Here is a 57671-nt window from a genome sequence, read left to right as displayed (position 1 = left end):
GTCATAAAGGCCCATTAACCGGGTTTGATCAATCCGAAGCTATGCTTGCTGAAGCTGCTAAAATAAATAACTTAATAGAATGGAAACGAGGGGACGCTAGTAAACTTCCTTTCGAAACAAATTGTTATGACCTAATAATTGCAAGACATATGTTATACCATGTGAAAGATGTTGAAAAAACAATTCAAGGCTTTTATAAAGTCATTCGTTCTGGCGGAACACTTTTAGCTACAACAAATTCTAAAGTTTCATTACCTCGTATAGTTGAAATGTGTAACAACATGCTTGACGCATTTGATCTACCGAAAACATCACCAGCAGTCTCTCCATTTTGTTTAGAAAATGGTAAAGAGATAGTAGCATCTGCTTTTCAAACGGTTGAAGAAACAGTTATTCATAATGCGCTCGTTTTTGATCATGCTACCCCAATAGTAAACTATATTTCCAGCATGTTTCCATCGTTAAATATACCCGATAATATGTATCTTCAAGCCGAGATGAAAGAATGGCTAACAGAAGAAATCAACAAGGAATTATCTCTCCATAACGGTATATGGCGCGATCCAAAAACGTTAGTAATTTATCGGTGTAAAAAAGAAAAAAGCTAGCATTTGCTAGCTTTTACACGTTTTCTCGTAAAAGTTTCTCCATTACTACATTACCTTTACCACAATAAAAATCTGTATTATGTTTGTCTGCCACTCCAAAATAAGAGGCAATTGCTATTCCAAATGGTACAAATGCATGCCCTTGTGCTGTAATAATATTTGAGTGTTGCACAACTTCTTCATACACGAAATTTTCTACTGGAAAACAATCGAATTTTTGATAATCTATAGTCGCAGTATAAGAAATCTCTTTAAATAACCCTGCTTTTGCTAGCGCATACGGTCCAGCACAAATTGCCGCCACTAATTTTTCTTGTTCATGAAATTGACGAATGATTGAAAAAAGAGGTTTTGCATCTTCCAACTGTACTTCTTCTCCACCTGGAATAAGTATCCCCTCATACTCATCTACACGTACTTCACTTACTTCTATATGTGGCTGCACTTGCAACCCAGTTTCACTTATAACCAATTCATTCGTTAAGCCCGCTGTAATGATTTCATATTTATTTTTCAGCAATGCCGTCGCTACTGTTATTTCAAACTCTGCAAATGTTGAGTATACAAATAAAAGTATTTTTTTCATAGCCCTCTCTCCTTTAACCAGTCCATAAAATATACCTCTAAATCGTCCACTGTTAATCTATTCGTGTCCACATAAGTTACAGGAAATTGTTTATACCAGTCTTTTTCAGTTTCTACTAATTTAAATTGCTCCTCAAACGTACTTCTGTTTCTTGTTCTATCATTATTTTTTCTATCATATACATTCTTTTTCGTAACATCTAAGTAAAAAATCACATCCGAACGGCATTCTCTTAATTTATATAATTCATCTTTCAATTCAGTTTCTATATCCCACTCTTCTCCTATAATCGTTGGATAAAAGAGTGTAAAAAACTCAATGTCTTCTGGTCCGCGATCAAAAATTACGACTGAATCTTTCACATTTTGAAACTCCTTTATTTTTGCTTCCATAAACATTTTTTGATTCATAATAAACCCTACTTTTGAATTCATATCTAAATTCAATTTTTTTCGCTTCTCTACAATTGGATATGGATTTTCATATATAACTCGAAACCCTCTCTTTTCTAACCTTTTTGCTAATGTTGTTTTTCCGCTAGCCATCGGCCCTTGCAGTGAAATTACGTATGTCACACCTCTCATTCCCTTACACTTTAGTACACCTATAATATACAGAATCTTGAAAACTCTCAACATTATATATATCATCTTGTTTCTTATTCTTATCTAACTTATAATGAAAAATAGAGATTATGACGGACGCATCAATAATGTAAGCTTGGAAATCCAAGCTTACATTATTTTTTGCTTTCCCTTTTCTAATAAAAAGAGTATACTAGATTAGAACGTATGTTCTTAATAATTACATACAGTAAGGAGATAGAACAATGGTATACGACACAAAAGCAATTTCTTGGAATGAATCTTTAAAACAACTTCAACGCCGCTATACAAACAAACAAGTTGACCGAAAAGAATTTGAGGATATTGAACTGATGGAATTCTTCCGCGATAACGACTACATTTCTTTACCTACACACATAAGCGGCCTATCAAAAACACGTTTTACTTCTTACTCTATTTTCACAACTGAAGATAAAGATCGTAAAGTTGGCACATTAATCATTGAATATGTAGAAGATGATAATAATAATTTACATGTGGAACAACTATACTTTGTTTAAATGATAACGCTTGGTCAAAATGACCAAGCGTTCTTGCTTTCTATGAATCTCACTGTATATAATATGAATAAAAGAAAACCGCTATCATTAAGGGGGGATATGCTTGCTCGAAGGATGGTTCAGTTGGTTCATTGTATTATGGACGGTTATTTTATTAGGGCTTATGTCTATCGGTGGATACTTTATGTTCAGAAAATTTTTAAAACGTTTACCAAAAGAAGACGGCATGTCCATTTTGGATTGGGAAGAACACTACATAAATAAAACGAGACATTTATGGGCTGACGAACAAAAACAATTGTTAGAAGAGCTTGTAAGTCCTGTTCCAGAACTATTTCGCGATGTTGCAAAATCAAAGATTGCTGGAAAAATCGGGGAACTTGCATTACAAGAAAATGCCTCTCAAATTACACAAGACTTACTTATTAAAGGATATATCATTGCCACACCAAAGCGTGATCATAAATTTTTAATTAAAAAACTACAAGAAAAAAAGATTGATTATTCTAACTATCGATCTTTACTCGCAAAGTAACTTCATATTATTTTCGATAAAAAAGACAGCGCCTTTGACGCTGTCTTTTTATTTGGTACATATACAGTTTTTAAGTTAGCTTCATATCTTTTTCATTATAAAAACCATCTTCTTTTTCCATTTCCTTCTGTAATTTCGTAAAGGAACGATACATTGCAATTCTCCATGACACAATCATCGCGAACGCAAGTAAAAAGAACATGCCACTAAGTTGTCCTAAATCAAGAGATTGGCTTAAGTATGTTTTAAATACAATCCGCACTACAAGTAATCCAATTAATATAAAAACAAAGGCTTTTGAACGCTTCAAATAAATCTCTTGTCCTCTAATTTCAAATTTAGATGTTTTAATAAGAAAAATAGAGAAAAACAAACCGACGCCAATTGCTTCTAACATTTCCGCTGGAGTTAATCGAAATTCAGGAAAAACATACATCAATGCTCCCGTGCTCATAAAAAATGGCGGAAGTATAATTTTTTTCAATGTTGCAGGTTTCTTAGCTGCTTTTAAACGAATAAACATCGCACCGACAGCCATACAAACAGCAACGATACTTGATAAAAGAACTATGTTCATATTTTCTCATCCTTTTTTGTGGCTATATGCAAAATATACTTTCATTATATGCTTTTCCGTTAGTATTTCCAACATTTTCGCAGAATAATACTAAAAACCGGTAAAACCACCAAATAAACTTGAGAAATATACGATAATTTTCGTCATCCAGTTAAAGTATAGGAAGACCCCCATAACAATCATAATATATCCTCCGACTTTCATGAAGGCCATACTATTTCTTTTAATCCAAGACATTTTCGTAATAAAGAATGACAGTACGAAAAACGGGATAGCAAATCCAAGTATGTAAGCAATCATGTAAATCATTGCTGATTCTGGGTTTGTTGCTGCTAATCCAATTACAGACACTAGAATTGGTCCGGTACATGGCGTCCACCCTGCTGCAAAGGCTAATCCAATTAGTACTGATCCAAAATAGCCACTTGGACGATTTTTAAATGTAAATTTACGGTCTTGCATTAAAAATTTCGGCTTAAACACCCCAACAATAATTAAGCCGAACACGATGATAAATATACCACCTAACTGTCTGATTAAATCTTTATAGTCAGTAAAGATTCCTCCAATAAAACTTGTACCAAATCCAATTGCAATAAATATAATTGAAAATCCAAGTAAGAAAAACGCTGTATGTATCATACTTCTTTTGCGAAGCATTGCATTTTCTTCTTTCAATTCAGAAACCGACATACCTGTTATGTACGATAAAAATGCCGGATAAAGCGGTAAGCAACATGGGGAAATAAATGATAAGAACCCGGCGCCAAACGCTAAAAAAATACTAATATCTTGCATCATTCCACTCCTCTCCCTAAATATTGTAACAAAAACACATAAAAATACTATGAACAATTCGTGAAATCACTTTTACAACGTGGCAATAAGAAAAACCGTACTTCCTCACAGTTTCTAATAAAACGTTTTCATTTCCTTCTATTATATAGAAAAAACTCAAATGGATTATGAAACTCCTTTAATTGTCACTACCATAACAAAGGTAACATAGTTTCTCAAATAATTAGCACGTTACTAGTACGTCCATATACATATTGGTTTAAAAAATATTTTTTTCAAATGCTAGCTCTATACAATGCAAAGTTGATTTTATAATACTTCTACTATTAATAATTTCAAGATTATGCATAAATATCATACTTTTATTATTATTCTATAAAATGTCATACTTTTCTTTCATTTGACCCTTTATTTCTAATTTTGTATACTTCCCTCTAGTTATATATTTTCGATACGGAACAACTTCATATAGATGGGAGGAATTTTTCATGCTTCGTTATTCTCTTTTAGTTTTATTAGGAGCGTGTAGTTATGGAATTTTAGCTATTTTTGTTAAGCTTGCATATGCAGAAGGATTTTCACTTGGAGAGGTAATTGGCAGCCAATATTTGTTCGGTTGGATTATTTTGCTTGCTATTACACTTCTATTTTCTAGACATCGCGTTCCTTTAAAGCAAGCATTACTTTTATTCGTTGCAGGAACATCTGCAAGTTTTACCGGGATTTTTTATTATGCTTCATTAAAAACTGTACCAGCTTCTATTGCAATTATTCTTTTATTCCAATTCGTTTGGGTCGGAATTATCATTGAAGCAGTCGCAACAAAAACATTACCTTCAAGAGAAAAAGTTATTTCTGTTATTTTCTTACTTGTAGGGACATTTTTATCAAGTGGTTTACTTGAACAATCAGCAGGTGCTTTCGATACGACTGGGATCATTTTAGGTTTATTATCTGCAGTTACATTCGCAACATACATTTTCGTGAGCGGAAAAGTTGCTGTTGAAGTACCTTCATTACCGCGCGGTGTTCTCTTAATGACCGGTGCTTTAACTTTAGTCATGATTGTATTCCCACCAACATTTATTTTTAATGGTGCCATTTCTCAAGGTCTTTGGAAATACGGTTTAGGATTAGGAACATTTAGTATCGTAATTCCATCTATTGCCTTTACAATCGGTATTCCAAAAATCGGTTCTGGCTTAGCAACTATTCTTGGTGCAGCGGAACTACCAGTTACAACAATTATGTCAGTATTCGTTTTAAAAGAGGCTGTACTATCTTCACAATGGTTCGGTGTATCACTTATTTTAATCGGGATTGCAATCCCGCAAATTGCATACGCAATGCGTGGACGTTATCGTAAACATCATACGCATAAAAAAGTCGCAGCATAAAGTGAAACTTTAATTAGTTGAACCAATCGGACTGCCCATTAATACGGGATAAACGAGAGAGGATTTTCATTTGAGAATCCTCTCTTTTATTGTTGTATACTTATGATAAATATTTTGCTGAAGAAAGAAGGCATACTACATGGTATCTATTTCAAATCAACTAAAAGAAAAACTTATTTCCATCCGTCGACATTTACATGAGTATCCAGAACTATCATATGAAGAGTTCGAAACAACAAAAGCAATAAAAAATTGGTTAGAAGAAAAAAACATTACTATCATTGACTCCAATTTAGAAACAGGAATTATCGCTGAAGTGTCTGGTAATAAAAACGGACCAATTGTAGCAGTTCGTGCTGATATTGATGCCCTTCCTATTCAAGAAGAAACACATTTGTCCTATGCATCTAAAGTACGAGGGAAAATGCATGCTTGTGGACACGATTTTCATACAGCTGCCATTTTAGGTACTGCTTTCTTATTAAAAGAAAGAGAATCTTCCCTAAATGGAACGGTTCGCTTCATATTCCAACCAGCTGAAGAAAGTAGTAATGGCGCTTGCAAAGTTATTGATGCTGGACATTTACGTAATGTGCAAGCGATTTTCGGCATGCATAATAAACCTGATTTACCAGTAGGTACAATTGGCATTAAAGATGGTCCACTGATGGCTGGAGTTGATCGATTTGAAATTGAAATTCACGGAGTTGGTACACACGCGGCTGTACCAGATGCTGGCGTAGATCCTATTGTCGCATCCTCTCAAATTGTGATGGCACTGCAAACAATTGTAAGCCGAAATATAAGTTCATCTCATAATGCGGTTGTTAGTGTTACAAATATTCACGCAGGAAATACGTGGAACGTGATTCCTGAAAAAGCTACGTTAGAAGGAACGATTCGCACGTTCCAAGCTGAAACACGTGAAAAGATTCCAGCACTCATGGAGCGTATTATTAAAGGTGTATCTGATGCATTAGGTGTAAAAACGAAATTCCGTTTTTATTCAGGTCCTCCTGCTGTTCACAACGATAAAGCTCTTACAGACTTATCTATTCAAGTTGCCACAAAGATGAATCTTAATATCATCTCGCCTAGTCTATCAATGGCTGGAGAAGATTTCTCATTTTACCAACAGGAAATACCAGGTTCATTCGTCTTTATGGGAACGAGCGGTACACATGAATGGCATCATCCTGCTTTTACAATTAATGAAGAGGCACTGCCTATAAGTGCAGAATACTTTGCTTTACTAGCCGAAAGAGCACTTAAACAATTCTCATAAAAAAAGCCGTTCAAAGTGCATCTCAGCACCCTGAACGGCTTTTCTTATTAAGTTAAATCACGTTTTAAAAACACAGTATATGAAATACATAAAAATACGAACAAATAAAGTAGCAACATACATGATGCAAACGGGAATGTTACTCCATCAATAAAACTTCCGTTCTTTGAAATACTATATAAATCTGTGTTTGCTGGCAATAAATATTTCGCCCAGTTATATCTAGTGGCTGCTAATAACGCAATATTGCCTGATAAAGCAAGGAATAGTGAAATACCAATTGCACCTCCACTAGATCTCGTTAACACAGAAATCATAAATGCAAACGATGCGTACACAACCGTTGGTAACCACGATAAAACATAATATTTACTTGCTTCTACAAAAATGTTTTGTTTTATTATATTTCCATCTTGGAAAATAAACTCACTCCATGCAGGCTGTTGGAATTTATAAATAACAAGTCCACATAAAGCGGAGAAGATCATATTAAATATAAATAATAAAGCTGCAAATATAACGATTGCTAAAAATTTTGCTGTTAAAATTTTAAAGCGACTCGCTGGTCGTATCGTTAAAAATTTATATGTTCCCCAGCTATATTCATTCGCAAAAATTGTACTTGCATACACGAGGATAAATGGGAGCAAAATTGGAAATACGATAAAACCTGTATCTCTCATGAAAGAAAGTGGAGAACTGCTTGCCGGTGCTGTATCCGTATCTAAATGCTTCATCTTAAGCTGGTATTCTTTTACAAGCTCATCCCCTGATTTTTCTGCTAAAATAGCTTCTTTTTTCATGCCAAGCTTTTTCTCAATTTCTACAGTTCGTTCTGTATAATCTACTTTCCATCCTTTTGTTTCCGGTTCAAAATACTTTACCGTAACCCATCCTAATCCGATTATTAATACTGCAATAACTGCAAATGGAATAATCGTTCGCTTCCGCTTAAATATTTTATACAGTTCGTTATATACTAAATTAAACAATATCTTTTCCCCCTGTTAATTCTAAAAATTGCTCTTCTAACGTTTTTCTTTCTTCATATACACGATACACTTGAATATTTTTCTCAAGCAATGTACGAATAACATTTGGGATTTCTTCATCTTTTACATTAATAAGTAATTCATTATCTTTTACTAAAACATCATGCCCTAATATTTCTGCTGCTTTATTCGCATCATCTACACGTATACGGATCGTCTCCATCTCTTCGCTTTGGCTATGCTGAATATTTTGCGTAGCCACATATTCCCCGTGCTGAATAATGATAACTCTGTCACACATTAATTCAACTTCTGAAAGTAAGTGACTTGATACAAGTACAGCTTTTCCTTGTTCATGTGCAATTTTTTTTATGTACATTCTCATTTCATGTATTCCACTAGGGTCTAATCCATTTGTCGGTTCATCTAGTATCAACACGTCTGGATCGTGAATAAGTGCCTGAGCGATTCCTAAACGTTGTCTCATGCCGAGTGAATACGCTTTTACTTTGCGATCAATTACTTGTCCCATCCCTAACAATTTCACTACTTCATCGATACGTTCTTCGGTCACATTACCATTCATTCGTCCGAAATATGTTAAATTTTCATAGCCGCTCAAAAAAGGATAAAATTCAGGTGTCTCAATTACCGCTCCAATTTTCGCAGCTGTTTTTTCGAATTGCTGTTTCACAGATTGACCATCAATCCATACTTCACCTTCTGTCATACGAATCATACCAACCATCATTCTCATTAAAGTCGTTTTTCCAGCACCGTTTGGTCCGAGTAAACCGACAACCTCGCCTTTTTTCACTTCAAAACTAATATTTTGTACAAGTGTCTTTGATCCAATTCGCTTCGTTAACCGATCGACTTTTACAATTGATTGTTCATTTGTCATTCTATACAACCTTTCCTTCCCATTCTTTGTCAGGTCTTTTCACTGTAACATGATTATTTTTATGTGTAAAATGGAAAAAGGCATGATTTCTCATGCCTTTTTCTTGAAATGCAACGAATTTTTATCTTGTAAACTTTGAACAAATCGAAAACATTGCACCATCGATAATAGAAGGATAACAATCATAATTATACTCACTACTACTATTGCATATATTGTAATCGGTGCACTATTTATCCCTTGTATTCCTGCTATTCTTATAAAGATAATCGTAAATAATTTTAAAAATAACATCCCATTAACTAATCCAAAAACAAACGCTGCTCCATAAAGGAATAATTGCTCCTGACATAATAAACATAGTACATCATTTCTCTTCCTATTCTCTGCTACATAAGATTTAACTTCTTCTTTCCTCACTTGCAGAAGAGAATAAGTCATTCTATATGTAATAAACGTACATATGAAAATGACTACGATAAACAACGTGTAAAAACACATTTGAAATAAAAGCGTAGTCCCTAATTCCCCAGCAACTACTTCATTAAATTGTAGCGATATCATAAAAAACAAAATCATAGTACTCATAGCAATCCACATAAATTGTTTTATCCTTTTGGTAGCAAATGTTCTAATATTTTTTCTCGCTAACCGACATAAAGACATAAAATTCTTCCCCTACCTTATTACATACGCATTCTATACTACTAGTGTATAAAAATATGACATTTTAAACATCGCACTACAATCGGAATTTCTTCTAAGTCTTTAGTCCTAGAAAACGAAATGATAAAAAATCACATTTAGAATATAATTGTAAAAAGGAGGAGATTGTATGCGTATAAAATTACTATCAATCTTGTGTTTATTATTACTCCCAAGTTGTAGCCAAATAAAAAACAATGAAGTTGCCATTGTTGAGCCATACAAATTAACAAAAGAGCAAGCTTCTATTTTACAAATGACTCCTTTTCAAGAAGGAAATAGCATGTTTTATAACGTTACGCTTAAACATGATAAAGATGAAATAAATGCTACAATTGATTATTATAACAATGGTAAAAAAACAAAAGAAATTGCTAATATAGCTACCTCACATTTTTCAAAAAAGAAAGTAAAGCTTTCTTTTTTACCACCACATTTCCAATTCGATAAAGATATACAAGAAAAAAGGCAGTGGTATATGAATATTGAAGGTGATTCAACGCTTGTTCATGAAGAAGCACCAACAAGCGTAAATAGCTCCGCAACTACTACAATCCAATCTATAAAAAATTTAAAATACAATCAAAAAACAATTTTAGCTGCTGTAATCCAAACAAGTAAAGAAACTGTAAGCGTCCCTACAATTGACGAAGACAAAGGTATTGATTTACTCTTAAAAGAAAATGAACACGTTTATCTATTTAGTATCGAGCTAAAAAAAGAACAATAAAGCGGAAATGCAACTTAAGTTGCATTTCCGCTTTATTGTTTAACAAGGTGTACTTTTATAAATCTGAATTAACTCCATTTTCTGTTACTACTATTACTCATCTTCTACTTCTATTCTTTTCTTCTCTCTTGCAATTTTTAAAAACTCTAGTAGCTCTGGATTACTATTCATTTTTTTGTAAGCCACTGACATTTCTGCCACAAAATTAGAATCATATAATTCTTTATATACAACTTCTGTTTTATATAACTTATTTGCCGATACGGGTATTACTGTAATTCCAATCCCTGCTGCTACAAGCCCCATAACTGTTTGATACTCTGTTGCTTCTTGTACAATACGTGGACTAAATCCAACTTCTCTGCAAAGAGATAAAATTGTATCATACAAAGCTGGCCATACTGGTCTCGTAATAAATACAAACGGCTCATCTCGTAAATCTTCTATATGTATTTCATCTTTCTCTGCAAGTGGATGTGCCTTTGGTAAACATAAGGTGCAAGATAACCTTTGAATTGGCTCTAATTCTAATAATTGTGTTGGAATTGGTGGACGTAAAAAGCCAATATCAATACGGTTATCATGAAGTGCATGAACTTGATCTGGTGTTGACAATTCATGTAATGCAACAGACACTCTCGGAAATTTCTTTCTATATTCCCTAACAATTGATGGTAAAATATCATATATCGCCGCACCTACAAAACCAATTGAAAGTGATCCTACTTCTCCCCTTTGCGCACTTTGTGCAACTTCTACTGCTTTTTCAATTTGTTCAAACGCTTTTTTTACTTCTTTTAAAAACATTTCTCCTGCTTCTGTTAGTTCAACCTTTCTTTTCGTTCTTGAAAATAATGTAACTCCCATTTCTTTTTCTAATTGCTGTATTTGTTGACTAAGTGGTGGTTGTGTCATTTGTAAACGAGCAGCTGCCCGTCCAAAGTGTAACTCTTCTGCCACAACAACAAAATATTGCAAATGCCGTAATTCCATTTTTGGACACCCTTTTCACTTTCGATTAATATGTCTAATATATTAATAACATATAATTTATATATTAGACAAATATTTTGAATGAACGTATAGTAGAAATTGTTAATTCTTTTTTACAATTTTTATGTAAAAAAAGAAAGAGGTGGTTACTGTATGAAATGGTGGAAGTTAAGCGGACAAATTTTATTACTATTTTGTTTCGCTTGGACAGGTGAATGGATTGCAAAACAGGCACACCTCCCAGTTCCAGGAAGTATAATCGGTATTTTTTTATTATTAATTTCATTAAAATTTAACCTAGTTAAAAAAGAATGGATACAGGACGGAGCAGATTTTTTATTAAAAGAACTTATTTTATTTTTCATCCCTTCTGCAGTCGCTGTCATACGTTACAGAGATACACTAACACAATATGGAATCGATCTCATTTTAATTATTATGATTAGCACTCTTTGCGTTACCTTAGTTACAGGACTTTTAACAGAATTGCTACTAAAGCGGAAAGGATCAACGCAATGATCGGATTTCTTTGTTTACTATTAACACTATTCACATATTGGATATCAAAAAAAATGTATCAACGTTGGAATTGGAGTCTACTTTCTCCTCTTCTCGTCTGTCCCATTATTTTAATTGCTTTATTGCTCGGATTAGATACACCTTATGAAACATATGAATCTGGTGGTCACTGGTTAACTGAATTATTAAAGCCCGCAACAGTTGCTTTTGCATGGCCAATCTATAAATATTTTGATTTATTAAAGAAACATGGAATGGCTATCTTACTTAATGTCATTGTCGGTTCGTTTTTATCAGTCATTACTTCAGCACTACTAGCAAATTATTTTCAAATTGATTCATCACTAGAACATAGTTTAGCGCCACATATCGTAACAACACCAATCGCAATGGCTATTTCAGAAATGATTGGTGGTATGTCACAATTAACTGCTGTATTTGTCGTTTTAACTGCCTTAACAGGAGCATTGCTCGGTCCTTCTCTCATACGTATTTGCCGTATTAAAACAGCAATCGCAAAAGGTATTATGTTAGGAACGAGCGCAAATGGAACCGGTACATCAAAAGCATTCGAAATCGGTCCTGTGGAAGGAACAATTGCAAGTTTATCCATGCTTTTAACAGCAGGCGCTAGTTTAGTTATCGTTCCGCTTTTCTTGTCTTGGATACATTAAAGAAGCAAGTATTTACATACTTGCTTCTTTATCTATATATTGGCACAGCAATTCATAATCCTCTGGAAAAGCTAAACACAATTGTTCAACTTCATGTATCCCTTTCCAAGCAATTTCATGTATTAACTCATCAGGATCTTGGATTTTCATATTACCGCCTATTTGTTTAACAAAATAATAATGGACATACACTGGAACACCGTATGTAATACCCTCTTTTTCATATATTTTATTTACCACTTCCACATTGTAACCTGTTTCTTCCCAAACTTCCCTGATACAACATTCTTCTAGTGTCTCTCCCTTTTCAAGTCCTCCACTTGGGACAGACCATCTTTTTTCTTCTCCCTCTTTGCCCTGCAGTACCATTAAAACTTCATTTCTTTCATTTACACATACCGCTGCACTACCTATCCATCTCTCCATAAACATCCCTCCCCTACTAAAATTCGTCCTCTTTATTATTTTCCCCTTGAAAAAAAGAGGAAAATAATAAAACAATGACGAAAAATTACATCAACTTCATAGACAATCCTTTTTAGAAATTAAAACTGGAAGGATGAAAATATGATTTCTAATTATGTTGTGGAATGTGTCTTTTGTGAAGAAAATCGAAAGGCTCGCCAAGCTATTGTCACAGTTCCCGCGACTACTCAGCTACTAGCCATTGAAAAAGTGCGTGCGGAATGCAAACGTCGCTTCGGAAAAACTGTATTATTACAAACAGAAATTAAAGAAAAAATTGTTTTTGAACAAAAAGAAAGCCGACCATAAATTGGTCAGCTTTCTTATCCGATCATATTTTCACATGAAGATTAGGGGCATCCTCTTTAAGGATCGGGATTTTCCCATTATGTACGTTCCATAATGGTCATCGAACAATATATTTCTATGCAATTAACTATTGAATAGAATAGGGCAAAACTTGTTCGCATTTTTAGAAAAGGGATAGGGATATAATTCAAGTAGTACTTCGAATACTCGAACTTTACACTCATAATATTAAAACAAATCCTTTTATATGGGAAATATGAATTACCTACATAATTCATTCGTAAAATATATTAATAGTTTGCTATATTAATTTTATCCCGCTATTTGTAAGCAGTAACCCCCTACTTATTATAATTTCACCTTATTCCATCAATAGCATACATCCAGCTAAAACCGGTGTCATAATCATCGAAAACCTCAAAAGCATTCGCGGTGCATAATTTGTAAACTTCGCGCCAATATATGCCCCTAACATGGTCCCAATTAATACTTGCAATAACAATATATAATCTAAATATCCTTCCGAACTATATCCTAGACCGCCTCCAATTGCAATCGGTAATATAACAAGCATTGTTGTCCCTACAGATTGCTGAATCGTTAATCCCAATAGAACCATTAATCCAAGCTGAATAAACGGTGCAGAACCAATCCCAAATGAACCAGCCATCATTCCAGTAACTAATCCAAGGCATATACATTTCAACAAGTAGTTCATGGAAAACTCTTTATGCTTATATAAAGATGACTGTTCTTTGTTTTGGAACATGATTAATTTAATAAACATAAAAATCGCCGATAAAAATAACATCCCAGCTGTAAACCAATGAAGAAGATGTGCTGGTATAAGTGAACCAAATTTAGAACCAATATAAGAGCCAATTGCGCCAAATCCCCCAACAATCCCGCCTATAATAAGTGCTACATTACCTTCACGGTAATGACTGACAACACCTGATAATGTCGTAAACGCCATTGCAGTTAAAGATGTTGCAAGAGCAACATGAATAGGAATATGAAATACTAAAGTGAGTATCGCGATAATAAACCCAGCTCCTCCAGCTCCAACAAATCCTAATAAAATACCCATTACTAACATTGTTATAATAATTGCCACAGACTTTCCCTCCAGTAACACAATTATCCATCATATTTATCCTTACATACAAATAAAAAGCATCCTAGATGGATGCTTTTTATTTCAATGATATGTACTTAATCTTGATTAATCAAAATAACCGCTGGACCAGCTACTACTACTCCAGCTACTTCTATTTTTTCAAATTCCTTTACTGTAATAGATATAACTCCTTCTCTTTCCATCAATTCTTTACTCAGGACATCAGTCGGGATTGCTTTCACCGTCTTACCTCCTTTTCATTTATACAATATGATAAAGTGAAACTTTCATCAGTGGGGTTTTTGTCCGTACTTATTGATTATTAACCCTCACCAATCGGGCGAATAATCGCCCAATGCATCTATATATATGCATCACCTCCGCTTTCATTCCTTATTCCACTCAAAAACCTTCTCCCCCTTCCTTGACATATTGAAAAATAAAAAAGAAGCTATAACATATAGCTTCCCTCCACGTTTCTTTAATCTTTATGCACCGTATATTCCATGACTTTACCATCTCTATCAAATTGTAAAATAAGCTGTTCGCTATCTATTGGAATAAAGCCACGTTCAGTCCCAAGATAATACAAAGTGATAACTCCTTCTTCCCCACTTCTCGTTTCCGTTGGAGCTCCTAACAATTGTGTAATTTCTTCATTTGATTTCCCTATTAATTTATATTTTTGTAATAGATCATCTACCATATGTACCCGCTTATTTGCATGATTTAACCATCTATTTTGATTAAACTTTGATGTATATTCATTTACACTTAGTTGTACATTGCACACTATTAATGGTATGAGTGCTACTATTAACCCCCCCCAACATTTGCTTCTTTTCTTCATTACGATTTTTAGAAACATATAAAATAGCCCTTTGAATCATGACTAATAAAACAAATGGCATGAATACTACAAAAATGCTCCTTACACTTAAGGGGATATGGACCATATCAATGACGAATATAAATACAATGTACATTACTATATATAAACAAAAAGAGACATACAAAATGCCACGTAGCATAGCGTTCAGAAAGATCTCCCCTTTTAACTCACTATATAATTCATCCGGCTAATCATTTCTTGAATCTGTTCTAATTCTTGCACTGTATATACTACTTCCCCTGCTAATATTTCATTTCTAAAGAACGTTACAATTTGCTCCCGATCTTTTAATCTAGGTGTTTCCTCACTAGAAAGGTCTACTATTTCTTTTCCATTTTTATTATAAAAATATACAACTGGTTTTACTTTTTCTTTTATACTATTAGCCTGCATTTCTTTCAAACCACTGTATAAAATTTGAGATAGTTTCTTCGCCCTATATACTGGATTCCCTTCATTTTTCACTTGTATAGTTGACGAATCTTTACCTACTATATATTCAAATGTCTCTTCTTTTTCAACTTCTTGTTGATACTTACCCATTTCATCAATCATAAATGAATATATACCCGCATTTTCTTTCGTTAAACCATGAATTAATTTCTCTTCCCATTCTTTCGTCTCAAGTAGATAAATACCAGTTTTGCACAAGATGAGATGATGGATTCGATTATCGTTTATTTCACTATTATTTTTAATAAAAACATTCGACATGATTTGAATTTCAGCATCTAATATGGTGCCTTGCTCTATGAATCCTCGTTTCATATAATGTAATGTTTCGTACGTATTCATTTCAGCGCCGTTTTTAGTATATTCTCGTAGATTTGCAATTAGTTTTTGAAACATATGTATTTCGTTATTATGTTTATTTTGCATTTCACTACGTTCTTTACTATGCTGCACAGCTAATTGATTTTTCATCATACGCATATTTTCAATTTCTCTATTTGCACTTACTTGTAAATCATTGTATTTTTTCTGTTCCATATTTTTTAAATTATTTTGTTGTTCTTTATGCTCTATCACCGTAGCTGCAATTTCATTTTTATACGTTTCAATCGCTTGTTTCTTTTCAAATTCTACTTGCTGACTCTCTGATTCTAACTGTTTATTTTTATAAAACAGCACAAATACTACAGCTAATAATATTAAAACCGCACCTATTAGCACATAATTCATATTTTTACCCCTTTATTTCATTTTCGATTATTTTTTTATAAATATATCTATTATAGTATACTATGGTTTCGATATAGACTTTGTAAAAGTTGTATATTTTTAATAAAAGGCACCTCTGACGGGGCACCTTTTATTTTCACTCTATTGTACACCATACTGAATATAACTTGGATCGTAGTATATCCATTGATTTGTCCCTAAGCAAAGCCATCCATCTTGCTTGCTCCATACTCGATACGATTCACCATGATGTAACTGTCTTATAACATTTCCATTTAATGATGGAGCATCACGCAAATTTACATTATCACCAGTAATAGTCGCCACATAATGTTTATACTGAATATAACTCGGATCATTATATACCCACTGATTTGTCCCTAAACAAAGCCATCCATCTTGTTCTCCCCAAACTTCATATGTTTCGCCACGATTCAATTGGCGAATTACACTAGACTGCAAAGATGGTCCACTTCTCAAATTCACATGATCTCCATTAATTATAGCAACCCCGTACACTGGAGTTGCATTATTAGACGGGGAAACATTACCTCCACCACTTGCTCCATTCCCTTTTAAAGCTTCTAATGAAACTGCAGCTGATACATCACAATTTCCTACGCCTGAAATTTGTCCAGAATCTGTGTACTGCCACGCTGTCCACGCTGTCCATCCACCAGCATCAGCAGGCGGTGTACTCGAGTATTTAGCAATCCAAAGCGGTATATCACTTAATCCGCTAATTCCGAACTCATTAATATACCAAACTCCTGTATATAACATTACATCTTTTCCAGTAGCCTGTTTCACATAATTTATGAAGCTTCTTGCCCAATTCGATATAGCGTTACCAGTTAAATTACTGTTACTCGGATCTGTTGGTGATTCTAAATCCAGAACTGGCATTAAGTCTGTCTGGTTATTTTGTAATATACTCACAAAATATTTTGCCTCTGAAATTGCATCATTTTGTTCTGGGCGTGCAAAATGGTATGCACCAATTAATACATTCGCATTTCGTGCTGCTTGTACATTCTTAGTAAAAGTAGGATCAATGTAGTTTACACCTTCTGTCGCTTTTGCATACGCTGCTGGAATTCCAGATGCCTTCACTGCATTCCAATCAATATTCCCTTCCCAATGAGACACATCAATAAACGTAACATTTGAACTTGATCTGTTTTGCATATAAAATCTCCTATCATTTTTTTACTTCGTATACATACAATATGTACAAGTTTCATAAGAGGACACGACATTTATGCTATAGAAACAAAGAGTAAACATATTTTGTATACAAAATAAAAAAGACCTTGTATTACAAGGCCTTTTGCAAACTCACTTTATTTTGTAGCAAATACATATTATAATACAAACCTTGCTCACTTAATAATTCTTGATGTGTCCCTCTCTCTACTATCTCTCCATCATGCATCACAAAAATTTGATCCGCATCTTGAATTGTAGATAACCTATGCGCAATGGCTATCGTCGTTCTACCTTTTCGCATTTGTTGCAACGCTGTTTGAATAGCCTCTTCTGTTTCTGTATCGATATTAGCTGTTGCTTCATCTAATACTAATACTTTCGGATTCGTTGCTATCGTTCTAGCAAAAGCAATTAATTGTCGTTGACCGCTTGAAAATGCTGCACCTCTTTCTACTACTTCTGTTTCATACTGTTTTGGTAACTTTTCAATAAACGTATTCGCTTGCACAAATCGAGCAGCTTCTTTTACTTCTTCATCCGTAATTTCTTCATTATACATACGAATATTTTGCTTTACATTTCCAGCAAATAAAAATGCATCTTGCAATACGAGTCCTATTTTCTTTCTAATTTCTCGTTCTTCAAATTTTTCTAAATCTACACCGTCTATTACAATATTTCCTGACTTAATATTATAAAATCGCATTAACAAATTCATAATCGTACTTTTTCCGCTACCAGTATGCCCAACAAAAGCAACCGTTTGCCCTTGTTTCACGTGAAATGATACATTTTTTAAAACGTCACGCTTTCCATCATATGAAAAAGTAACATTTTTAAATTCAATATCTCCATCCACGATTTGAGGATTCTCATTGCCTTTTTGAACCGGTGCTAAATCTTTCTCGTCCATTAAATGAAATACACGTGATGACGAAACAAGTGCCTGTTGGAAGAAGGACAATTTCATCATCATCTCATTTACAGGTTGGAAGAAACGATGTATATAGTTAACAAAAGCATATAAAACTCCTACTTCAACAGGACTCTTTAAAGCATCAATTCCAAATAAACCTAGTACTAACGCAATAGCTACAATATGTACTAAATCCGTAGCTGGTCGTAAAAGTAATGCGTCTAACTTCAAAGTACGTCGCCCTGCACTATAATGTTTATTATTCACTTCTTCAAACTCTTTTCTCATACGTTTTTCTTGTCTGAACACTTGAACAATATTCATTCCTTGTATGGACTCGTTCAACTTTGCATTTAACACGCTTAGTTGATTACGTACTTCTAAATAAAAAGCTGCACTTTTCCGGCGATATAATACCATAATCGCAAACATTATCGGAATTAATACGAGAGAAAATAGCGCTAATTTTACATCTAATAAAAACATCGCTACTAAAATACCTACTAAAAAGACTACATTTTTTACAAATGTTGATAATACACTGACATAAAAATCTTTAATCGCTTCCGTATCATTTGTTATACGCGATACAAGTGTACCAATCGGCGTACGATCAAAGAAACTTAATGACAGCTTTTGAACATGTTCATATACTTCAACTCGCATATCTTGAACAATCTTAAAAGCAATGTTCTGAAAGTACAATAGATTTAAATACGTAAATAGTACTTTTAATAAATGAGCAACTATGTAAATTACAAATAAAGTAACGAGCGCTGATCGTTCAAAATCCCGCGGTACTAGGTGTTCATCGAGGAATTGTTTAATTAAAAAAGGACCCATCATTTCCGTTACTGTCGCACCAACTAAAAAGATAAATGCTAAAGATAGTAACCCTTTATATGGCTTCATATAGGAAAGCAATCTACTTAAATCACTTCGCTTCTTCTCTACCATCATACGCCTCCTTTCTCGACTAAAGCTTCTAATTGCTGGCTTTCATACATTTCCTTATACCAGCCGTTTTCCTTCATTAATTCCTCATGTGTACCTCTTTGTACAATTCTACCTTCATCAACAACAAGAATAAGATTGGCATGCTGAATTGCACTTAATCGGTGTGCAGTAATAATCGTCGTTTTCCCTGCTCTCTCCCTCTTTAAGGCACTTAAAATCGTCTCTTCTGTTTTTGCATCTACCGCTGATAAACAATCATCCAAAATTAAAATTTCAGCATTTGTTAATAAAGCACGAGCAATAGAGATTCGCTGTTTTTGACCACCAGATAACGAAACACCTCTTTCCCCTACTACTGTTTCATATCCTTCTGAAAATTGGAGGATGTCATTATGAATACAAGCAATCTCTGCAGCTTTGGTAATTTCATTATATGTAGCATCCGCCTTTCCAAAGGCAATATTCTCACCAATACTTGCTGAAAATAAAAAATGATCTTGCGGCACGTATGAAATGGCAGAACGGACACCATGAAGTGTTATATCTCGAATATCTCGCTCCCCAATTTTTAATTCACCATTAAAATGATCATACTCACGGATTAAACATTTTAATAAAGTCGTTTTCCCTGCGCCTGTACGTCCTACAACTCCTAGCGTTTCGCCCTTCTTCAAATCAAAGTGAATATCGTTTAAATGTAACAATTCATTTTTCTTATACGAAAATGAATCAACGGCAAACGAAACATTACCGCTCGCTATTGTATGTACAGCATTTTCGCTATTTACTACATCTGATTTTTGTGAAAGAATTTTTTCTACACGGTCATATGAAGCACGCCCACGCTCCATAATATTGAATAACCATCCAAACGCTAACATTGGCCAAACGAGGGTACCTAAATATGTCGTAAATGTAACGAGATCACCTACTGTTAATTCACCTCTTACAACTAATACTGATCCGTAACATACTGCGATTAAAAAAGAAAATCCAACGATAAGAGAGATTGTCGGATCAAATAACGAATCAATACGTGCAACTAACACATTTTTATGTACAACATCTTCTGATTTTCTTCGAAACGCCTGTAAATCTTCTTTCTCTTGTCCAAGCGAGCGAATCACTTTCATTCCACTCATACTCTCTTGCACTTTATCATTGATTTCCGAAAACGATTGCTGTGCTTTATGAAACCTTTTATGTAATAAAGTTCCATAATAATTTGTCGAAATAGCTACAATCGGCATTGGAATTAAACTTAATAATGTTAACTTCCAACTAATTGTAAAACCCATCGCTACGAGTACACATCCTCCGACAGCTAATGAGTCAACAAGCGTCAAAACACCTGCTCCAGCAGTTTGCTGGATCGCTTGAATATCATTGGTCGCATGTGCCATTAAATCACCTGTTCGATTTGACTGATAGAAAGATGGACTCATCTTTGTAAAATGTTCATACAAATTTTTTCGTAATTGGCGAGCTAATTTTAATGAAGACCCGAAAATCATAATACGCCATATGTAACGTAATATGTACATCGTAATACCTACAATTACTAATAGTACAACCCATTTTAGTAACTTATCGGTCGTCAATGTTCCATCATTAATTTCATCTACAACGATTCCAATTACTTTTGGTGCTACAAGTTCTAAAAGTGCAACGCCAAACAATAAAATAATTCCAGTTATGTACGCTCGTTTTTCTTGTTTAAAAAACCATGCTAAATTCATAAACACTTTCATTTTTTTCCTCCTCCCTTAAAATGAGCGATGTTTTCAGTTTACCAAAAATACAGAATTTTTAAAAGTTTTAAAAACTATAACTAACAAAAAGAAAGACACTCTTAGCGAGTGTCTTTTAGCGCTTATTTCATTTGTTGCTTGTTCATTGCGCTCATCATTTGATTGATTTTCTTTTGGGAAGGTTTTTGTCCCATTTGCATCATCATCATTTTTAACATTTGTTCGTTAATTGGTGGATTTTTTTGTAAGTAATTCATCATGTATTTGCGGGCAATGAAAAATCCTAACGCCACGCCTGCTACTAGTGCTACTACGCCCACTAGAATACCTAACCAAATTGGCATATATTTTCCTCCTTCATGTTGTCTACCTTACAGTGTACTAAAACCTTTTCAATAAGACAAGATACAATTCGACATTTTTTACACATATGTTCGTACTTGTTTTAGAGGATTCAGCCATCCGTACTTTGTATTTTCATAATCCATAGCTAAAAATGTTAATTCACACTTTCTTAACACCTCAAAGAACGTCGTTTCCATAGAGACATTTCCAGAGGTATTCATACGAATATAGTGCGGTTTCACCATTATTTCGCCGTACTCCGCTCCCGTATAAAGTGTATGTGTATGATGTGTTCTATCATATTTACCAAGAACGCGCAAAGCTTGTTCTAATTTATGATGAATTTTCATTACTTGCAATGGCATCGTTATATACATCATTTGCTTATATAACACTTTTTTCTCCGAAAGGGACCCAGATTCTGAAAATCGAGCAAATAAATCAAAAAACAAATATTCACGACCAAAATAAGCTTTCGCAATATCCTCTTGAATTAAATACAATTCATACGTTTTCATTTTTCCACTCCCAATCTGGACAACCTTTTCTCTTCATTATATATAAGAAAATTTGCAATGATTGTCTGACTGCGGAGAGATAAAAAACTTTTTCTGTCGAAAAAACTCATTTACATAGAAAAACCTCTCCATGCCGGAGAGATTTTTCTGAAATCATTAAAGCATTTCTTTTACTTTACGAACAACGTTCTCTACAGTAAATCCATACTCTTCCATAATCTTCTCACCAGGAGCAGAAGCACCGAATGTATCGATACCTAACACATCTCCTTCAAGACCTACGTAACGGTGCCATCCGAATGTAGCACCCATTTCGATTGCGAAACGTTTTGTTACTGCTTTTGGTAATACAGATTCTTTGTACTCTGCAGTTTGAGCTTCGAAGCGATCCATAGATGGCATGCTGACAACAGCTGCGTCAACGCCGTCTACTGCTAATGCTTTTTGAGCTTCAACAGCTAGGCTTACTTCAGATCCAGTTGCAAGTAAGATTACATCAGCCGTTTCTTTCTTACTTGCAGAAACTACATATGCACCTTTTGCTACTTTTTCATACGTATCATCTTTTGCACCTTCTAATGTTGGAAGGTCTTGACGAGTTAATACTAAAGCAGTTGGTTTGTTTGTAGATTCTAAAGCTAGTCTCCAAGCTGCAACAGATTCGTTACCATCAGCAGGACGAATAACAGAAACGTTTGGCATTGCACGAAGCGCTGCTAATTGCTCGATTGGTTCATGTGTTGGACCATCTTCACCAACAGCGATACTGTCATGTGTGAATACATACGTTACTGGCAATTGCATTAATGCTGCAAGGCGAATTGCTGGACGTAAGTAATCAGAGAATACGAAGAACGTACCACCGTAAGTTTTTAAACCACCATGTAGTGCAATACCGTTCATTGCTGCACCCATTGCGAACTCACGTACACCGTACCAAATGTTTTTACCGCTGTAATCATCTCTTGTAAAGTCTTTTTCGTTATTCATGTATGTTTTGTTAGAACCAGCAAGGTCAGCAGATCCACCGAAGAATGATGGTACAGACTCTGCAATTGCATTAATTACAGCACCAGAAGAATTACGAGTTGCTGCTTTTGATCCTAATTCATAAGTCGGTAAGTTTTGCTCCCAACCTTCTGGAAGTTGACCGTTCATTGCTGCTTGGAATTCGTTTGCTAATTCTGGGTATGCTTGTGCATATTCACCTAGCATCGTGTTCCACTCAGCTTGCGCAGTTTCACCAACATCTTGTACTGTTTTACGGAAGTTGTCATATACTTCTTCTGCTACGTGGAAGTCTTGCTCAGCAGTCCAAGCATATGCTTCTTTCGTTAATTTTGTTTCTTCTACACCAAGTGGAGAACCATGTGAAGCTGATTTTCCTGATTTGTTTGGAGAACCGAAACCAATTGTCGTTCTTACTTCAATTAGCGTTGGGCGTTTTTCGTCAGCTTTCGCTTCTTCAATTGCTTTCGCGATTGCTTCAATATCGTTTCCATCCTCAACACGGATTACTTGCCATCCGTATGCTTTGTAACGATCTTCTACACTTTCAGAGAATGAACGATTTAAATCGCCATCTAATGAAATATCGTTTGAATCGTAAAGCACAACAAGACGACCTAATTGTAAATGAGCAGCTAATGAAGATGCTTCAGCAGAAACGCCCTCCATTAAATCTCCATCACCACAAATAGCGTATGTATAATGATCTACTACATTATACGCATCACGGTTATATTTAGCAGCTAAATGTCTTTCAGCCATTGCCATACCTACAGCAGTTGCAATACCTTGTCCAAGTGGACCAGTCGTTGCATCTACACCAGCTGTATGACCGTACTCAGGATGTCCTGGAGTTTTGCTTCCCCATTGACGGAAGTTCTTTAAGTCATCCATTGTTACATCATAACCAGATAGGTGAAGTAGACTGTATAATAACATTGAACCATGACCTGCAGATAATACGAAACGATCACGGTTAAACCACGTTGGGTTATTTGGATTGTGTTTCATAAATTGAGTCCATAATGTATAAGCCATTGGTGCTGCACCCATTGGCATTCCTGGGTGACCAGAGTTTGCTTTTTCAATCGCATCGATGGATAATGTGCGAATCGTGTTGATAGAAAGTTGTTCGATTGAATGTGACATGCTATTCTTCCCTTCGCTTATATTAGTAAACGTTTTATACATTTATATGATAGCTTCCCACGCAAGATTATACAACATGTATCGACAAATATGTTGATATTTTTTTGATTTTTTATAAAAAAATCAATGTTTCCGGGAATGTATGGGCATTCAATATGACATACTTTTTCATTATTTTTATTTTAAAAAGAAAGGGAATTATCTGTATATTTATACAAATTCCTTCTATACTTACTTTTTTAAATAAGTTTTTAAAAACATAAAAAAGCATCTAACTTCGATGCTTTTCAAATAAGTTAAACAATCCGTTTCCGAATCGAGCTTGAAATCAAATCAATTATAATTACCATTAAAATAATACCTAATAAAATAATACCAACACGAGACCAATTCCGTGAACTCAGCGCAAAAATTAAAGGTGTACCAATCCCTCCTGCTCCAATAACCCCTAAAATTGCAGCGGATCGTACATTAATTTCAAATCTGTATAACGTATACGATAGAAAATCTGGTAACACTTGCGGTAACACCGCATACCAAAGTATTTGAAAACGATTTGCTCCTGTTGCTAGTAACGCTTCCGTCGGTCCTTTATCTATGTTTTCAATTCCTTCTGAATATAGTTTTCCTAACATTCCAATAGAATGCAATCCTAAGGCTAATACTCCTGCAAAAGAGCCTGGACCAACAGCTTTTATAAATAAAAGAGCCATAACTAATTCAGGAAACGTACGAACAAAACTAAGTACAATTTTCCCAGATCCTGAAGTTAATTTTCCGCTACTCATATTCGTTGCCGCCCAAAAGGCAAACGGAACAGATAAAAATGCAGAAATAAATGTACCTAATATCGCAATTGCCAACGTATCAATTAATCCATGTAATAAATCTTCACCATCTGGCAAAGATACATACGACCAGTCTGGACTCAATATCCCTGTCATAATTGCTTTTGTAATTTCTCCCGCCGTTTCCTTTATTCCCTCTAGCGGTACTCCTGAAAAAGCCCATATATAAACAAATGTAAGTGCTATAAAAATAAACGAGCGATACACACTCGGTTTCTTCGGTTTTGGTACGATTATCGTCGTTTTACTCATTATAATTTCTCCCGCAACAATGTACTTACATAATCAATTACCAATACAACAACAAGAGTATAGATGATAATAGATGCAGTTTGTTGATATTGTAAAAATCCAAGTGTACGATCATAATATAGTCCAATACCACCTGCTCCTACTAAACCTAGGACAGCCGCTGCCCGTACATTCACCTCAAATGTATATAGTACATAGGAAACAAAGTGTGCTTTTACTTGTGGAATGACTCCATAAACAATCCATTGCACCTTATTAGCCCCTACAGCTGTCATCGCTTCTAGTGGGCCAGGGTCAATTGATTCAATTGATTCATACAACAATTTCGCCACGAGCCCAATTGAGAAAAAAGTAAGAGCTAAAATACCCGGAAGTGGTCCTATTCCAAAAATAGCTACGAAAATTGCCGCTAATAATAAATCTGGTATCGTTCGAATAAAATTTAAAATCAATCGAGCTGGACTGTATAAAAATGTACTAGTAAACACATTACTTGCCGCAAACAGTGCAAGTGGAATAGCTAAAATCGCTCCTAAAGTCGTCCCAATAATCGCCATACGTATTGTATCTAACATTGCTGTTGTAATAACTTGAAAATAACTCCAATCTGGCGGCACCATTTCTTTTAACAAATCCATTATATTAGGAAAACCAACTACTAGCTTTGAAAATGATGCGTCGACCTGTATACTACTTCCCCACAACAGTAAAATGAATAGAATAAACGTTAACATATGTTTTAACTTACTCGGCGGCTTCGGTATCGATTTCGAATATATCGTCACATCATTCATTTAACTGCCACCTCTAACAATTCACTTTTCTGTGCTACGTCACCATAAATTTCAGCAAACTTTTCATCCGTTGCTGCTTCTACTAAACCATCAAAAACAATTTCGCCTGCATGTAATCCAATAATACGCGTCGCATATTGCCTAGCTAAAGCAATAGAATGTAAGTTTACAATTGTTGTAATTCCAAAATCTTCATTAATTTTCTTTAAATCATCTAATACTTGCTTTGTTGTTAGCGGATCTAACGACGCAACAGGTTCATCTGCCAATATGATTTTTGCTTCTTGCGCCAATGCTCTAGCTATCGATACACGTTGTTGTTGTCCTCCTGATAATTCATCAGCACGTGCATATGCTTTTTCTAAAATATTCACTCTTTTTAACGCTTGAAATGCGAGCTCCACATCCTCTTTCGGAAACAAACCTAACGTTGTACGCAATGTCGAATGATATCCAACACGGCCAGCTAATACATTCTTCAATACTGTTGATCGCTTTACAAGGTTAAAACTTTGAAAAATCATACCAATATCCCGGCGCATACGTCGTAAATCTTTTCCTTTTGCAGCAGTAATAGACTCACATTCAATCATGATTTCGCCTTCTGTAATCTCATGAAGACGATTTACCGATTTTAGAAGTGTAGACTTTCCAGCTCCGGACAGCCCTACCATTACAACAAACTCACCTTTTTGAATTTTCAAGTTTATATTATTCAATCCTTTTGTACCATTTGGATACACTTTGGAGACATTTCGAAATTCTATCACACATCTTACCTACCTTCTATGTATTCAAAACGGCAAACTAACTGAAAACATTCCCTTTCAGCTAGCTGCCATTTCCATATGTATTATTGCGTTTTTACTTTCTTCCCATATTCACGAACGATGTCAAATTTACTATCATCAGATTTAACATATCCTTCATGTGAATATACTTCTTTAATGATTTTGTGACCTTCCTCATTTTTTCCAATTTCAATGAAAGCATCCTGTAATTTCTTGCTCCACTCTTCATCTAAATCAGAACGTACCGAAATCGTATCGTTTGGAATTTTCTCCGTAAATTTCACTATTTTCGTTTGCTCGAATATATTCGGATAATCTTTTTTTACAATATTACGAGCATCTTGGAATACAACAGCTGCATCTACGTCACCATTTAAAAGAGCAATAAGCGACTGATCGTGACCTTTTAATGTAACAGGTTTCACATCTTTTAACGGATCAATTCCCTCTTTTAATAGAACAGCTGCAGGCCATACATACCCTGCTGATGATGTTACATCTTGATAACCAATCTTTTTACCTTTTAAATCTTTTACACTATTTATATTAGAGTCTTTTTTAACAACAAACTCAGATTTATAATAATCTACTAAATCTTTTGTAGGAGCTCCTGTTTCATCCTCTACTCCAAAACGTTGTGCTTGTAAAATTACATTTGCAGCCTTCTTTTCATGTGCTAATACGTACGCTGTTGGCGGTAAAAATCCTACATCTACTTGTTTAGATGCCATCGCTTCTACAATTGTATTGTAGTTCGTTGAAATACTAACTTTTACTGGAATATTTAACTTATCACTTAATAGCTTCTCAAGCGGTTTTGCCTTCGCCTCTAACGTATCTGCATTTTGAGAAGGAACAAATTGAACATTTAAAGTCTTCGGTACATACCCTTTTTTCGTATCTTCATTTTTACTTGCACTTGATTCCTTCGTTCCACAGCCACTTAATAATCCCGCTGCTAGTACAACTGTTGTGCTCATTGCAAAAACTTTTTTCAACATATTAATGCCTCCATTTTTCATTGTTATAAAATAACCTTTCATAAACATGAAGAAATATATCACATATTTTTACAAATAATTGATTATTTACAGAATCTTTACACATTCTATACACTCACATTAAAATTCTCTTCACATATTTGATATGATGAATTGGAAGATAACAATAGAAAAGGTGAGTCATATTGGAACAAAATCAAACTGTAACTTTAAACATCTTATTAACAAGCGATATACATGGCACTGTTTATCCTATTCACTACCAAGATAACTCCCCAGCAGAACTTGGTTTAGCTAAAATTTCTACTCTTATAAAAAAAGAACGTTCCCAAAATACAAACGTTTTTTTAATTGATAATGGCGACTTTATTCAAGGAACACCATTTACTTATCATTATGTTACATACGAAAAAAACAAAAAAAACCCAATGTCCTTATTAGCGAATTACTTACAGTATGACGCTGCAATTATCGGCAATCATGAGTTTAATTACGGGATGGATATATTAAATAATGCTGTGACTACTGCGAACTTCCCGTACCTATCAGCAAACATTTTAGATAAAAACATAAAGAAGCCTTATTTCGGAAAACCTTATATAATCAAACAGATTGAATCCAATATAAAAATTGCTATTTTAGGGGTGACAACGCACTACATTACCAATTGGGAACAACCCCATCACATTAAAGACTTACAATTTGAAGATGCATTAGAAACAACGAAAAAGTGGGTTTCTTACATTCGCAAACATGAGAAACCAGATTTACTAGTCGTAGCGTATCACGGGGGAGTTGAACGAGATTTACAAACCGGGGTACCGACTGAAGTTTTAACAGGAGAAAACCAAGGATATGCAATGTGCCATGAAATTGAAGACATAGATATTTTATTAACAGGCCACCAGCACCGGGAAATTGCTCACACAATGGCTAACGGTGTAACAATTTTACAGACCGGATGTAATGGAAACTCAGTTGGAAAAGTAAAAATAACATTCGAAAAAACAAAACATAAATGGGTTAAAAAAGAGAGTTCTTCTGAATTATTATCTGTACAAGGAGTTGAGGCTGACCAAGATGTACTTTCATTGGTAGCCGATTACGAAGAGAAAACACAAAAGTGGCTTGATCAACCTATTGGAATCATTCAGGGGGATATGCAAATTTCAGATGCTATGCAAACTCGTTTGCATGATCATCCTTTTATCGAATTCATAAATAAAATACAGATGGATATAGCTAATGTATCAATTTCTTGTACAAGTTTGTTCCATAATACATCTCCAGGTTTCCCGGAACATGTAACAATGCGTGACATCGTTTCTAATTATATTTATCCGAACACATTAAAAGTAATTAGACTAACTGGAGCGGACATAAAAAATGCTCTTGAACTCTCTGCTTCTTATTTCACATTAAAAACAGAGGGATCCATCACCGTAAGTCCTACCTACATAGAACCAAAGCCACAACATTATAATTATGATATGTGGGAAGGGATTTCATACGTATTAAACATTTCAAAACCAATTGGTGAAAGAGTAGAATCTTTACAGCATAACAGTGCTCCTCTTAATATGAATGAAGAATATGACGTTGTAATGAATAATTATCGTGCAAGTGGCGGGGGAAATTTCTTTATGTTTCAAAACAAACCGGTAGTAAAAGATATCCCCACAGATATGTCTGAACTTATCGCTAATTATATATTGGAACATAAAACGATAGAAGCAACAGTTAATAACAACTGGAAAGTTATTAAATAACGATTTTTACATATAAAAAAGATGGGCTTCGCCCATCTTTTAATTTAATCTTGCATTATCTTGCTTTTTTAAAGCTTTTAATTTCGTCGGTGTAACATCTGTACCTTCTTCGTTAACAACTTTAATACCTTTAAGTTCGTTTAACATATTTTGACGAAATCCTTTTAAATATTGTTCACGTAGCGATTGACGCTCACGTTGCTCTTCTTCAGTTAAACCTTCAGCTTTTGCTTTTTTCGCTAAGAAGTTAATGCGTTCAACGAGTTCGTGATTAATCATCTCGAATCCCCCTTCTAATCAAAACTGATTATTATCATACAATAGTTACTCTTCTTTATCAAGCAATTGCTTCGTATACTCTACATATCTACGATGTACAGTCGCCTTTGAAACATTATGACCAAATCCACGTAATGTTGCTGCAATTTCTTCAAACGTGAGTTCACTTTTTCGCAAACGTACAATTTCCTCAATTGGCACTTCTTTTTTCTCTCTTCCTACACTTAAATGACGATTTTTTAAATTTTTTTCTGGACGATAACCTTTTTCTACTGCACGTTGCATACCTCGTTTAATTTTCAAATTATGAATCTTTCTTTGATATTCTTCAACAATACCAATAATATCTAATACCATTGAATCAGAATCCGACAATTGTAATTCACCATTATGTGTATGCGTATATACTTTTATGCCTTCTTTATGTAAACAATGCATTAACGCGATCTTCGCATTTCCTCTACCAAGACGCGTTTCATCTTGTATAAGTAACACATCAATTTGTTCGTCTCGAATTGTATCCAACACCTCTAATATACCGTCACGTTCAATTGTATATCCACTAGCCTGCTCTTCAATCACCTTAGTAACATTCATTTGATAGCGCTCAGCTAAATGCAATAATTCATCTTTTTGACGTAATAATGATGTTTCTTGCGCTTCTTTCGTTGTACTCACACGTGCATAAATAATTGCATTCATTTTGAACCCCTCTTTCTCCCTATTATTTCCCTATAGTGTAACATAAATCCGCCATTTGTTCGAACTTATGTTTGTAGAATGTTTTTTCACATGTTATACTTATTAATAAGAAAAATGAAAGAAAACGAGGTGTTAGAAAACATGGAAAAGTTAACGAAACGCCAGCAAGACATTCTCGACTTTATTAAGCTAAAAGTACAAGAAAAAGGATATCCACCTTCCGTACGTGAAATTGGTCAAGCAGTCGGCCTCGCTTCTAGTTCTACAGTGCACGGACATTTATCACGATTAGAAGAAAAAGGATACATTCGACGCGATCCAACAAAACCACGTGCCATTGAAATTTTAGGTGAAGACCGAATGGATACGGAAACACAATCTGTTATTCAAGTTCCAATTGTCGGAAAAGTCACTGCTGGTTTACCAATTACAGCGGTCGAAAGCGTAGAAGAACATTTCCCACTTCCAGCTAGTATTGTTGCTGGAGCAGACCAAGTGTTCATGTTACGTATTTCTGGAGATAGTATGATTGAAGCTGGTATTTTCGATGGAGATTTAGTTGTTGTTCGCCAACAGCAGTCTGCATATAATGGTGAAATTGTAGTCGCTTTAACAGAGGATAACGAAGCAACAGTTAAACGTTTCTATAAAGAAAAAGACCATTTCCGTCTACAACCAGAAAACTCTTCATTAGAACCTATCATTTTAAAACAAGTGTCAGTTATCGGGAAAGTAATTGGCGTATATCGTGATTTACATTAAAAATAACAAAAAGAAGATAATTACCTTATTTATATACGGTAATTATCTTCTTTTTGTATTTTGATAGATTTCCATGCATTCTATTTCTTATTAACGAGTTTCAATCGTCACATCTCCCGCAGCCGTTTTACCGCTAATCTTTTTACTACCATTTCCAATTGTTACATTTTTATTTTCTTCATTAAAAATCGTTACATCTCCCGCAGCACTTTGCCCAGTAATTACCGCATCTTGTGGTTTTTCCGATAAAGTAATATCTATATCTCCCGCAGTTGAACTTGCTTCTAGATTATATTTAGAATCATGATCTTGAATATTTATTTCCCCACTTGTTGTTTTTGCGGTCACTTTCCCTAATACCTTCTTAAAGTTCACCTCACCAGCTTTTGTCGATCCCTCCACATTCTTAGCCGTTACTTGTTTCAACTCTACTTCTCCAGCAAGTGTTCTAACACTTACGCTATCACTTTTCACATCACTCATTTCGATTTGTCCAGCAGATGAATTTACTTTTACATCTTGGTAAGAGCGTTCGGGCACAAGTAGAGTCAATTTAGACGTTTGAAACCTAAAATCGTAAAAAGAAAAATCAAATGAAGCACCTTTTTCTCTTTCCCCAATAATTTTTAATGTGTCACCATCTTCTGCGATACGAATCTCTTGTTTACGTACATCTCCCGATTGCTTTACATAAAAAGAAGAGTCAGGAGATTTTTGAACAATAATATCCCCGGCATCTAACTTAACTTCTATATTTTTTAATGTTTTGTTTTTAATTACATTTTCTTTATCGCCTTTTTCAGCAGTTTGTACTGCTTTTTCATATGTTTGGGAAATTCCTATTACTCCAATAACGATACAAGCGATAGCGATTAAAAATAGTTTTTTCATCATTTACTCTCCTTTTATCATTTTGAAGTTCCATATTACATATCGTACACACAATCTCTTAAACCACTTTGTACTATAAAAAGCGATAATACATAACAATAAACCTACTCCAACAAACGTTATACTAACGAAAAGATCCAACCATATAAAAGTACCCATAAATACTTTTCCAATAACGAAAAGTGGTGTTACTACACTAGCAATACCACCTATCCAAAAAGAAAATATAAAAGCAATAATTGCGACTAACGGGCCTAACACAATAATAAAATTAAACAAACTAAGTCCAATCGCTGCCATAACAGCTCTTGTCACATTTGAAGTCGATGGATTTTTTTTCATTTCATCGAAGCGATACATCGCAAGTAATTCTTTCGCGATTACTTTCGGAGAACCAAGGCCCTGTATTATTTCCGATTCAGTTTTCCCCTCTTCTAGTCCAAACTGAAAGTGCTCTTCATAATCCAATAAAATATCTTGCCTCTCTTCCTCTGGTAACTTTCTAAGATAACTTGATAATTCTTTAAGAAACCCTTCTTTACTCATCCCATTCCACCCCTTCAATAATTTCTTGTACCCCTTTCGCAAAATCACGCCATTCTGTTACTAACAAATGAAATTGCGTCTCCCCTTGCTCTGTTAATTGATAATATTTACGAGGTGGCCCTTCCGTAGATTCCTTTAAATACGTTTGAAAATACCCTTCTTTCGTCAAACGACGTAATAAAGGGTATACTGATCCTTCCGATATTAAAAATTTATTAGAAATTTGCTGAACAAGTTCATAACCGTAACTATCTTTACGTTTTACAAGTGCTAATACACAAAGTTCAAGCACACCTTTTTTAAATTGAACGTTCAAGTGCCATCCTCCTTTCCTATCTTAGTACTGTTCAATACATGGTACCTGTTTTATCCATAATATACCACTTAGTATTGTTTATTGCAAGGTACTAAACTATATTTATTCCCTAAATTTAGAAAATGAACTAACAAAATTCTGAATAAAACTATGTTATAACTAAGCAGCATTCAAAGTTTCATTTCATTTACATTAATATTAGACTTCATTCACTCTTTCCTCTTGAAAAATCCACCACAACCTTATTCACTATAGCTAATGAGAAAAAGCCCCAATACTTATCGGTATTAGGGCTTTTTCTCATTAGCTATATATGAATCGAATTCCTATTTGAGAACCTGCATATGCGACAAATACTTTAATATTTTATTTCTCATCATCGTTCCCCAAGATTTTTCGCTTAACATCTGATAAATCCTTCGACAACGAACTAAATGCTTTTGCTTGTTCTTCAATGACCTGTTGATTTTTTTCAATAACTTTTTGATATTGTTCTTCGCGCTGTTCATTCTTTTTTTGCGTAGTAAACAGCATCCATACAAATAAAGCTGCGAATGCTCCTTGTTGAATCATTGAATTGAAGATTTGTTCTTCCATCGTTCTCATCTCCTTTTCAAAAATTAAAGAGAATCATACGAGTGATCCTACTCTCATATCCTTATCTCACATTAAAATGTTCTTCTTTTACCCATGTGTTTTGCCCAATATCGATATAACCATCTTTTCTTGCAAAAATCCCATATGGATAAGATCCATCCACATTTCCTTTATAATTTCCATTTGGACCATCATATGTGTTAATGCCATAACCTGCTGGATATTTTGAGTAAGCATGGAACCACTCTACTTCAAAGTGTTCTTCTTTCGCCCACGCTTCCCAACCTAGACATAACATATTTTCATTCCCACCATACCAAGCAGCATCTATAATTAAATATGGCATTTTTGTATTAATGACATGACCTGTGAACCAAGCATCTTTTCCAGGACCACTATATAAATTGATGCCCCATCCTTCTGGGTATTTAGACGTTGCAATTCCCAGCCCTTTTGGTTGTAGTGGTTTATTGTTATCTTCATTAAATGCTTTGTTTATCTTCTCAATGAATTGATCCACTCTTCCTTCATCGAGCATTCGATGTGGGCAATGCTTTCCACTCCACGATTTATGTGTACGTACATTACTAATCGGTATATTGAATTGTTTCATTAACTGAGCAATAACAATTGCTGCATTATCCTCCGCCTTGTAATATCTATCCCCACCGCTTAGAGAATAGCAAATTTCCACTCCGATAGATTTACGATTACCATTTCCGTTACCATCACCTGCATGCCAAGCATTACGATCAAACAGAATACCTTGTACTGCTTCTTTGTCATCTACTGCAACATGAAACGACACTGAATTATTATTCCCAATCATATACGATATCTCATTTTCTGCTGATGCATCATTGTACGTATTATGTACTGTGATGAATTCTGGTGTCATTGTATTGGGACACTTTATACCATATTTACTTGGATCCACTAATTTTTTTCTAATTTCCATTACTGATTATCTCCTTTTTTATTTTTTATCATTTAAAATTCCACTGAATTATTAAGTACATCTAGAAACTAAATCCTCAGACAGGCCATATTCTATATAATGGGTTATGGTCCTCACATTCAAAAAAAGAAAAAGAGCAACTTTTTACATCAGTTGCTCTTTCAAAAATCGCACTCTATATTCCGCCCAGCATTTTACAGATATTACTCTCATCTCAAGAGGTATGATAACAAGTTTTTTCATCCTACTTAATACATGCTGATTTAAAGATATTATCTTACATTAAAATGCTCTTCTTTTACCCATGTGTTTTGTCCAATATCAATGTAACCATCTTTTCTCGCAAAAACACCATATGGATAAGATCCATCCACATTTCCTTTATAATTTCCATTTGGACCATCATATGTGTTAATACCATAACCTGCTGGATATTTTGAGTAAGCATGGAACCACTGCACTTCAAAGTGTTCTTCTTTTGCCCAGGCTTCCCAACCTAGACATAACATATTTTCATTCCCGCCATACCAAGCAGCATCTATAATTAAATATGGCATTTTTGTATTAATGACATGACCTGTAAACCAAGCATCTTTTCCAGGACCACTATATAAATTGATGCCCCATCCTTCTGGGTATTTAGACGTTGCAATTCCCAGCCCTTTTGGTTGTAGCGGTTTATCAGAAGGTTCAGTTGTACCACCACCGTCTCCTTTTCCTAAGTAGTCTAATGGATTCACAGCATTACTCTTATTAATGTTCCAAGACCCTTTATGCAATTCAAAATGCAAGTGTTGACCACTAGAATCCCCTGTGTTCCCCATAACCCCAATAGTTTGTCCTTGTGTAACATAATCACCTTCTTTTACTGTTCGAGAGCCGCTACGCATATGGGCATATACTGTTTCCCATGTAACCCCATCAATAGTGTGCACAATCATAATACATTCACCATAACTGGATGAAATATAAGAACGACTAACTCGTCCGCTAGCTGCTGCATAAATTGGATGATAGCCCGATTCAGCAAGATCTATCCCATGATGATCTGGTCTGCTCCCCCGAAATCCACTTGTTACTCTCGTTGTATCTGTTGGATAAATAAATTTTGCCATAATAATCTTCCTTTCTATTCATACGTAATATAAAAAGGCACTTAAAAAAGCACCCTTTTATATTTTTTCTATATATTAAAATTTATAATTTAAAATCAAATAATAAAAAACTTTGTTATTACCTTACATTAAAATGTTCTTCTTTTACCCATGTGTTTTGTCCAATATCAATGTAACCATCTTTTCTCGCAAAAACACCATATGGATAAGATCCATCCACATTTCCTTTATAATTTCCATTTGGACCATCATATGTGTTAATACCATAACCTGCTGGATATTTTGAGTAAGCGTGGAACCACTGCACTTCAAAGTGTTCTTCTTTTGCCCAGGCTTCCCAACCTAAGCAAAGCATATTTTCATTCCCGCCATACCAAGCAGCATCTATAATTAAATATGGCATTTTTGTATTAATGACATGACCTGTAAACCAAGCATCTTTTCCAGGACCACTATATAAATTGATGCCCCATCCTTCTGGGTATTTAGACGTTGCAATTCCCAGTCCTTTTGGTTGTAACGGCTTATTGTCACCGCCACCAGTTCCTCCATCAAAATCTACATATTGTTTAACAATTTCAGAGTAGAAGAAATTCCCCCCGTTTTTATATCGATAACCACCATTGTAGGCAACAGCGATAGGGTTACTATATTTCACCATAGCACCGGTCGTATTTCCAAGTGATGGCGCAACAACCGTTTTAGAATACAGATCTGCCACCGGTAATGAATGCTGTTTATTGTTAGAAGCTAACCAGCGAAGGTAAGCTCGTCCAAAATTATACGATTGAACAATGGCACTTAAATCTGTAATGCCATTTTTCTTCGCATCATCAAAAGCACCCTTTAAATGCTTCACTCCGTAATAAATTGAATCTTTCGGGTTTTTAATTGTATTCATTGCCCATCCTTGTGATTCACTAGACTGCATAATATCAGGTGTCGTTTCAGAATTCCCTCCACTTTCCACCATAATAATTCCAAGCACGTAAGGAACTAACTCAGGTACACCTTGTGCAGAACATTCGCTTTCTACCATTGATTGCCAACGTAATACCTGTTGTGGCAAATTCTTTGTTTTGACTGAATCAGCTAATAAACTCATCATTAAACATCTCCTTATTTTTCTATTATTTTCGCCTGTAAAACTACTACTTTACTAAATATAACTAGAAGCTAAAGACCTATTAATCCATCAAATCACTTCATATTACTCACCTTCTTTCACAACAAAAAGAGCAACCATAAAAATAGTTGCTCTTTCGTCGAAATCTTATATTACTACTATAAATCACTTTTTCAATACTTTCTGTACACTACATGTATCCTACAAAAAGGTAACACTAAAATCCATCTAAAAACTTGACAATCTTCCTTATTTCAGCATGTTTTCGGCGTATATAGCCTGTACTATAATGTAATTCAAACGCAATTTGCTCTAAAGTCATTCCATCAACATATTTCATTTTAAGTATTTGATGATCCAGTCCTGTAAACTTATTAATCAAAAGCTTTAAATCATACTCTTCATTCATTTTATGAGCTAATTCATATTCAATTGCTTCAATCCGCCCTTCTACCTTAGCCCCTTCCGATTCAGCGGTTAATCTTACATTTTGCAAATCACCGCTAATCCAACGCTTCAATTCGGCTTTTGATTTATCTAAGTTGTATTCTAAATAAGCAATTTCTTCTTCTAACTTCTTATAATCTTTGAGCCATTCGAACACTTACTGATTCACCCACTTCCGTTCTTTTTACAAAGTCTCTTAATACTAATTTAATAGCATGAATATGCTTATTAGCCTTTTCAATCTTTATTACTTGTAAATCATCTAGCATTTTTTCTTATGACCTATATTTATTTAACACTTCTTGTAATCTCTCACGCTCTTCATCAGTAGACTGCACGGTTTTTCTTTCCTCTTCTAGATTTGTTGATTCATCATCTTTATATAACCAATCGGGTACAATCTCTTTTCTATTTGAATACTTCCTACCTGTCCCGTTATATTTCTTTTTCTTGCTCATTTCGAAACGTCTATCTAGTATGGCCACATCAACTAATGTTTTAACTTCTTGCTCCTTCCAATTCCTCAATATAGCCTTAATGTAGTTCCATCTTGGCGCATTCTCATCAACGGCTTTATTAATTGCATGCTGAATTAACTCCCCACTAAACAAATTACAAAAACTCCCCAACTCTGCAATTGCAATTTCACTTAACGGAATGCCCATCCCCTTAATAAAGTTACAACTTACTTTAACCCTCTCATTGATGAATACACGAGATTCTAATTTATCCATATCATCATTATTATTTCGTTTATTAGTATTTAGTCTATTAGTATTTAGTAGTTTCTGATTTTCCTCATATGGCTTTACCACATCTTGGTTTTCCATTTGTGGCATGTTCCTTTGTGGCGTTTCGTAAATTTCCGTATCCCACCTTGTAATTTTTTTCGTATTCCCATCACGAACAGGATAACGTTTTACATAACCTAATTCTTTTAATTCCTTAAAACCTGTACGGAGCGAATCTTCTCCATCCTTAGCATGTCGAGCTAATTCGCTAATATGAAAAGTCCAATCGTCTGGTAATGTAAGCGCATAGGCTAAGATTCCTTTCGCTTTCCATGACAACCTTTCATCTTTTAAACCAGTATTATTTATAACGGAATAATTACTATCTTTTTTCACTCGAATAATCCCCATACTAGCCACCTCATCAATTCTCAAAAACGGTATTCAATGTTATACTTATCTAGAGATATTTTTTCTTATAGAATCCGCTGCAACGGATTCTTTTCTTATGCATTCATCCAAAACAATCATGCTATCCATATCTATTTTCTTCTAAACCTCTCTTATTCCTCAAGTTCAACATCCACTTGGATTTCGATATTCATTGGAATTTCTTGTGTTATACGAATCACATTTTGACTCATTCCTTTTTGAATAAGCTTTCTAACCTGCTCTTTTGCATCTTCTTTTGTTTTAAATTCACTGACAGTTGGTAACCCTGCTAAACTGCTAGTAATTACTAAAATCTTTCTTTGCATGTTCTTTCCTCCTACTGAATGTCTGCCATATTTATTTGTGAGTTTTTAACTGTAATTTCTTCATTTAAAACAGTTGGAATTGAATATTCTTCATTAATCATTTGTATTGCTCTATCCAAATGATAACGTTTAATAGCTTTATAACTATTCACACCAAATTCCCGATGTAACTGACTATAAATATCTCTATATAACTTCCTTCTAAGACCGATATCCTGATAAGAATTTGAATTTTTACCTCCCAATAACATAACACCTAACCTTTTTACAGCCCTTGTTATCTCTTCACACTCGATAGCATAAAGCGGCGTATTTTCTCGCAAACCCTTCACCTCAGACTTTATCTCTTGTATCTCCTGAGTATGTCCTTCTAACGCAGCAAATGTTAACTTTAAAACCCCCATTGGATCCTTTGGCACATTTTGTTGATTTTGTATATATTGCTTCATTCGTTTGAACTCTTTCATAAATTTGATTTTCATTCCAACCGCTTCTCTACTGGTATATCCCATAACAAGTAACGTGAATGCTTCTTCTGTTAAATCATATTTAGGGATTCGCCTATTCTTTGAATTAAAATAAGTGGACTCGTGAAAATTTTCTCCTCCAAACTCTTCACCTACATATACAATTTGTTTTCGAACTTCCTTCAAAACGTCGAAGTGATTTTTTTTGAATATCTTCGCAATTATCAAACTATCCGTTACTACTTTGCCATTAACTTCAAATACTAATGAACTATGTACTGATGAGTCAATTAATTGCCCCATCCTCATCTCCTCCTCACTACTAATTTTGGACTATCTTTATTGCATTGAGATAATTTCGCACTACGCATAATTCTTTACTTTCTTTTTACAAATTAACTAGTTATCGGAATTTAAATTAAATACTTTGATATGAACCCTCTTATTAAATCATCATTCAATAATTCGATTATAGGGTTACATTTTAAGTAAATTTCCTCCGATTTCAATTCGCTTCATTTTCTTCAAATTCAAAAAGATATTCCAAACTATGTTCTGGAAAAAAAGTTTTCTTAATTTCAAAAGCTTCATCATAATAAAAACGAAATTTACCATTTATTTTGTCGCTCACTGTTGCGTGGCGAAGTTTCAGATGCGAAGAAATTTGTGTAATCATAATTCTTTTTCTCGCCATCTCTGCACGCAAATTCGGATACATTGACTCACCACCTGTTTTTTTGTACGATATTGCGTTCATTTCCATTTAAATATAAACTCAGTTTCGTATTTAGTCAACAAAAAAACGTATTTAAATACTCAATTTCGTATATTTTTCTATTTACTAACAATTTTAGTTAGGTTATGATATATACAGAAATACGCAATATCGTATACATTTTAATAAGAAAGATGGTGAAAGTAATGAAAAAAGCAGAGGTTGTAACACGCTTAATAAAAGAAGCTGGCTATAGCAAAAGAGCCTTCGCCGAAAAAATAGGTCTCCCCCCCACAACACTGCAATCCATGTTATCAAGAGGGATTGGTAAAGCGTCTGTTGATAATGTCATAAAAGTTTGTAAGGGATTAGGAATTACTACTGATGATTTAGAAAGACTCGCAACTCAAGAGGACAATACTGTTAAAGAAGAAGTTTCTATTTATGAAACCATCCAAAACGATCAATCAAACATTCTTCATATTCCTATCATTGGTTCTGTAGCAGCTGGTACACCAATATTCGCTGAAGAAAATATCGAAGGCTATTTACCCATGCTGAGTACATTTTTAAACAAACGTAAAAAGTATTTTTATCTTACTGTAAAAGGCACTAGCATGAATCTCGAATTCCCTGATGGTTCTTATGTTTTAGTAGAGGAAACTCCTTATGTTGAAAACGGACAAATTGCTGTTGTAAAAGTCAATGGTTATGATGCTACCGTGAAAAAGATTTCAAAATCCGGAAGCATCATTACTTTAATACCATTGAGTAATGACCCTATCCACGAACCAAAAACTTACGACCTTTCAGCTGAAGATGTAAAAATAATTGGTCGCGTTGTACAGGCAGTAAAGAATTATTAAGTTATAGCACAAGTGATTTAAAAAAGATAAAATCAATTCTTTTGAAAAGATTTTCTTAGTAACATGATTTAAAATAACCAAAAACAATCCATTATCTAGTAGTTAATATATCCAATAACTTCACTAAAAAAGCCCTGATACCGTAGTATCAAGGCTTTTTTAGTTCATAAATTATATAAAACTTACGTTTATCTGATAATGTTTTTCTATGATATCACTACTTGTTATTAATTATTGGCTTTTATGTGGCTATTTTTCATTTTGCAACCACATAAAATTGTAATAATAGGGAATTAAAAAACCCTTGATACGAGTTGTATCAAGGGTTCAAGCCTCTTAGTATAGAGACATGTATTGATCGCGTTCCCATTGGTGAACTTGTGTTCTAAAGATATCCCACTCAATCTCTTTCGCTTCGATGAAGTGCTCAAGTAAGTGTTCTCCTAGTGCACCGCATACTACTTCATTAGATTGTAATGTAACTAATGCTTGCGCTAATGTTGCTGGTAAGTCAACGATACCTGCTTCTTCGCGCTCTTCTTTTGTCATTACATAGATGTTACGATCTACTGCTGCTGGTGGAGTTAATTTGTTTTTAATTCCATCAAGACCTGCAGCTAATAATGTAGCCATTACTAAATATGGGTTTGCAGCTGGGTCAACACTACGCACTTCTACGCGTGTACTAATACCACGAGATGCAGGGATACGTACTAACGGACTACGGTTTTGTGCAGACCATGCTACGTAACAAGGCGCTTCATATCCAGGTACTAGACGTTTATATGAGTTTACAGTTGGGTTTGCTATCGCTGTAAATGCTGGTGCATGTTTTAAAATACCTGCGATGAAGTGACGAGCATCATCACTTAATTGTAAGTCACCGTTTGCATCAAAGAATACGTTCTCACCATTTTTAAATAATGATAAGTTACAGTGCATACCTGAACCGTTCACACCGTATAGTGGTTTTGGCATAAACGTTGCGTGTAAACCATGTTTACGAGCAATTGTTTTTACAACAAGTTTGAATGTTTGAATGTCATCACATGAGCGAATTGCATTTGCATATTTAAAGTCAATTTCGTGCTGTCCTGGAGCAACCTCATGGTGAGATGCTTCAATTTCAAATCCCATTTCTTCAAGTTCAAGAACGATATCACGACGACAGTTTTCCCCTAGATCCATCGGCGCAAGGTCGAAGTATCCACCGTTATCGTTTAGTTCTAATGTTGGATTTCCTTTTTCATCAACCTTAAATAGGAAGAATTCTGGCTCTGGTCCAAGATTGAAGTCTGAAAATCCTAAAGCTTCCATTTCTTTTAACACACGTTTTAAGTTGTTACGTGGGTCTCCATCAAATGGAGTGCCATCTGCATTGTAAATATCACAGATTAGTCGAGCTACTTTACCTTTTTCAGCTGTCCAAGGGAAAATTACCCAAGTGTCTAAATCAGGATATAAATACATATCAGACTCTTCAATACGTACGAAACCTTCAATCGAAGATCCATCAAACATCATTTTGTTATCAAGAGCTTTCGTTAATTGTCTCACTGGAATCTCTACGTTTTTAATTACCCCTAAAAGGTCCGTAAATTGTAAACGGATATACTTTACATTCTCTTCTTTCGCCAAACGGAAAATATCTTCTTTTGTGTATCTAGACATTATAAATTCCTCCTTAGTCCCTCTAATCGCCTTCAGAATCAGTTATCTTTAGTGAAAAAATCTTGAAATGTCACCTTGTCGCAATGAAGTTCGATTGAATCTACCTGTATGTTGTAGTTCATCTCGAAGTATTTTGCGAAGCTCAGTTTTTGAAATTTCTTTCGTTTCTTCTTTTACTTTCACTGCTTCTGTTTGATTTTCTTTCATTAGTAACACTTGTTTAATACCAGCCATATTCAGGCCTTGATCTAACAAATCTTTAATTTCTAACAACTTATCTACATCGTTAAATGAAAATAATCTACGATTCCCCTTTGTACGGGTTGGAGAAACAAGATTATGCTCTTCATAGTAGCGAATTTGACGTGCAGACAATTGTGTTAAATCCATAACAATACCAATAGGAAACAGCGGGGCAGAACGTCTATCTTCTTTCATTTTTCAGTTCCTCCTTCGCCTTAACTGCTTCTCATTTTATACCATGTTATGTTTAGTGTCAATAGATGTTAGCTTTTCTTACATGATTTTTTATAATTTTTTTATGAATTTTTTCATTCTTTTTTCTAATCGCATAAATCATTACTTTTATACGAAAAAAGCTGCCAAAATCGACAGCTTCCCATTAAGAAATTATTAATAAATTCTTTTCAATCAATTCGTCAATCGCAGAACAAATCGCAATTTTAACATGCGAATACGTTAAGCCACCTTGCACATACGCAACATACGGTGGTCTAATTGGACCATCAGCAGACAATTCAATACTTGCACCTTGAATAAACGTTCCCGCCGCCATGATTACATCATCTTCATAACCTGGCATATAGTTTGCATACGGAGTAAAATGCGAATTAATTGGAGATGCATATTGAATCGCTTGGCAGAAGGCAATCATACGATCTTTATCATCAAATTGAACCGATTGAATTAAGTCTGTTCTTGGCGCATTCCACGCTGGTGACGTGTTCATTCCTAACTTTTCTAAAAACGCAGCTGTAAAAATTGCACCTTTCAGCGCTTGTCCTGCAACATGTGGCGCTAAGAAGAACCCTTGATACATTTCTTGCAGACTGTATAAAGACGCTCCAGCTTCCGCACCAATTCCCGGAGACGTTAAACGATATGCACACGCTTCAACATACTGTTCTTTCCCGACAATATAACCACCAGTTTTAACAATTCCGCCGCCCGGGTTTTTAATAAGCGAACCCGCCATTAAATCTGCACCAACATGACATGGCTCTTGCTCTTCAATAAACTCGCCATAACAGTTATCTACAAACACAACAACATCAGGTTTAATTTCTTTAACAAACGCGATCATCTCTTTAATTTGAGAAATAGTAAACGATGGACGAGTAGCATAACCTTTCGAACGCTGAATACCGATCATTTTCGTATTATTATGAATCGCCGCTGCAACAGCCTCAAAATCAACAAGCCCAGCACTAGTTAGCGGAACTGCATTGTAACCGATATTATATTCTTTAAATGAACCTACACCTTTCCCACGTACACCAACAATTTCCTCTAACGTATCATACGGTTTCCCAGTGATATACAATAACTCATCTCCCGGGCGTAAAATACCAAATAACGCTGTAGAGATAGCGTGAGTACCTGAAATAATTTGCGGACGAACAAGTCCAGCTTCCGCCCCAAATACATCAGCATACACTTTTTCTAACGTATCACGGCCAATATCATCATAACCATAACCTGTTGTCGGGATAAAATGCGAGTCACTAATTTTATGTTTCCGAAAACTTTCTAATACACGAAACTGATTGCTTTCAATCACTTCATCCGCACGTTTATGTACTTCTGTAATCTGACTCTCTACTTCTTTTACAATTGGAGCAATTTTTTCTCCATTTTTCAAACGATCAAACATTTTTATTTTCTCCTTCTTCCACTAAAAATCTCTTTAATTGCACATTAAGCGATGAATGAGTAAAAATATACCCTGCACAATCATATACAAATTTATCTTCTAGAAACTCCATCTTTGCTAATAGAGTTTCCGTCTTTAAAAGCGTTAACAACTTACCTTCACTCGGAGGGATTTCCACTCGATAACAATCCATTTCTTTCTTCATCTTCGTTTCTATCGCTTCTTTTATACGCAATAAATCACTTTCTTCAAAAGCACTAGTCATTAAGAAATCACTTTTCGGAAACGGAATAAAGTTTTGATGTAATTCATCTTTTTTATTATATAACGTAATAATAGGAATATGGTTAATTTCAAGTTCTGATAATAATCGTTTTACTGTTTTTTCATGCCCTATGTAGTTAGGATCCGCGGAATCAACTACATGTAAAATGACATCTGCTTCCCCCGCTTCTTCCAGTGTCGAACGAAAAGCAGCGATTAATGAAGTGGGTAAATCTTGTATAAAACCAACAGTATCAGTTAGTAATACTATATAACCAGAAGGTAACGGCATCTTCCTCGTCGTTGGGTCTAATGTTGCAAACAGAAGGTTTTCTTCAAACGTATCAGCTTCCGTTAATCTATTAAACAGTGTCGATTTCCCTGCATTTGTATACCCTATTAACGAAACTTGAAATACTTTATTATCTTTTCTTCTCTCACGATATCTTTTTCGATGTTCCACAACAACTGCAAGTTGTTTCTTTATTTCATCAATACGGGATCGAATATGACGACGATCCGTCTCTAATTTCGTCTCACCTGGTCCTCTCGTTCCAATACCACCACCAAGACGCGATAAGGACAATCCTTGCCCCATAAGACGCGGCATTGTATATTGCAACTGAGCTAATTCTACTTGAAGCTTACCTTCCCTCGACTTCGCACGTTGCGCAAAAATATCCAGTATTAGTTGCGTTCGATCAATTACTCTCGCATTTAATACTGAGGATAAATTCCGAATTTGACTCGGCGTTAATTCATTATTAAATACAATAACATCCGGCTCTAATTCTTCAGTTAACATTGTAAGCTCTTCTAATTTCCCTTTACCTATGTAAGTTGCCGGATGAAACTTTGGTCGTTTTTGCGTTGTTGACACTAACAATTCTGCTCGTGCAGTCTTCGCTAGTGATGCAAGCTCTTTCATGGAATGCATAAATTTTTCATCATCATCTTGTGGCAATTGACAGCCTACTAATATGACTTTTTCTTTTTCTTCCATCAAATATGTTCACTCATCCTTTTCGAAATTTAAACCTTCTAATATAATAGCAGAGGAAGCACATTTCATCTAGTTAGCGGGGGAGAAAATTCATGGCATGGGAGATTTTTAGCATCATAGGCACAATCGCTTTCGCACTAAGCGGAGCCATTGTTGCAATGGAAGAGGATTATGATATTTTCGGGGTGTATATTTTAGGAATGGCAACCGCATTTGGGGGAGGTGCCCTTCGTAATTTATTAATCGGTTATCCGATTGTCGCGTTTTGGCAACAAGACATGTTATTCCAAATCGCACTTTTATCAATGACTATTATTTTTCTTTTTCCAAATAAGTTAATTAGACATTGGAAAAAGTGGGAAAATATCACTGACGCTATCGGCTTATCAGCATTTGCTGTACAAGGAGCATTATATGCCCAAAAATTAAATTTACCAATTAGCGCCACAATTGTAGCAGCTGTTTTAACTGGTATTGGCGGCGGTATCATTCGCGATCTTTTAGCCCGCAGGAAACCTCTCGTTCTTCGAGCTGAAGTATATGCCTTTTGGACAATTTTAGCAGGTTTTTTAATTGGCGCTCAAATTATTGTTAGCGATTGGGCTCTTTACATTTTATTCATTTTCATTGTTTGCTTCCGCATGGTTTCTATTCATTACAAATGGCATTTACCACACAGACGTATCGAAACGAAAGAACGTTCAATCCATAAATAGCAATCTAACCTCTTTACATATCGTAAAGAGGTTTTTCTTTTCTAACGATTTTTTCTTTATATAATGTTTATACTAATTTTTAAAGTGAGGTGAATACAAATGACAAACCACGTTAATAAAGGAGCTCAAAAAAGCTCAGTAAATCAATTTGGACACGATCCTAATTCAGCACACGAAAAGAGCGCTAAAATGGAACACTTCCATAAAGTACACCAAGAAAAAGAAAAAAAAGAGTAAACGAACTTATACACAAAAATCGACGCACAGTTTATGTACTGTGCGTCTCCTCTTCGAGCATCAAATCCATACTCGATATTCCAATTAAATCATTTTTATCATAGGCATCTTCTTGCAACAACCGCATCGCCTGTGTACGAATTGATTTTTCAACAATATTCCGTACATACCGCCCATTACTAAACGATGTAATTTGCGACGAATACTTTACAGCATGTAAATGATCCCTAAATTTCCATTCAGCCTCTTTCGATAACTGATATTCACGATCTTCATACATTCTTTTCCCAATTTCCAACAACTGATTTACCGAGTAATCCGCAAATTCAATAATAAATGGAAAACGAGATTGCAGCCCTGGATTTAATGAAAGAAAGTGATTCATCTCTCTTGAATATCCAGCTAAAATCAATACAAAACCATGTTGTTTATCTTCCATATGTTTTACAAGCGTATCAATTGCTTCTTTTCCAAAGTCCTTCTCTCCTCCTCGAGCTAAAGAATACGCCTCATCAATAAACAAAATACCTCCCATTGCTTTTTTTATTAAGTCTCTTGTTTTTTGAGCTGTATGGCCGATGTACTCTCCTACAAGATCAGCACGTTCAGCTTCAACCAAGTGGCCTTTCGATAGAATATTCATCTCAAACAGCAATTTCCCTATCATTCTAGCAACAGTTGTCTTCCCTGTACCTGGATTCCCTTTAAACAGCATATGAAGTACTTGCTTCTCTGACTTCAATCCCTTCTCTTGTCTTTTTTTATTCACATAAATCCAAGCATATATTTCTTTTATTATCTTTTTTATATCATCCATCCCAACAAGCTTCCCCATCTCTTCTTCAATTCTCTGCAGCATTTCATGTTTAATTGCAGTTTCATTTGAAATTACCGTTTTATTTTCTGCGGCTGGCAAAGAAATTTTCTTTCGATGGTTTAACACAATATTAATTTGATTGTTGTTTTTCTTTCGCATCGATTGTTCCATACAATCACCTCATTTTATCCACTCACCAAATATTATTATTCCTGTCCCCCTTGTAAATGCCTATTTTCAGAAAAGTTTGCTATAATATAAGAAATAATTAAGGTGGTGGGACTATGGAGACAACGGAATTCCATGATACAATACAAGCCTTTTCTATTTTTTTATTGAATAAAGGCCGAAAACCCTCAACTATTAAACGTTATGTTTATGACGTTGAAGACTTCGGACATTGGTTAGAAAAAAACAAAAAGCTCCCTTCCAGTAATATATGGGCTACACTTTGTACAAAAGACTACGAAGATTACTTTTCCGATTTAAAAACGAATCGACATTACTCAGAAAAAACGATGCATCGTGTATTTATTGTACTAAATAGAATGCATCATTTTCTAAACATTCCTAATCCATTGAAAAATATGGAGATATCTATTCAACCAGACCGTACACTTCGTAACGAAGATTTCATTTCACCTGATGAAGAAAAAAGGTTAAAGTATATAGTCACTTCATTAGAAGGACTTTCAGAAAAACAACTTCCTGTGCGCCCCTTATTAATGGATCGCAATATTGCTATTTTAAATCTATTGATTGACTACGGTTTATCCTTACAGGAACTTACAGCATTAACAATGCATCACGTTCACTTTGAAACTAACACATTATCAATCCCAGCAACCGCAGGTGTAGAAAGAACAATTACATTAGCAAAAGAAGACAAAAAACAACTATATAATTATTACAAAAGCATCCCGGAACCAGTTCGTCCTAAATACCATAGTGATGATCCATTATTTGTCGCATTCGATTTTAACCGTGGAACATACAGGTGGGTATATGAAAATGATGCACCAAAGGCATTAACGGAAATTGCTATACAAAAAATGATTCGCCTCGAAGTGGCTAGAGCCAATTTACGTAAAGGAATTTCAGGACAACATTTTCGTAACACCTATATTTTAAACTTAATAAAAAAAGAAACTCCTGAATCAGAAATTATAAAACTCGCTGGATTCAAATCAAAAATTTCATTAAAGCGATATTATCAATACGCAGAAAATAGAAAAAACGCCTTATTGTAAGGCGTTTTTTCTATTTTTTCTTTAAACAAACGATTTTACTATGACCATTTAACTAATTTCTGCATCTACTATGATGAGTTTCGTTCACATTTTCGTGAGAAAGGAGAGATTTAATGTCTCGTTATAACGACAATCAAAACAAATTCTCCAAACCATGCTTTCCAAGTAGCGCCGGACGAATCCCAAATACTCCATCAATCCCAATTACTAAAGCTCAACTTAGAACATTTCGTGCGATTATTATTGATTTAACAAAAATAATCCCAACACTTTTCGCAAATCCATCTCCCCAAAATATTGAAGATCTAATCGATACATTGAACCTACTGAGTAAATTTATTTGTTCACTAGACGCTACTTCCTCCCTGAAAGCACAAGGGTTAGCTATCATTAAAAACTTAATAACTATATTAAGAAATCCAACCTTTGTAGCAAGCGCTGTATTTATTGAGCTTCAAAATCTCATTAACTATTTACTATACATTACAAAATTATTCCGAATTGACCCTTGCACACTTCAAGAGCTCCTTAAATTAATAGCAGCATTACAAACTGCTCTAGTTAATTCCGCTTCGTTTATTCAAGGACCTACCGGACCTACTGGACCAGCAGGCGCTACTGGTGCTACCGGTGCCACTGGACCTCGAGGTAACACGGGCGCTACCGGCGCTACTGGACCTCAAGGTAACACGGGTGCTACTGGTGCTACCGGTGCCACTGGACCTCGAGGTAACACGGGCGCTACCGGCGCTACTGGACCTCAAGGTAACACAGGTGCTACTGGTGCTACCGGCGCCACTGGGCCTCGAGGTAACACGGGCGCTACCGGCGCTACTGGACCTCAAGGTAACACGGGTGCTACTGGTGCTACCGGCGCCACTGGGCCTCGAGGTAACACGGGCGCTACTGGTGCTACCGGACCTCAAGGTAACACGGGTGCTACTGGTGCTACCGGCGCCACTGGGCCTCGAGGTAACACGGGCGCTACCGGCGCTACTGGACCTCAGGGTAACACGGGTGCTACCGGTGCCACTGGGCCTCGAGGTAACACAGGTGCTACTGGTGCTACCGGACCTCAAGGTAACACGGGTGCTACCGGTGCCACTGGGCCTCGAGGTAACACGGGTGCTACCGGCGCTACTGGACCTCAAGGTGTTCAAGGTAACACGGGCGCTACTGGTGCTACTGGACCTCAAGGTAACACGGGTGCTACCGGTGCCACTGGCGCTACTGGTATAGGAGTTACCGGACCTACCGGACCTTCTGGCGGGCCTCCTGGACCTACTGGACCTCAGGGACCTCAAGGTAACACGGGTGCTACTGGCGCTACTGGACCTCAAGGTGCTCAAGGACCTGCTGGTGCTACCGGTGCCACTGGACCTCAAGGTGTTCAAGGTAACACGGGTGCTACCGGCGCTACTGGACCTCAAGGTGTTCAAGGTAACACGGGTGCTACCGGTGCTACTGGACCTCAAGGCGTTCAAGGTAACACGGGTGCTACTGGACCTCAAGGTGCTCAAGGTAACACGGGTGCTACTGGCGCTACTGGACCTCAAGGTGTTCAAGGTAACACGGGTGCTACTGGCGCTACTGGACCTCAAGGTGCTCAAGGTAACACGGGTGCTACCGGCGCTACTGGACCTCAAGGTAACACGGGTGCTACCGGCGCTACTGGACCTCAAGGTGTTCAAGGTAACACGGGTGCTACCGGCGCTACTGGACCTCAAGGTGTTCAAGGTAACACGGGTGCTACCGGCGCTACTGGACCTCAAGGTGCTCAAGGTAACACGGGTGCTACCGGCGCTACTGGACCTCAAGGTGTTCAAGGTAACACGGGTGCTACCGGCGCTACTGGACCTCAAGGTGTTCAAGGTAACACGGGTGCTACCGGCGCTACTGGACCTCAAGGTGTTCAAGGTAACACGGGTGCTACCGGCGCTACTGGACCTCAAGGTGTTCAAGGTAACACGGGTGCTACTGGACCTCAAGGTGCTCAAGGTAACACGGGTGCTACTGGTGCCACTGGACCTCAAGGTGTTCAAGGTAACACGGGTGCTACTGGACCTCAAGGTGTTCAAGGTAACACGGGTGCTACTGGTGCCACTGGACCTCAAGGTGTTCAAGGTAACACGGGTGCTACTGGTGCTACCGGTGCTACTGGACCTCAAGGTGTTCAAGGTAACACGGGCGCTACTGGTGCTACTGGACCTCAAGGTGTTCAAGGTAACACGGGTGCCACGGGTGCTACTGGTGCCACTGGACCTCAAGGTGTTCAAGGTAACACGGGTGCTACCGGCGCTACTGGACCTCAAGGTGTTCAAGGTAACACGGGTGCCACGGGTGCTACTGGTGCCACTGGACCTCAAGGTGTTCAAGGTAACACGGGTGCTACCGGTGCCACTGGACCTCAAGGCGTTCAAGGTAACACGGGTGCTACCGGCGCTACTGGACCTCAAGGTGTTCAAGGTAACACGGGTGCTACCGGCGCTACTGGACCTCAAGGTGTTCAAGGTAACACGGGCGCTACTGGTGCTACTGGACCTCAAGGTGTTCAAGGTAACACGGGTGCTACTGGTGCTACTGGACCTCAAGGTGTTCAAGGTAACACGGGTGCTACCGGCGCTACTGGACCTCAAGGTGTTCAAGGTAACACGGGTGCTACCGGCGCTACTGGACCTCAAGGTGTTCAAGGTAACACGGGTGCTACTGGACCTCAAGGTGCTCAAGGTAACACGGGTGCTACTGGTGCCACTGGACCTCAAGGTGTTCAAGGTAACACGGGTGCTACCGGCGCTACTGGACCTCAAGGCGTTCAAGGTAACACGGGTGCTACTGGACCTCAGGGTGTTCAAGGTAACACGGGCGCTACCGGACCTCAAGGCATTCAAGGACCAACGGGTGCTACCGGCGCTACTGGCATAGGAGTTACTGGACCTACTGGACCTTCTGGTGGACCTACCGGACCTACTGGGCCAACTGGACCTAGCTTCCCTATAGCAACAATTGTTGTAACAAACAATATTCAGCAAACAGTACTGCAATTTAATAACTTTATTTTTAGTACTGCAATTAACGTAAACAATATTATCTTCAACGGCACAGATACAGTTACTGTTATTAACGGTGGTATTTATGTAATTAGCGTATCCATTTCTACAACTGCGCCAGGATGCGCTCCACTCGGAGTAGGCATTTCAATTAATGGAGCAGTCGCAACTGATAATTTCTCTTCAAATTTAATAGGCGACTCACTTTCATTTACTACAATCGAAACATTAGCAGCTGGTGCAAGAATTTCTGTCCAATCTACTCTTAATGAGATTACAATCCCTGCGACAGGAAATACTAATATCCGCCTTACTGTATTTAGAATCGCTTAAATTTCATCATATATTGTTTATGACAAATAAAAAAAGAGCGAGGAAACTCGCTCTTTTTTGTTATGTACAATAATTCATTACTATTCTAATTCAATTGAAACATTTTTTTGTGGTACAAATGTAGAAATTGCATGTTTATAAATAAGCTGCTGCTTACCTTCTGTTTCCAGCAGGACTGTAAAATTATCAAATCCTTTAATTAATCCACGAAGCTGGAAACCATTTAATAAGTACAGCGTAACAAACGTATTTTCTTTACGGAGTTGATTTAAAAACTGATCTTGAATATTGATTGATTGCTTCATGTCGAATCCTCCTCTTTTTCTCTACTTACTATTATTCGACTTTACTTGTAACTTTCCTTCTATGTATCGTAAAATTTCTGACGTTTTTTCACCGTCTGTAACATCAAACCACGTGACATCCATTTTATTACGGAACCACGTTAATTGACGTTTTGCATAACGACGCGAATTCGTCTTTAATTGTGACACCGCATCTTCTAAAGAGGCTCGATTCTCAAAATAATCATAGATTTCTTTATATCCAATCGCTTGAATAGATTGACAATCTCGTATCCCTCTATTATACAGCCCTTCTACTTCCTCTAATAGGCCTTGTTCCATCATCAAATCCACTCGTAAGTTAATGCGATCGTATAGCATTTCTCGATCCATTGTCAAGCCAATTAATGAAACATCATAGAGTAACTCTTTTTCTTGTTTCTCAATTTGGTCACTCATTTTTTCACCCGTCATGTGGAAAATTTCTAACGCCCGAATGACACGTCGTGCATTATTTGCATGAATACGCTCCGCACTTTCTGGATCTACTTCTTGCAATTTTTTATGTACATATTCCACACCGCGTTCTAAAGCTAACTTTTCCATTTGCTCTCGGTATATCACATCACCAGCATCATCTGTAAACTGATAATCGAATAAAACAGATTGTATATAAAGACCGGTCCCACCAACTATAATTGGTAATTTACCACGTTCTGTAATTTCTCGAATATGCTTGCGAACACGTTCTTGAAATTCCGCGACAGAAAATGAATCTTCCGGATTTTTTATATCGATCATATAATGTGGAATTCCGTCCATCTCTGCTTTTGTTACCTTTGCAGTTCCAATATCCATCGTTCGATAGATCTGCATGGAATCACCACTAATAATTTCACCGTTCAACGCTTTGGCAAGATCGATACTTAACTTCGTCTTTCCAACAGCAGTTGGTCCAATGATGACAGCAACTTTTTCACGTTGCACTTCTCCCATATCATTCAACTCTCTTTATGTAATATACTCCATCTATTGATTATACCCAATCTTACCAATTTTAACGGCATGATTGCAAGTTCTTTCATTTCGGTACATGAAATTACACAGAAAAAAGAACATAGTTTGTCCAATTCTGCATATACATGATAAAAATAGTTTCGAGAGGATGAGTTAACTATGAAACAATCCACCATCAATTTTTCATCTTTGACAAAAGACCTCATTTTAGCCACTTCTACAAAAGAACAAAATTGTTCACAAGAGGAATTATACTTCGCCCTAAATTGTTTACTACGGGCTTTTCATTCTACTCTCCATGAAACAACATTACATCCAGAAAATAAAAATACAGAATATATACAAACGCAATTTTGCAGTGCATATAAAATTATCACAGGTAAAACTATTTATCCATTTCAATAATCCATAAAAAGCGGCTGCTTACATAGTTTCAAGCAACCGCTTTTTATATTAATATCGATAACCTATTGTATAACTTTCACTTTTACAGATTTGCGCCCCCAGCTATTAGCACTACCATCTGAACCGACTAATACATCAATACGATTTCCTTTAATCGCACCACCGGTGTCTCCAGCAATCGCTTCTCCATATCCTTCTACCCATACTTTTGATCCAAGCGGAATTACTTTCGGATCAACAGCAATTACTTTCATATTTGGATTTGCTGTTAAATCATGCCCCATTGCAGTTAATACACGACCACCATACGAACCATTCTCACTCGGATCTGCTGTATATGCCGTCGCTTCTACTGTAATTTCACGACCACCAGTAGGCGCACTTGTTTCAGTAGATTTTGCAACTGGTTTTGCAGCCGGTTTTTCTTTTACCACAGGTTTACTTGATTCTACATTCTTAATAGAATCGTTACTCTTAACAGACTCTTTATTCTTAACTACTGTATTATTTTTAACTGGCGTATTTGTTCTAGCTGGCGCTTCTTCTTGAGCTACAACCTCTTTCTTTTCGATTACAGGTGCTGTTCCTGTTAAAAATGGCACGTGAACATATCCAACTTTTCCATTGTAGTCGAATTGTAACCATTCATTTTGAACTTGATTCGTCGTTTCAATCACATCATTTTTATTAAGTTTACCTAAAATTTCAGAATCAGTATTCGCTCCAGCACGAACATTTAATACGCCCGCCGTTACATAATATGTGCTCTTTGTAAAATCGGCACTTACAAACGCTTCCTTACCGTTCAACTTAATTTTTGTCCATCCATTTTCTGTATTTATAACATCTAGTGTATTCCCACTGAACACTTTACCTACAAGCTTTGACTCTACATTTGGGTTTTCTCTAACATTTAATACGTCTGTTGTTACAATTGTTTCCGCTTTAGCAGAACCCGCAAAAATCCCAAGACCAAAAACTGCTGCTGTTGCTATACCTAATAATTTTTTCATGAATAGCCTCCATTTGCTTTGTTTTCGTATTTTCATTATAGCAACAGATTTTTAGAATTTTTAGAAATCACACAATTACAAAGCATTCGTAATATACGATTAACGAGTTGTAACATAAATTTCCATATTAATAAAATGTATTCCTCATACAATCTCCAGTGGTTTTCATATATTTTTCATATACGAGCACAAGAACTTTTTTCCAGAAAAAATTACAGTGTTACTTTTTTGTTACAAAAAAGTAACAATTCGTTACATATTTTACCAAAAAACATCAATATTCAATTGTTAACCTATTTTTTTGTAATAAAAAGAGAGCAGCTACTAAAAACTGCTCTCTTTTTATTTGTTATTGAACTTTCTTTTTCCAAACACCTAGCATAACAGCCGAAACAATTGTTCCAATTAATATAGAGAAAATATATAGTAACGGTTTATTTACTAACGCTATTACAAATAATCCACCATGCGGTGCCGGTAATGTAATTTGGAATAACATAGATAACGCACCTGCAATACTTGAACCAACAACACAACTTACGATTACTCGAACCGGATCTGCAGCAGCAAACGGAATCGCACCTTCTGTAATGAACGATGCTCCCATAATATAATTGGTTAAACCAGATTTACGTTCCGCTTCTGTAAACTTTGATTTAAAGAATGTAGTTGCGAATGCAATCGCAAGTGGCGGTACCATCCCACCAGCCATAACTGCTGAGTGCACTCCAAAATTCTGTGCTTCTATTGCAGCAATACCAAACGTAAATGCCGCTTTATTAATTGGCCCCCCCATATCAATTGCCATCATACCACCTAAAATAAGACCTAGTAATATAGCATTCGTACCGTTTAAACCATTTAACCACCCTGTCAACATTTCATTTAATGCTACTACAGGCGGAATTACTACTTTTTGCATTACAACTCCTGTAATCAATAATCCAAAGACTGGATATAACAATACAGGTTTAATTCCTTCTAATTGTACTGGTAGTCCTGAAAATAATCTTTTCAACCCTAAAACAACATATCCAGCTAAGAAACCAGCAATTAACCCACCTAAAAATCCAGCATTCGCATTCGCCGCTAAAAATCCACCTACAACACCAGGCATAAAACCAGGACGATCAGCAATAGAACTTGCAATAAATCCAGCTAAAATTGGTACAAGGAATAAAAACGCACCTGTTTTTCCTCCACCAATTGACATGAACAATTCAGCTAAAGGACCTTCCGCCTTTATACCACCAAACGAAAACGCTAGCGCTATTAAAATCCCGCCGCCAACAACGAATGGAAGCATATTACTTACACCGCTCATTAAATGCTTATAAATTCCTAATCCTTTTTCTCCCTCAATACTTTCTGATTTCCCGTCCTCTTTTACACCTTTAAAGATTGGTGCATCTTGTTTGACAGCTCGCTTAAGCAGATTTTCCGTTTTTCGAATCCCATCAGCAACTGGCACTTGAATGACATGTTTACCAGCAAAACGATTCATTTCTACTTGTTTATCCGCCGCAACAATAATAGCTGTTGCACGTTCAATATCCTCTTTCGTTAAACCGTTTTTAATACCTGTTGATCCGTTTGTTTCAACTTTAATCGCTATTCCTAACTCTGTCGCTTTTGCTTTTAAGCTATCCGCTGCCATATATGTGTGAGCGATTCCAGTTGGACAAGCTGTAACAGCAAGTACGTACGGTTCATTTCCTTCTGGTTTTGCGACTTCAGTCTCTTCTTCTTTTTCATTCTCTTTTTCATCAAATAGTTGAAGAAGCTCACTTTCATCCTTTGCTTCTAATAGTTGCTTGCGAAATCCTTCATCCATTAATAATGTCGATAAACGAGACAACGTTTCTAAATGAGTATTATTCGCTCCTTCACTTGCAGCAATCATAAAGAATAAGTGTGCTGGCTGTCCGTCAAGCGACTCATAATTGATACCGCTTACACTTCTACCAAAACAAATCGATGGTTGTTTAACAGCCTTTGTCTTCGCATGAGGTATTGCAATACCTTCCCCTATTCCAGTCGTACTTTGGGACTCCCGCTTTAAAATAGCTTCTTTAAATTCCGTTTTACTATTTAAACGATTTGCCCCGTTTAATTTCTCAACTAATTCATCTATGACAGCTTCTTTATTTGAAGCTGTCAAATCCATAATGACTGTATCCCTTTTTAATAGTTCTGTAATTTTCATATGTTGCTTCCCCCTATCGCTTAGCTACAATTACTTGCGACAATAATTCTTCTACTTTTTCCTTCTTACATAAATCAGCTGAAAATGCTGTTGCACTCCCTGTTGCAACGCCGTATTGAAATGCCTTTTCAATATCTTTTGTCTGTTCATATTTGCCTACAAACCCTGCAACAAGAGAATCCCCGGCCCCAACTGAATTAATTACAACACCTTTTGGAACAGTCGCTTCATATATACCTTCTGCTGTAAATAATAAAGCTCCCTCTCCAGCCATCGATACGATAACGTGTTTTACACCTTGTTCAATTAATTTTCTTCCATAAGGTAAAACGTCCTCTACTGTTGAAAGCTCCACTCCAAACAACTCACCAAGTTCATGGTGGTTTGGCTTAATTAAAAATGGCTTATTTTTAATTACATGTTGCAGTGCACTTCCACTTGCATCTACTACTACACGAATACCTTTTTCAGCTCCAAACGCAGCAATTGATTCGTAAAAGGTACTTGGAATAGAAACTGGTACACTCCCAGCA

64 protein-coding genes and 1 pseudogene (2 of these 65 only partly in view) are annotated in these 57671 nt (G+C 35.9%); 17 read left to right on the top strand and 48 right to left on the bottom strand.

What is annotated here, in order from left to right; genetic code table 11:
• A protein-coding gene (locus tag MKY38_RS04045; RefSeq protein ID WP_000166760.1) for a class I SAM-dependent methyltransferase crosses the window boundary here: on the top strand, window positions 1-608 show its 3' portion. 340 nt of this gene lie to the left of the window's left edge; the window shows 608 of its 948 coding nt (coding positions 341-948); its start codon lies beyond the left edge, outside the window; its stop codon occupies window positions 606-608.
• A gap of 13 nt (window positions 609-621) precedes the next feature.
• Here the strand turns inward: MKY38_RS04045 and MKY38_RS04040 are convergent, their stop codons facing one another.
• Together MKY38_RS04040 and MKY38_RS04035 are read right to left on the bottom strand one after the other, a co-directional pair.
• Window positions 622-1194 (bottom strand): DJ-1/PfpI family protein, encoded by a 573-nt coding sequence (locus tag MKY38_RS04040; RefSeq protein WP_000722233.1) that lies wholly within the window; start codon window positions 1192-1194, stop codon window positions 622-624.
• Entirely contained in the window at window positions 1191-1778 is a 588-nt protein-coding gene (locus MKY38_RS04035; protein WP_002024590.1) for an AAA family ATPase, read from the bottom strand. The genes MKY38_RS04040 and MKY38_RS04035 overlap by 4 nt, the downstream gene beginning before the upstream one ends.
• 245 nt (window positions 1779-2023) lie before the next feature.
• Between MKY38_RS04035 and MKY38_RS04030 the strand changes: the two genes are divergently transcribed.
• Both MKY38_RS04030 and MKY38_RS04025 read left to right on the top strand, forming a co-directional pair.
• A complete protein-coding gene (locus MKY38_RS04030; protein WP_000262401.1) occupies window positions 2024-2320 on the top strand; it encodes a hypothetical protein in 297 nt (98 codons plus the stop codon).
• Between the two features lie 103 nt (window positions 2321-2423).
• Window positions 2424-2855 carry a DUF2621 domain-containing protein gene (locus tag MKY38_RS04025; protein WP_000889377.1) on the top strand — a complete coding sequence of 144 codons (432 nt, stop codon included), beginning with the start codon at window positions 2424-2426 and terminating at the stop codon, window positions 2853-2855.
• Between the two features lie 70 nt (window positions 2856-2925).
• On the opposite strand, the gene MKY38_RS04020 is transcribed toward MKY38_RS04025, so the two are convergent.
• From MKY38_RS04020 to MKY38_RS04010, 3 genes are all read right to left on the bottom strand, one after another.
• Complete coding sequence (locus tag MKY38_RS04020; RefSeq protein ID WP_001028439.1) at window positions 2926-3432, bottom strand: CcdC family protein; 507 nt, start codon at window positions 3430-3432, stop codon at window positions 2926-2928.
• 90 nt (window positions 3433-3522) lie between these two features.
• On the bottom strand, window positions 3523-4230 hold the full coding sequence (ccdA, locus tag MKY38_RS04015; RefSeq protein WP_001152676.1) for a cytochrome c-type biogenesis protein CcdA: 708 nt from the start codon (window positions 4228-4230) through the stop codon (window positions 3523-3525).
• Window positions 4231-4246: 16 nt separating this feature from the next.
• Complete coding sequence (locus MKY38_RS04010; RefSeq protein WP_071732505.1) at window positions 4247-4396, bottom strand: peptidase T; 150 nt, start codon at window positions 4394-4396, stop codon at window positions 4247-4249.
• A 322-nt stretch (window positions 4397-4718) separates the two neighbouring features.
• Between MKY38_RS04010 and MKY38_RS04005 the strand changes: the two genes are divergently transcribed.
• Both MKY38_RS04005 and MKY38_RS04000 read left to right on the top strand, forming a co-directional pair.
• On the top strand, window positions 4719-5627 hold the full coding sequence (locus MKY38_RS04005; RefSeq protein ID WP_000947043.1) for an EamA family transporter: 909 nt from the start codon (window positions 4719-4721) through the stop codon (window positions 5625-5627).
• A 139-nt stretch (window positions 5628-5766) separates the two neighbouring features.
• Window positions 5767-6912 carry a M20 peptidase aminoacylase family protein gene (locus tag MKY38_RS04000; protein ID WP_086412323.1) on the top strand — a complete coding sequence of 382 codons (1146 nt, stop codon included), beginning with the start codon at window positions 5767-5769 and terminating at the stop codon, window positions 6910-6912.
• A 47-nt stretch (window positions 6913-6959) separates the two neighbouring features.
• On the opposite strand, the gene MKY38_RS03995 is transcribed toward MKY38_RS04000, so the two are convergent.
• From MKY38_RS03995 to MKY38_RS03985, 3 genes are all read right to left on the bottom strand, one after another.
• Complete coding sequence (locus tag MKY38_RS03995) at window positions 6960-7904, bottom strand: ABC transporter permease (protein WP_000482759.1); 945 nt, start codon at window positions 7902-7904, stop codon at window positions 6960-6962.
• On the bottom strand, window positions 7897-8808 hold the full coding sequence (locus MKY38_RS03990) for an ABC transporter ATP-binding protein (RefSeq protein ID WP_000180622.1): 912 nt from the start codon (window positions 8806-8808) through the stop codon (window positions 7897-7899). The genes MKY38_RS03995 and MKY38_RS03990 overlap by 8 nt, the downstream gene beginning before the upstream one ends.
• 90 nt (window positions 8809-8898) lie before the next feature.
• Complete coding sequence (locus MKY38_RS03985) at window positions 8899-9474, bottom strand: ABC transporter permease (protein WP_341048132.1); 576 nt, start codon at window positions 9472-9474, stop codon at window positions 8899-8901.
• 169 nt (window positions 9475-9643) lie between these two features.
• Between MKY38_RS03985 and MKY38_RS03980 the strand changes: the two genes are divergently transcribed.
• A complete protein-coding gene (locus tag MKY38_RS03980) occupies window positions 9644-10243 on the top strand; it encodes a hypothetical protein (RefSeq protein WP_001220599.1) in 600 nt (199 codons plus the stop codon).
• A gap of 93 nt (window positions 10244-10336) precedes the next feature.
• On the opposite strand, the gene alsR is transcribed toward MKY38_RS03980, so the two are convergent.
• A complete protein-coding gene (alsR, locus tag MKY38_RS03975; RefSeq protein WP_000423234.1) occupies window positions 10337-11236 on the bottom strand; it encodes an acetoin biosynthesis transcriptional regulator AlsR in 900 nt (299 codons plus the stop codon).
• 153 nt (window positions 11237-11389) lie between these two features.
• On the opposite strand from alsR, the gene MKY38_RS03970 reads away from it, so the two are divergent.
• Both MKY38_RS03970 and MKY38_RS03965 read left to right on the top strand, forming a co-directional pair.
• Entirely contained in the window at window positions 11390-11755 is a 366-nt protein-coding gene (locus MKY38_RS03970; RefSeq protein ID WP_000872365.1) for a CidA/LrgA family holin-like protein, read from the top strand.
• Window positions 11752-12429 (top strand): LrgB family protein, encoded by a 678-nt coding sequence (locus MKY38_RS03965; RefSeq protein ID WP_000578954.1) that lies wholly within the window; start codon window positions 11752-11754, stop codon window positions 12427-12429. Before MKY38_RS03970 ends, MKY38_RS03965 begins: the two co-directional genes overlap by 4 nt.
• A 12-nt stretch (window positions 12430-12441) precedes the next feature.
• On the opposite strand, the gene MKY38_RS03960 is transcribed toward MKY38_RS03965, so the two are convergent.
• On the bottom strand, window positions 12442-12855 hold the full coding sequence (locus tag MKY38_RS03960; RefSeq protein WP_000442982.1) for an NUDIX hydrolase: 414 nt from the start codon (window positions 12853-12855) through the stop codon (window positions 12442-12444).
• A gap of 141 nt (window positions 12856-12996) precedes the next feature.
• Between MKY38_RS03960 and MKY38_RS03955 the strand changes: the two genes are divergently transcribed.
• On the top strand, window positions 12997-13203 hold the full coding sequence (locus tag MKY38_RS03955; RefSeq protein ID WP_000625222.1) for a DUF3903 domain-containing protein: 207 nt from the start codon (window positions 12997-12999) through the stop codon (window positions 13201-13203).
• A 361-nt stretch (window positions 13204-13564) separates the two neighbouring features.
• Here MKY38_RS03955 and MKY38_RS03950 read toward each other — a convergent pair whose 3' ends face one another.
• From MKY38_RS03950 to MKY38_RS03885, 14 genes and pseudogenes are all read right to left on the bottom strand, one after another.
• Entirely contained in the window at window positions 13565-14320 is a 756-nt protein-coding gene (locus MKY38_RS03950; protein ID WP_000974659.1) for a sulfite exporter TauE/SafE family protein, read from the bottom strand.
• A gap of 98 nt (window positions 14321-14418) precedes the next feature.
• A complete protein-coding gene (locus MKY38_RS03945) occupies window positions 14419-14565 on the bottom strand; it encodes a BC1881 family protein (protein ID WP_000644411.1) in 147 nt (48 codons plus the stop codon).
• Window positions 14566-14804: 239 nt separating this feature from the next.
• Window positions 14805-15354 (bottom strand): annotated as a pseudogene (locus tag MKY38_RS03940) (hypothetical protein).
• A 23-nt stretch (window positions 15355-15377) separates the two neighbouring features.
• Entirely contained in the window at window positions 15378-16397 is a 1020-nt protein-coding gene (locus MKY38_RS03935; protein ID WP_341048128.1) for an NERD domain-containing protein, read from the bottom strand.
• 141 nt (window positions 16398-16538) lie between these two features.
• Window positions 16539-17585 carry a GH25 family lysozyme gene (locus MKY38_RS03930; protein WP_025710102.1) on the bottom strand — a complete coding sequence of 349 codons (1047 nt, stop codon included), beginning with the start codon at window positions 17583-17585 and terminating at the stop codon, window positions 16539-16541.
• Between the two features lie 130 nt (window positions 17586-17715).
• Window positions 17716-19479, bottom strand: coding sequence for an ABC transporter ATP-binding protein (locus MKY38_RS03925; RefSeq protein WP_000229520.1), 1764 nt, complete (start codon window positions 19477-19479; stop codon window positions 17716-17718).
• The gene (locus MKY38_RS03920) at window positions 19479-21230 is read right to left on the bottom strand and encodes an ABC transporter ATP-binding protein (RefSeq protein ID WP_006920021.1); all 1752 of its coding nucleotides are present in this window, start codon (window positions 21228-21230) and stop codon (window positions 19479-19481) included. The genes MKY38_RS03925 and MKY38_RS03920 overlap by 1 nt, the downstream gene beginning before the upstream one ends.
• A gap of 122 nt (window positions 21231-21352) precedes the next feature.
• A complete protein-coding gene (locus MKY38_RS03915) occupies window positions 21353-21574 on the bottom strand; it encodes a YneF family protein (protein ID WP_001123317.1) in 222 nt (73 codons plus the stop codon).
• Window positions 21575-21652: 78 nt separating this feature from the next.
• Window positions 21653-22093, bottom strand: a complete 441-nt coding sequence (sirA, locus tag MKY38_RS03910; RefSeq protein ID WP_000860645.1) for a sporulation inhibitor of replication protein SirA — start codon at window positions 22091-22093, stop codon at window positions 21653-21655.
• A 156-nt stretch (window positions 22094-22249) separates the two neighbouring features.
• Window positions 22250-24250: a transketolase gene (tkt, locus tag MKY38_RS03905; protein ID WP_000019766.1), complete on the bottom strand. Its 2001-nt coding sequence runs from the start codon at window positions 24248-24250 to the stop codon at window positions 22250-22252.
• A gap of 296 nt (window positions 24251-24546) precedes the next feature.
• Complete coding sequence (phnE, locus tag MKY38_RS03900; protein WP_000047893.1) at window positions 24547-25350, bottom strand: phosphonate ABC transporter, permease protein PhnE; 804 nt, start codon at window positions 25348-25350, stop codon at window positions 24547-24549.
• A complete protein-coding gene (gene phnE / locus MKY38_RS03895; RefSeq protein ID WP_001000763.1) occupies window positions 25350-26144 on the bottom strand; it encodes a phosphonate ABC transporter, permease protein PhnE in 795 nt (264 codons plus the stop codon). The genes phnE (MKY38_RS03900) and phnE (MKY38_RS03895) overlap by 1 nt, the downstream gene beginning before the upstream one ends.
• Window positions 26141-26914, bottom strand: a complete 774-nt coding sequence (gene phnC / locus MKY38_RS03890; protein ID WP_000569245.1) for a phosphonate ABC transporter ATP-binding protein — start codon at window positions 26912-26914, stop codon at window positions 26141-26143. The genes phnE (MKY38_RS03895) and phnC overlap by 4 nt, the downstream gene beginning before the upstream one ends.
• Window positions 26915-26997: 83 nt before the next feature.
• Complete coding sequence (locus tag MKY38_RS03885; RefSeq protein WP_000915065.1) at window positions 26998-27936, bottom strand: phosphate/phosphite/phosphonate ABC transporter substrate-binding protein; 939 nt, start codon at window positions 27934-27936, stop codon at window positions 26998-27000.
• Window positions 27937-28121: 185 nt separating this feature from the next.
• On the opposite strand from MKY38_RS03885, the gene MKY38_RS03880 reads away from it, so the two are divergent.
• A complete protein-coding gene (locus MKY38_RS03880) occupies window positions 28122-29705 on the top strand; it encodes a bifunctional metallophosphatase/5'-nucleotidase (RefSeq protein WP_341048120.1) in 1584 nt (527 codons plus the stop codon).
• Between the two features lie 39 nt (window positions 29706-29744).
• Here the strand turns inward: MKY38_RS03880 and MKY38_RS03875 are convergent, their stop codons facing one another.
• Together MKY38_RS03875 and MKY38_RS03870 are read right to left on the bottom strand one after the other, a co-directional pair.
• The gene (locus MKY38_RS03875; RefSeq protein WP_000607016.1) at window positions 29745-29984 is read right to left on the bottom strand and encodes a DUF896 domain-containing protein; all 240 of its coding nucleotides are present in this window, start codon (window positions 29982-29984) and stop codon (window positions 29745-29747) included.
• A gap of 45 nt (window positions 29985-30029) precedes the next feature.
• Entirely contained in the window at window positions 30030-30686 is a 657-nt protein-coding gene (locus MKY38_RS03870; RefSeq protein ID WP_000991469.1) for a YneB family resolvase-like protein, read from the bottom strand.
• A gap of 141 nt (window positions 30687-30827) precedes the next feature.
• Here MKY38_RS03870 and lexA point away from each other — a divergent pair, with 141 nt between their 5' ends.
• Window positions 30828-31448: a transcriptional repressor LexA gene (lexA, locus tag MKY38_RS03865; protein WP_000413738.1), complete on the top strand. Its 621-nt coding sequence runs from the start codon at window positions 30828-30830 to the stop codon at window positions 31446-31448.
• 90 nt (window positions 31449-31538) lie between these two features.
• Here the strand turns inward: lexA and MKY38_RS03860 are convergent, their stop codons facing one another.
• The 12 genes from MKY38_RS03860 to MKY38_RS03805 form a co-directional block, all read right to left on the bottom strand.
• Window positions 31539-32342 carry a DUF4097 family beta strand repeat-containing protein gene (locus MKY38_RS03860; RefSeq protein ID WP_006920048.1) on the bottom strand — a complete coding sequence of 268 codons (804 nt, stop codon included), beginning with the start codon at window positions 32340-32342 and terminating at the stop codon, window positions 31539-31541.
• Entirely contained in the window at window positions 32343-32885 is a 543-nt protein-coding gene (locus MKY38_RS03855) for a DUF1700 domain-containing protein (protein WP_000031384.1), read from the bottom strand.
• On the bottom strand, window positions 32878-33201 hold the full coding sequence (locus tag MKY38_RS03850; protein ID WP_001102628.1) for a PadR family transcriptional regulator: 324 nt from the start codon (window positions 33199-33201) through the stop codon (window positions 32878-32880). Before MKY38_RS03850 ends, MKY38_RS03855 begins: the two co-directional genes overlap by 8 nt.
• A 366-nt stretch (window positions 33202-33567) precedes the next feature.
• Window positions 33568-33798: a BhlA/UviB family holin-like peptide gene (locus MKY38_RS03845; protein ID WP_000392444.1), complete on the bottom strand. Its 231-nt coding sequence runs from the start codon at window positions 33796-33798 to the stop codon at window positions 33568-33570.
• Between the two features lie 61 nt (window positions 33799-33859).
• Window positions 33860-34756 (bottom strand): peptidoglycan recognition protein family protein, encoded by an 897-nt coding sequence (locus MKY38_RS03840; protein WP_016123244.1) that lies wholly within the window; start codon window positions 34754-34756, stop codon window positions 33860-33862.
• A 272-nt stretch (window positions 34757-35028) separates the two neighbouring features.
• On the bottom strand, window positions 35029-35871 hold the full coding sequence (locus tag MKY38_RS03835) for a M23 family metallopeptidase (protein ID WP_006920050.1): 843 nt from the start codon (window positions 35869-35871) through the stop codon (window positions 35029-35031).
• Between the two features lie 118 nt (window positions 35872-35989).
• On the bottom strand, window positions 35990-36976 hold the full coding sequence (locus MKY38_RS03830; RefSeq protein ID WP_242320602.1) for a lysozyme family protein: 987 nt from the start codon (window positions 36974-36976) through the stop codon (window positions 35990-35992).
• 238 nt (window positions 36977-37214) lie between these two features.
• Complete coding sequence (locus MKY38_RS03825) at window positions 37215-37601, bottom strand: DUF1492 domain-containing protein (RefSeq protein ID WP_000464425.1); 387 nt, start codon at window positions 37599-37601, stop codon at window positions 37215-37217.
• Between the two features lie 118 nt (window positions 37602-37719).
• Complete coding sequence (locus tag MKY38_RS03820) at window positions 37720-38586, bottom strand: DnaD domain protein (RefSeq protein ID WP_033696536.1); 867 nt, start codon at window positions 38584-38586, stop codon at window positions 37720-37722.
• 152 nt (window positions 38587-38738) lie between these two features.
• A complete protein-coding gene (locus tag MKY38_RS03815) occupies window positions 38739-38933 on the bottom strand; it encodes a hypothetical protein (RefSeq protein WP_001189065.1) in 195 nt (64 codons plus the stop codon).
• Window positions 38934-38944: 11 nt separating this feature from the next.
• Entirely contained in the window at window positions 38945-39703 is a 759-nt protein-coding gene (locus MKY38_RS03810; protein ID WP_006920058.1) for a phage regulatory protein, read from the bottom strand.
• Window positions 39704-39905: 202 nt separating this feature from the next.
• Window positions 39906-40118, bottom strand: coding sequence for a hypothetical protein (locus tag MKY38_RS03805; protein WP_000283431.1), 213 nt, complete (start codon window positions 40116-40118; stop codon window positions 39906-39908).
• Between the two features lie 203 nt (window positions 40119-40321).
• Here MKY38_RS03805 and MKY38_RS03800 point away from each other — a divergent pair, with 203 nt between their 5' ends.
• Complete coding sequence (locus tag MKY38_RS03800) at window positions 40322-40981, top strand: LexA family protein (protein ID WP_033692152.1); 660 nt, start codon at window positions 40322-40324, stop codon at window positions 40979-40981.
• Between the two features lie 336 nt (window positions 40982-41317).
• Here the strand turns inward: MKY38_RS03800 and glnA are convergent, their stop codons facing one another.
• The 4 genes from glnA to hflX all read right to left on the bottom strand — a co-directional run bounded on the left by glnA (window position 41318) and on the right by hflX (window position 45813).
• Window positions 41318-42652 carry a type I glutamate--ammonia ligase gene (gene glnA / locus MKY38_RS03795; protein WP_000092763.1) on the bottom strand — a complete coding sequence of 445 codons (1335 nt, stop codon included), beginning with the start codon at window positions 42650-42652 and terminating at the stop codon, window positions 41318-41320.
• A 48-nt stretch (window positions 42653-42700) separates the two neighbouring features.
• Window positions 42701-43090 (bottom strand): transcriptional repressor GlnR, encoded by a 390-nt coding sequence (gene glnR / locus MKY38_RS03790; protein WP_000656783.1) that lies wholly within the window; start codon window positions 43088-43090, stop codon window positions 42701-42703.
• A 184-nt stretch (window positions 43091-43274) separates the two neighbouring features.
• Complete coding sequence (locus MKY38_RS03785) at window positions 43275-44546, bottom strand: methionine gamma-lyase family protein (RefSeq protein ID WP_000460304.1); 1272 nt, start codon at window positions 44544-44546, stop codon at window positions 43275-43277.
• The gene (hflX, locus tag MKY38_RS03780; protein ID WP_141402315.1) at window positions 44539-45813 is read right to left on the bottom strand and encodes a GTPase HflX; all 1275 of its coding nucleotides are present in this window, start codon (window positions 45811-45813) and stop codon (window positions 44539-44541) included. The genes MKY38_RS03785 and hflX overlap by 8 nt, the downstream gene beginning before the upstream one ends.
• A 92-nt stretch (window positions 45814-45905) precedes the next feature.
• Here hflX and MKY38_RS03775 point away from each other — a divergent pair, with 92 nt between their 5' ends.
• Together MKY38_RS03775 and MKY38_RS03770 are read left to right on the top strand one after the other, a co-directional pair.
• Window positions 45906-46529, top strand: coding sequence for a trimeric intracellular cation channel family protein (locus MKY38_RS03775; protein WP_341048106.1), 624 nt, complete (start codon window positions 45906-45908; stop codon window positions 46527-46529).
• Window positions 46530-46628: 99 nt separating this feature from the next.
• Window positions 46629-46766, top strand: a complete 138-nt coding sequence (locus MKY38_RS03770; RefSeq protein WP_000181503.1) for a hypothetical protein — start codon at window positions 46629-46631, stop codon at window positions 46764-46766.
• A 31-nt stretch (window positions 46767-46797) separates the two neighbouring features.
• On the opposite strand, the gene spoVK is transcribed toward MKY38_RS03770, so the two are convergent.
• The gene (spoVK, locus tag MKY38_RS03765; RefSeq protein ID WP_000438174.1) at window positions 46798-47754 is read right to left on the bottom strand and encodes a stage V sporulation protein K; all 957 of its coding nucleotides are present in this window, start codon (window positions 47752-47754) and stop codon (window positions 46798-46800) included.
• 113 nt (window positions 47755-47867) lie between these two features.
• Between spoVK and MKY38_RS03760 the strand changes: the two genes are divergently transcribed.
• Together MKY38_RS03760 and MKY38_RS29240 are read left to right on the top strand one after the other, a co-directional pair.
• On the top strand, window positions 47868-48833 hold the full coding sequence (locus tag MKY38_RS03760; protein WP_000450326.1) for a tyrosine-type recombinase/integrase: 966 nt from the start codon (window positions 47868-47870) through the stop codon (window positions 48831-48833).
• Between the two features lie 113 nt (window positions 48834-48946).
• Window positions 48947-52213, top strand: coding sequence for a Gly-Xaa-Xaa repeat protein (locus tag MKY38_RS29240; protein WP_445286067.1), 3267 nt, complete (start codon window positions 48947-48949; stop codon window positions 52211-52213).
• Window positions 52214-52293: 80 nt separating this feature from the next.
• On the opposite strand, the gene hfq is transcribed toward MKY38_RS29240, so the two are convergent.
• Entirely contained in the window at window positions 52294-52518 is a 225-nt protein-coding gene (gene hfq / locus MKY38_RS03745) for an RNA chaperone Hfq (RefSeq protein WP_000813896.1), read from the bottom strand.
• A 21-nt stretch (window positions 52519-52539) separates the two neighbouring features.
• Window positions 52540-53493 (bottom strand): tRNA (adenosine(37)-N6)-dimethylallyltransferase MiaA, encoded by a 954-nt coding sequence (miaA, locus tag MKY38_RS03740; protein WP_006922262.1) that lies wholly within the window; start codon window positions 53491-53493, stop codon window positions 52540-52542.
• Window positions 53494-53673: 180 nt separating this feature from the next.
• Between miaA and MKY38_RS03735 the strand changes: the two genes are divergently transcribed.
• Entirely contained in the window at window positions 53674-53919 is a 246-nt protein-coding gene (locus tag MKY38_RS03735) for a hypothetical protein (protein ID WP_000814429.1), read from the top strand.
• Window positions 53920-53981: 62 nt separating this feature from the next.
• Here MKY38_RS03735 and entD read toward each other — a convergent pair whose 3' ends face one another.
• From entD to pfkB, 3 genes are all read right to left on the bottom strand, one after another.
• Window positions 53982-54932, bottom strand: coding sequence for a cell wall-binding protein EntD (entD, locus tag MKY38_RS03730; RefSeq protein WP_000734610.1), 951 nt, complete (start codon window positions 54930-54932; stop codon window positions 53982-53984).
• Window positions 54933-55281: 349 nt separating this feature from the next.
• The gene (locus tag MKY38_RS03725) at window positions 55282-57138 is read right to left on the bottom strand and encodes a PTS fructose transporter subunit IIABC (protein WP_006922259.1); all 1857 of its coding nucleotides are present in this window, start codon (window positions 57136-57138) and stop codon (window positions 55282-55284) included.
• 13 nt (window positions 57139-57151) lie between these two features.
• Window positions 57152-57671 carry the 3' portion of a 1-phosphofructokinase gene (pfkB, locus tag MKY38_RS03720; RefSeq protein WP_000640859.1) on the bottom strand. The gene runs 392 nt beyond the window's last position, so the window shows 520 of its 912 coding nt (coding positions 393-912); the start codon falls outside the window, past its right edge; it ends in the stop codon at window positions 57152-57154.

This window comes from Bacillus sp. FSL R5-0585 (assembly GCF_038004545.1).
Classification (GTDB): domain Bacteria; phylum Bacillota; class Bacilli; order Bacillales; family Bacillaceae_G; genus Bacillus_A; species Bacillus_A cereus.
Note: the sequence above shows the minus strand (reverse complement) of the source record. Positions and strands in the feature narration are given on the sequence as shown.

What these genes read in the sequence shown, in the direction of transcription:
- MKY38_RS04040 (WP_000722233.1), bottom strand. Translation starts at nt 1,194, where the DNA reads ATGAAAAAAATACTTTTATTTGTATACTCAACATTTGCAGAGTTTGAA.
- MKY38_RS04035 (WP_002024590.1), bottom strand. Translation starts at nt 1,778, where the DNA reads ATGAGAGGTGTGACATACGTAATTTCACTGCAAGGGCCGATGGCTAGC.
- MKY38_RS04030 (WP_000262401.1), top strand. Translation starts at nt 2,024, where the DNA reads ATGGTATACGACACAAAAGCAATTTCTTGGAATGAATCTTTAAAACAA.
- MKY38_RS04020 (WP_001028439.1), bottom strand. Translation starts at nt 3,432, where the DNA reads ATGAACATAGTTCTTTTATCAAGTATCGTTGCTGTTTGTATGGCTGTC.
- ccdA (WP_001152676.1), bottom strand. Translation starts at nt 4,230, where the DNA reads ATGCAAGATATTAGTATTTTTTTAGCGTTTGGCGCCGGGTTCTTATCA.
- MKY38_RS04005 (WP_000947043.1), top strand. Translation starts at nt 4,719, where the DNA reads ATGCTTCGTTATTCTCTTTTAGTTTTATTAGGAGCGTGTAGTTATGGA.
- MKY38_RS04000 (WP_086412323.1), top strand. Translation starts at nt 5,767, where the DNA reads ATGGTATCTATTTCAAATCAACTAAAAGAAAAACTTATTTCCATCCGT.
- MKY38_RS03990 (WP_000180622.1), bottom strand. Translation starts at nt 8,808, where the DNA reads ATGACAAATGAACAATCAATTGTAAAAGTCGATCGGTTAACGAAGCGA.
- MKY38_RS03985 (WP_341048132.1), bottom strand. Translation starts at nt 9,474, where the DNA reads ATGTCTTTATGTCGGTTAGCGAGAAAAAATATTAGAACATTTGCTACC.
- MKY38_RS03980 (WP_001220599.1), top strand. Translation starts at nt 9,644, where the DNA reads ATGCGTATAAAATTACTATCAATCTTGTGTTTATTATTACTCCCAAGT.
- alsR (WP_000423234.1), bottom strand. Translation starts at nt 11,236, where the DNA reads ATGGAATTACGGCATTTGCAATATTTTGTTGTTGTGGCAGAAGAGTTA.
- MKY38_RS03970 (WP_000872365.1), top strand. Translation starts at nt 11,390, where the DNA reads ATGAAATGGTGGAAGTTAAGCGGACAAATTTTATTACTATTTTGTTTC.
- MKY38_RS03965 (WP_000578954.1), top strand. Translation starts at nt 11,752, where the DNA reads ATGATCGGATTTCTTTGTTTACTATTAACACTATTCACATATTGGATA.
- MKY38_RS03960 (WP_000442982.1), bottom strand. Translation starts at nt 12,855, where the DNA reads ATGGAGAGATGGATAGGTAGTGCAGCGGTATGTGTAAATGAAAGAAAT.
- MKY38_RS03955 (WP_000625222.1), top strand. Translation starts at nt 12,997, where the DNA reads ATGATTTCTAATTATGTTGTGGAATGTGTCTTTTGTGAAGAAAATCGA.
- MKY38_RS03935 (WP_341048128.1), bottom strand. Translation starts at nt 16,397, where the DNA reads ATGAATTATGTGCTAATAGGTGCGGTTTTAATATTATTAGCTGTAGTA.
- MKY38_RS03930 (WP_025710102.1), bottom strand. Translation starts at nt 17,585, where the DNA reads ATGCAAAACAGATCAAGTTCAAATGTTACGTTTATTGATGTGTCTCAT.
- MKY38_RS03925 (WP_000229520.1), bottom strand. Translation starts at nt 19,479, where the DNA reads ATGGTAGAGAAGAAGCGAAGTGATTTAAGTAGATTGCTTTCCTATATG.
- MKY38_RS03920 (WP_006920021.1), bottom strand. Translation starts at nt 21,230, where the DNA reads ATGAAAGTGTTTATGAATTTAGCATGGTTTTTTAAACAAGAAAAACGA.
- MKY38_RS03915 (WP_001123317.1), bottom strand. Translation starts at nt 21,574, where the DNA reads ATGCCAATTTGGTTAGGTATTCTAGTGGGCGTAGTAGCACTAGTAGCA.
- sirA (WP_000860645.1), bottom strand. Translation starts at nt 22,093, where the DNA reads ATGAAAACGTATGAATTGTATTTAATTCAAGAGGATATTGCGAAAGCT.
- tkt (WP_000019766.1), bottom strand. Translation starts at nt 24,250, where the DNA reads ATGTCACATTCAATCGAACAACTTTCTATCAACACGATTCGCACATTA.
- phnE (WP_000047893.1), bottom strand. Translation starts at nt 25,350, where the DNA reads ATGAGTAAAACGACGATAATCGTACCAAAACCGAAGAAACCGAGTGTG.
- phnE (WP_001000763.1), bottom strand. Translation starts at nt 26,144, where the DNA reads ATGAATGATGTGACGATATATTCGAAATCGATACCGAAGCCGCCGAGT.
- MKY38_RS03885 (WP_000915065.1), bottom strand. Translation starts at nt 27,936, where the DNA reads ATGTTGAAAAAAGTTTTTGCAATGAGCACAACAGTTGTACTAGCAGCG.
- MKY38_RS03875 (WP_000607016.1), bottom strand. Translation starts at nt 29,984, where the DNA reads ATGATTAATCACGAACTCGTTGAACGCATTAACTTCTTAGCGAAAAAA.
- MKY38_RS03870 (WP_000991469.1), bottom strand. Translation starts at nt 30,686, where the DNA reads ATGAATGCAATTATTTATGCACGTGTGAGTACAACGAAAGAAGCGCAA.
- lexA (WP_000413738.1), top strand. Translation starts at nt 30,828, where the DNA reads ATGGAAAAGTTAACGAAACGCCAGCAAGACATTCTCGACTTTATTAAG.
- MKY38_RS03860 (WP_006920048.1), bottom strand. Translation starts at nt 32,342, where the DNA reads ATGATGAAAAAACTATTTTTAATCGCTATCGCTTGTATCGTTATTGGA.
- MKY38_RS03855 (WP_000031384.1), bottom strand. Translation starts at nt 32,885, where the DNA reads ATGAGTAAAGAAGGGTTTCTTAAAGAATTATCAAGTTATCTTAGAAAG.
- MKY38_RS03845 (WP_000392444.1), bottom strand. Translation starts at nt 33,798, where the DNA reads ATGGAAGAACAAATCTTCAATTCAATGATTCAACAAGGAGCATTCGCA.
- MKY38_RS03840 (WP_016123244.1), bottom strand. Translation starts at nt 34,756, where the DNA reads ATGGAAATTAGAAAAAAATTAGTGGATCCAAGTAAATATGGTATAAAG.
- MKY38_RS03835 (WP_006920050.1), bottom strand. Translation starts at nt 35,871, where the DNA reads ATGGCAAAATTTATTTATCCAACAGATACAACGAGAGTAACAAGTGGA.
- MKY38_RS03830 (WP_242320602.1), bottom strand. Translation starts at nt 36,976, where the DNA reads ATGAGTTTATTAGCTGATTCAGTCAAAACAAAGAATTTGCCACAACAG.
- MKY38_RS03820 (WP_033696536.1), bottom strand. Translation starts at nt 38,586, where the DNA reads ATGGGGATTATTCGAGTGAAAAAAGATAGTAATTATTCCGTTATAAAT.
- MKY38_RS03815 (WP_001189065.1), bottom strand. Translation starts at nt 38,933, where the DNA reads ATGCAAAGAAAGATTTTAGTAATTACTAGCAGTTTAGCAGGGTTACCA.
- MKY38_RS03810 (WP_006920058.1), bottom strand. Translation starts at nt 39,703, where the DNA reads ATGGGGCAATTAATTGACTCATCAGTACATAGTTCATTAGTATTTGAA.
- MKY38_RS03805 (WP_000283431.1), bottom strand. Translation starts at nt 40,118, where the DNA reads ATGTATCCGAATTTGCGTGCAGAGATGGCGAGAAAAAGAATTATGATT.
- MKY38_RS03800 (WP_033692152.1), top strand. Translation starts at nt 40,322, where the DNA reads ATGAAAAAAGCAGAGGTTGTAACACGCTTAATAAAAGAAGCTGGCTAT.
- glnA (WP_000092763.1), bottom strand. Translation starts at nt 42,652, where the DNA reads ATGTCTAGATACACAAAAGAAGATATTTTCCGTTTGGCGAAAGAAGAG.
- glnR (WP_000656783.1), bottom strand. Translation starts at nt 43,090, where the DNA reads ATGAAAGAAGATAGACGTTCTGCCCCGCTGTTTCCTATTGGTATTGTT.
- MKY38_RS03785 (WP_000460304.1), bottom strand. Translation starts at nt 44,546, where the DNA reads ATGTTTGATCGTTTGAAAAATGGAGAAAAAATTGCTCCAATTGTAAAA.
- hflX (WP_141402315.1), bottom strand. Translation starts at nt 45,813, where the DNA reads ATGGAAGAAAAAGAAAAAGTCATATTAGTAGGCTGTCAATTGCCACAA.
- MKY38_RS03775 (WP_341048106.1), top strand. Translation starts at nt 45,906, where the DNA reads ATGGCATGGGAGATTTTTAGCATCATAGGCACAATCGCTTTCGCACTA.
- MKY38_RS03770 (WP_000181503.1), top strand. Translation starts at nt 46,629, where the DNA reads ATGACAAACCACGTTAATAAAGGAGCTCAAAAAAGCTCAGTAAATCAA.
- spoVK (WP_000438174.1), bottom strand. Translation starts at nt 47,754, where the DNA reads ATGGAACAATCGATGCGAAAGAAAAACAACAATCAAATTAATATTGTG.
- MKY38_RS03760 (WP_000450326.1), top strand. Translation starts at nt 47,868, where the DNA reads ATGGAGACAACGGAATTCCATGATACAATACAAGCCTTTTCTATTTTT.
- MKY38_RS29240 (WP_445286067.1), top strand. Translation starts at nt 48,947, where the DNA reads ATGTCTCGTTATAACGACAATCAAAACAAATTCTCCAAACCATGCTTT.
- hfq (WP_000813896.1), bottom strand. Translation starts at nt 52,518, where the DNA reads ATGAAGCAATCAATCAATATTCAAGATCAGTTTTTAAATCAACTCCGT.
- miaA (WP_006922262.1), bottom strand. Translation starts at nt 53,493, where the DNA reads ATGGGAGAAGTGCAACGTGAAAAAGTTGCTGTCATCATTGGACCAACT.
- MKY38_RS03735 (WP_000814429.1), top strand. Translation starts at nt 53,674, where the DNA reads ATGAAACAATCCACCATCAATTTTTCATCTTTGACAAAAGACCTCATT.
- entD (WP_000734610.1), bottom strand. Translation starts at nt 54,932, where the DNA reads ATGAAAAAATTATTAGGTATAGCAACAGCAGCAGTTTTTGGTCTTGGG.
- MKY38_RS03725 (WP_006922259.1), bottom strand. Translation starts at nt 57,138, where the DNA reads ATGAAAATTACAGAACTATTAAAAAGGGATACAGTCATTATGGATTTG.